The sequence below is a fragment of the Pseudomonas sp. MIL19 genome (assembly GCF_028680365.1).
GTDB classification, from domain to species: Bacteria; Pseudomonadota; Gammaproteobacteria; order Pseudomonadales; family Pseudomonadaceae; genus Aquipseudomonas; species Aquipseudomonas spirodelae.
Genome location: NZ_JAPPVG010000004.1, coordinates 1 through 56,916, shown reverse-complemented (window position 1 = coordinate 56,916; position 56,916 = coordinate 1). Strand labels below are relative to the sequence as shown.

The 56,916-nt window shown below is 59.8% G+C and carries 56 protein-coding genes; 22 read left to right on the top strand and 34 right to left on the bottom strand.

Annotated features, from left to right (window positions below):
* The first annotated feature begins 139 nt into the window (after positions 1-139).
* Both rep and N1078_RS04725 read left to right on the top strand, forming a co-directional pair.
* Positions 140-2,149, top strand: a complete 2,010-nt coding sequence (gene rep, locus N1078_RS04730) for a DNA helicase Rep (protein ID WP_274087049.1) — start codon at positions 140-142, stop codon at positions 2,147-2,149.
* 143 nt (positions 2,150-2,292) lie between these two features.
* Complete coding sequence (locus N1078_RS04725; RefSeq protein ID WP_274087048.1) at positions 2,293-2,865, top strand: xanthine phosphoribosyltransferase; 573 nt, start codon at positions 2,293-2,295, stop codon at positions 2,863-2,865.
* 134 nt (positions 2,866-2,999) lie between these two features.
* On the opposite strand, the gene N1078_RS04720 is transcribed toward N1078_RS04725, so the two are convergent.
* The 5 genes from N1078_RS04720 to dadA form a co-directional block, all read right to left on the bottom strand.
* Positions 3,000-3,422: a c-type cytochrome gene (locus N1078_RS04720; protein WP_274087047.1), complete on the bottom strand. Its 423-nt coding sequence runs from the start codon at positions 3,420-3,422 to the stop codon at positions 3,000-3,002.
* Positions 3,423-3,532: 110 nt separating this feature from the next.
* The gene (locus N1078_RS04715; RefSeq protein WP_274087046.1) at positions 3,533-4,081 is read right to left on the bottom strand and encodes a cupin domain-containing protein; all 549 of its coding nucleotides are present in this window, start codon (positions 4,079-4,081) and stop codon (positions 3,533-3,535) included.
* A gap of 101 nt (positions 4,082-4,182) precedes the next feature.
* Entirely contained in the window at positions 4,183-5,256 is a 1,074-nt protein-coding gene (alr, locus tag N1078_RS04710; protein WP_274087045.1) for an alanine racemase, read from the bottom strand.
* A 99-nt stretch (positions 5,257-5,355) separates the two neighbouring features.
* Positions 5,356-5,706 (bottom strand): RidA family protein, encoded by a 351-nt coding sequence (locus tag N1078_RS04705; RefSeq protein ID WP_274087044.1) that lies wholly within the window; start codon positions 5,704-5,706, stop codon positions 5,356-5,358.
* A complete protein-coding gene (gene dadA, locus N1078_RS04700; RefSeq protein WP_274087043.1) occupies positions 5,681-6,979 on the bottom strand; it encodes a D-amino acid dehydrogenase in 1,299 nt (432 codons plus the stop codon). The genes N1078_RS04705 and dadA overlap by 26 nt, the downstream gene beginning before the upstream one ends.
* 155 nt (positions 6,980-7,134) lie before the next feature.
* On the opposite strand from dadA, the gene N1078_RS04695 reads away from it, so the two are divergent.
* On the top strand, positions 7,135-7,623 hold the full coding sequence (locus N1078_RS04695; protein ID WP_090240673.1) for an Lrp/AsnC ligand binding domain-containing protein: 489 nt from the start codon (positions 7,135-7,137) through the stop codon (positions 7,621-7,623).
* 47 nt (positions 7,624-7,670) lie between these two features.
* Here the strand turns inward: N1078_RS04695 and N1078_RS04690 are convergent, their stop codons facing one another.
* Positions 7,671-8,024 carry a YkgJ family cysteine cluster protein gene (locus N1078_RS04690; RefSeq protein ID WP_274087042.1) on the bottom strand — a complete coding sequence of 118 codons (354 nt, stop codon included), beginning with the start codon at positions 8,022-8,024 and terminating at the stop codon, positions 7,671-7,673.
* 174 nt (positions 8,025-8,198) lie between these two features.
* Here N1078_RS04690 and N1078_RS04685 point away from each other — a divergent pair, with 174 nt between their 5' ends.
* Positions 8,199-9,512: an NAD(P)/FAD-dependent oxidoreductase gene (locus N1078_RS04685; RefSeq protein WP_274087041.1), complete on the top strand. Its 1,314-nt coding sequence runs from the start codon at positions 8,199-8,201 to the stop codon at positions 9,510-9,512.
* A 48-nt stretch (positions 9,513-9,560) separates the two neighbouring features.
* On the opposite strand, the gene N1078_RS04680 is transcribed toward N1078_RS04685, so the two are convergent.
* The gene (locus N1078_RS04680; protein WP_274087040.1) at positions 9,561-10,706 is read right to left on the bottom strand and encodes an MFS transporter; all 1,146 of its coding nucleotides are present in this window, start codon (positions 10,704-10,706) and stop codon (positions 9,561-9,563) included.
* Positions 10,707-10,843: 137 nt separating this feature from the next.
* Positions 10,844-12,337, bottom strand: a complete 1,494-nt coding sequence (locus N1078_RS04675; RefSeq protein ID WP_274087039.1) for an aldehyde dehydrogenase — start codon at positions 12,335-12,337, stop codon at positions 10,844-10,846.
* 228 nt (positions 12,338-12,565) lie between these two features.
* Here N1078_RS04675 and N1078_RS04670 point away from each other — a divergent pair, with 228 nt between their 5' ends.
* A complete protein-coding gene (locus N1078_RS04670; RefSeq protein ID WP_274087038.1) occupies positions 12,566-12,931 on the top strand; it encodes a cupin domain-containing protein in 366 nt (121 codons plus the stop codon).
* Between the two features lie 206 nt (positions 12,932-13,137).
* Here N1078_RS04670 and rpmG read toward each other — a convergent pair whose 3' ends face one another.
* Together rpmG and rpmB are read right to left on the bottom strand one after the other, a co-directional pair.
* A complete protein-coding gene (rpmG, locus tag N1078_RS04665) occupies positions 13,138-13,293 on the bottom strand; it encodes a 50S ribosomal protein L33 (RefSeq protein ID WP_007894709.1) in 156 nt (51 codons plus the stop codon).
* Between the two features lie 10 nt (positions 13,294-13,303).
* Positions 13,304-13,540, bottom strand: coding sequence for a 50S ribosomal protein L28 (rpmB, locus tag N1078_RS04660; RefSeq protein ID WP_090240685.1), 237 nt, complete (start codon positions 13,538-13,540; stop codon positions 13,304-13,306).
* Positions 13,541-13,884: 344 nt separating this feature from the next.
* On the opposite strand from rpmB, the gene N1078_RS04655 reads away from it, so the two are divergent.
* Positions 13,885-15,474, top strand: coding sequence for an ABC transporter substrate-binding protein (locus tag N1078_RS04655; RefSeq protein ID WP_274087037.1), 1,590 nt, complete (start codon positions 13,885-13,887; stop codon positions 15,472-15,474).
* 3 nt (positions 15,475-15,477) lie between these two features.
* Here N1078_RS04655 and radC read toward each other — a convergent pair whose 3' ends face one another.
* Positions 15,478-16,152, bottom strand: coding sequence for a RadC family protein (radC, locus tag N1078_RS04650; protein WP_274087036.1), 675 nt, complete (start codon positions 16,150-16,152; stop codon positions 15,478-15,480).
* Positions 16,153-16,339: 187 nt separating this feature from the next.
* Here radC and coaBC point away from each other — a divergent pair, with 187 nt between their 5' ends.
* From coaBC to N1078_RS04625, 5 genes are all read left to right on the top strand, one after another.
* Positions 16,340-17,548, top strand: a complete 1,209-nt coding sequence (gene coaBC, locus N1078_RS04645; protein ID WP_274087035.1) for a bifunctional phosphopantothenoylcysteine decarboxylase/phosphopantothenate--cysteine ligase CoaBC — start codon at positions 16,340-16,342, stop codon at positions 17,546-17,548.
* A gap of 29 nt (positions 17,549-17,577) precedes the next feature.
* Positions 17,578-18,033: a dUTP diphosphatase gene (dut, locus tag N1078_RS04640; RefSeq protein WP_274087034.1), complete on the top strand. Its 456-nt coding sequence runs from the start codon at positions 17,578-17,580 to the stop codon at positions 18,031-18,033.
* A 1,244-nt stretch (positions 18,034-19,277) separates the two neighbouring features.
* A complete protein-coding gene (gene algC, locus N1078_RS04635; protein ID WP_274087169.1) occupies positions 19,278-20,666 on the top strand; it encodes a phosphomannomutase/phosphoglucomutase in 1,389 nt (462 codons plus the stop codon).
* 31 nt (positions 20,667-20,697) lie between these two features.
* Complete coding sequence (argB, locus tag N1078_RS04630; RefSeq protein ID WP_274087033.1) at positions 20,698-21,603, top strand: acetylglutamate kinase; 906 nt, start codon at positions 20,698-20,700, stop codon at positions 21,601-21,603.
* 133 nt (positions 21,604-21,736) lie between these two features.
* Positions 21,737-22,183, top strand: coding sequence for an acyl-CoA thioesterase (locus N1078_RS04625; protein ID WP_274087032.1), 447 nt, complete (start codon positions 21,737-21,739; stop codon positions 22,181-22,183).
* A gap of 3 nt (positions 22,184-22,186) precedes the next feature.
* Here the strand turns inward: N1078_RS04625 and N1078_RS04620 are convergent, their stop codons facing one another.
* Together N1078_RS04620 and pyrE are read right to left on the bottom strand one after the other, a co-directional pair.
* Entirely contained in the window at positions 22,187-22,777 is a 591-nt protein-coding gene (locus tag N1078_RS04620; protein WP_274087031.1) for a DUF4124 domain-containing protein, read from the bottom strand.
* Between the two features lie 23 nt (positions 22,778-22,800).
* Positions 22,801-23,442 (bottom strand): orotate phosphoribosyltransferase, encoded by a 642-nt coding sequence (gene pyrE / locus N1078_RS04615; protein ID WP_274087030.1) that lies wholly within the window; start codon positions 23,440-23,442, stop codon positions 22,801-22,803.
* A 92-nt stretch (positions 23,443-23,534) separates the two neighbouring features.
* On the opposite strand from pyrE, the gene N1078_RS04610 reads away from it, so the two are divergent.
* On the top strand, positions 23,535-24,314 hold the full coding sequence (locus tag N1078_RS04610; RefSeq protein ID WP_274087029.1) for an exodeoxyribonuclease III: 780 nt from the start codon (positions 23,535-23,537) through the stop codon (positions 24,312-24,314).
* A 56-nt stretch (positions 24,315-24,370) separates the two neighbouring features.
* Here the strand turns inward: N1078_RS04610 and N1078_RS04605 are convergent, their stop codons facing one another.
* Complete coding sequence (locus N1078_RS04605; protein ID WP_274087168.1) at positions 24,371-24,745, bottom strand: DUF4870 domain-containing protein; 375 nt, start codon at positions 24,743-24,745, stop codon at positions 24,371-24,373.
* A 40-nt stretch (positions 24,746-24,785) separates the two neighbouring features.
* On the bottom strand, positions 24,786-25,508 hold the full coding sequence (gene rph / locus N1078_RS04600) for a ribonuclease PH (RefSeq protein WP_090240705.1): 723 nt from the start codon (positions 25,506-25,508) through the stop codon (positions 24,786-24,788).
* A gap of 140 nt (positions 25,509-25,648) precedes the next feature.
* On the opposite strand from rph, the gene N1078_RS04595 reads away from it, so the two are divergent.
* The 6 genes from N1078_RS04595 to N1078_RS04570 all read left to right on the top strand — a co-directional run bounded on the left by N1078_RS04595 (position 25,649) and on the right by N1078_RS04570 (position 31,036).
* Positions 25,649-26,512 (top strand): YicC/YloC family endoribonuclease, encoded by an 864-nt coding sequence (locus N1078_RS04595; RefSeq protein ID WP_274087028.1) that lies wholly within the window; start codon positions 25,649-25,651, stop codon positions 26,510-26,512.
* Positions 26,513-26,561: 49 nt separating this feature from the next.
* Entirely contained in the window at positions 26,562-27,182 is a 621-nt protein-coding gene (gene gmk, locus N1078_RS04590; RefSeq protein WP_274087027.1) for a guanylate kinase, read from the top strand.
* Between the two features lie 114 nt (positions 27,183-27,296).
* Positions 27,297-27,560: a DNA-directed RNA polymerase subunit omega gene (rpoZ, locus tag N1078_RS04585; protein ID WP_090250565.1), complete on the top strand. Its 264-nt coding sequence runs from the start codon at positions 27,297-27,299 to the stop codon at positions 27,558-27,560.
* Positions 27,561-27,620: 60 nt separating this feature from the next.
* A complete protein-coding gene (gene spoT / locus N1078_RS04580) occupies positions 27,621-29,729 on the top strand; it encodes a bifunctional GTP diphosphokinase/guanosine-3',5'-bis pyrophosphate 3'-pyrophosphohydrolase (RefSeq protein ID WP_274087026.1) in 2,109 nt (702 codons plus the stop codon).
* 143 nt (positions 29,730-29,872) lie between these two features.
* On the top strand, positions 29,873-30,253 hold the full coding sequence (locus N1078_RS04575) for a RidA family protein (RefSeq protein WP_274087025.1): 381 nt from the start codon (positions 29,873-29,875) through the stop codon (positions 30,251-30,253).
* Positions 30,254-30,301: 48 nt separating this feature from the next.
* Positions 30,302-31,036: a hypothetical protein gene (locus tag N1078_RS04570; RefSeq protein ID WP_274087024.1), complete on the top strand. Its 735-nt coding sequence runs from the start codon at positions 30,302-30,304 to the stop codon at positions 31,034-31,036.
* A gap of 23 nt (positions 31,037-31,059) precedes the next feature.
* Here N1078_RS04570 and N1078_RS04565 read toward each other — a convergent pair whose 3' ends face one another.
* From N1078_RS04565 to N1078_RS04490, 16 genes are all read right to left on the bottom strand, one after another.
* Entirely contained in the window at positions 31,060-31,689 is a 630-nt protein-coding gene (locus N1078_RS04565) for a LysE family translocator (RefSeq protein ID WP_274087023.1), read from the bottom strand.
* Between the two features lie 70 nt (positions 31,690-31,759).
* Positions 31,760-32,560, bottom strand: a complete 801-nt coding sequence (locus N1078_RS04560) for an AraC family transcriptional regulator (RefSeq protein ID WP_274087022.1) — start codon at positions 32,558-32,560, stop codon at positions 31,760-31,762.
* Between the two features lie 2 nt (positions 32,561-32,562).
* Positions 32,563-33,420 (bottom strand): SDR family oxidoreductase, encoded by an 858-nt coding sequence (locus tag N1078_RS04555; protein ID WP_274087021.1) that lies wholly within the window; start codon positions 33,418-33,420, stop codon positions 32,563-32,565.
* A gap of 22 nt (positions 33,421-33,442) precedes the next feature.
* Entirely contained in the window at positions 33,443-34,918 is a 1,476-nt protein-coding gene (nuoN, locus tag N1078_RS04550; RefSeq protein ID WP_274087020.1) for an NADH-quinone oxidoreductase subunit NuoN, read from the bottom strand.
* 23 nt (positions 34,919-34,941) lie between these two features.
* Positions 34,942-36,471: an NADH-quinone oxidoreductase subunit M gene (gene nuoM, locus N1078_RS04545; RefSeq protein ID WP_274087019.1), complete on the bottom strand. Its 1,530-nt coding sequence runs from the start codon at positions 36,469-36,471 to the stop codon at positions 34,942-34,944.
* 15 nt (positions 36,472-36,486) lie between these two features.
* The gene (gene nuoL / locus N1078_RS04540; protein WP_274087018.1) at positions 36,487-38,337 is read right to left on the bottom strand and encodes an NADH-quinone oxidoreductase subunit L; all 1,851 of its coding nucleotides are present in this window, start codon (positions 38,335-38,337) and stop codon (positions 36,487-36,489) included.
* Positions 38,334-38,642, bottom strand: a complete 309-nt coding sequence (gene nuoK / locus N1078_RS04535; RefSeq protein WP_090240724.1) for an NADH-quinone oxidoreductase subunit NuoK — start codon at positions 38,640-38,642, stop codon at positions 38,334-38,336. Before nuoK ends, nuoL begins: the two co-directional genes overlap by 4 nt.
* On the bottom strand, positions 38,639-39,148 hold the full coding sequence (gene nuoJ / locus N1078_RS04530) for an NADH-quinone oxidoreductase subunit J (protein ID WP_274087017.1): 510 nt from the start codon (positions 39,146-39,148) through the stop codon (positions 38,639-38,641). The genes nuoK and nuoJ overlap by 4 nt, the downstream gene beginning before the upstream one ends.
* A 10-nt stretch (positions 39,149-39,158) precedes the next feature.
* Positions 39,159-39,707 carry an NADH-quinone oxidoreductase subunit NuoI gene (gene nuoI, locus N1078_RS04525; RefSeq protein WP_274087016.1) on the bottom strand — a complete coding sequence of 183 codons (549 nt, stop codon included), beginning with the start codon at positions 39,705-39,707 and terminating at the stop codon, positions 39,159-39,161.
* Positions 39,708-39,720: 13 nt separating this feature from the next.
* Positions 39,721-40,713 (bottom strand): NADH-quinone oxidoreductase subunit NuoH, encoded by a 993-nt coding sequence (gene nuoH, locus N1078_RS04520; protein ID WP_274087015.1) that lies wholly within the window; start codon positions 40,711-40,713, stop codon positions 39,721-39,723.
* Positions 40,710-43,445 (bottom strand): NADH-quinone oxidoreductase subunit NuoG, encoded by a 2,736-nt coding sequence (gene nuoG, locus N1078_RS04515; protein ID WP_274087014.1) that lies wholly within the window; start codon positions 43,443-43,445, stop codon positions 40,710-40,712. Before nuoG ends, nuoH begins: the two co-directional genes overlap by 4 nt.
* Positions 43,446-43,541: 96 nt before the next feature.
* Positions 43,542-44,891, bottom strand: coding sequence for an NADH-quinone oxidoreductase subunit NuoF (gene nuoF / locus N1078_RS04510; RefSeq protein ID WP_274087013.1), 1,350 nt, complete (start codon positions 44,889-44,891; stop codon positions 43,542-43,544).
* On the bottom strand, positions 44,888-45,382 hold the full coding sequence (gene nuoE / locus N1078_RS04505; RefSeq protein WP_411912042.1) for an NADH-quinone oxidoreductase subunit NuoE: 495 nt from the start codon (positions 45,380-45,382) through the stop codon (positions 44,888-44,890). Before nuoE ends, nuoF begins: the two co-directional genes overlap by 4 nt.
* Before the next feature lie 2 nt (positions 45,383-45,384).
* Positions 45,385-47,166 (bottom strand): NADH-quinone oxidoreductase subunit C/D, encoded by a 1,782-nt coding sequence (nuoC, locus tag N1078_RS04500; protein WP_274087012.1) that lies wholly within the window; start codon positions 47,164-47,166, stop codon positions 45,385-45,387.
* 56 nt (positions 47,167-47,222) lie between these two features.
* Positions 47,223-47,900, bottom strand: a complete 678-nt coding sequence (locus N1078_RS04495) for a NuoB/complex I 20 kDa subunit family protein (protein WP_274087011.1) — start codon at positions 47,898-47,900, stop codon at positions 47,223-47,225.
* 10 nt (positions 47,901-47,910) lie between these two features.
* A complete protein-coding gene (locus tag N1078_RS04490) occupies positions 47,911-48,324 on the bottom strand; it encodes an NADH-quinone oxidoreductase subunit A (RefSeq protein ID WP_090379694.1) in 414 nt (137 codons plus the stop codon).
* A 267-nt stretch (positions 48,325-48,591) separates the two neighbouring features.
* Here N1078_RS04490 and N1078_RS04485 point away from each other — a divergent pair, with 267 nt between their 5' ends.
* The 3 genes from N1078_RS04485 to N1078_RS04475 all read left to right on the top strand — a co-directional run bounded on the left by N1078_RS04485 (position 48,592) and on the right by N1078_RS04475 (position 53,099).
* On the top strand, positions 48,592-49,518 hold the full coding sequence (locus tag N1078_RS04485; protein ID WP_274087010.1) for a hydrogen peroxide-inducible genes activator: 927 nt from the start codon (positions 48,592-48,594) through the stop codon (positions 49,516-49,518).
* 8 nt (positions 49,519-49,526) lie between these two features.
* Positions 49,527-51,602, top strand: a complete 2,076-nt coding sequence (gene recG, locus N1078_RS04480; protein ID WP_274087009.1) for an ATP-dependent DNA helicase RecG — start codon at positions 49,527-49,529, stop codon at positions 51,600-51,602.
* A 90-nt stretch (positions 51,603-51,692) separates the two neighbouring features.
* Positions 51,693-53,099, top strand: a complete 1,407-nt coding sequence (locus N1078_RS04475; protein ID WP_274087008.1) for an aminoacyl-tRNA deacylase and HDOD domain-containing protein — start codon at positions 51,693-51,695, stop codon at positions 53,097-53,099.
* A 55-nt stretch (positions 53,100-53,154) separates the two neighbouring features.
* Here N1078_RS04475 and N1078_RS04470 read toward each other — a convergent pair whose 3' ends face one another.
* Complete coding sequence (locus N1078_RS04470) at positions 53,155-53,889, bottom strand: hypothetical protein (protein ID WP_274087007.1); 735 nt, start codon at positions 53,887-53,889, stop codon at positions 53,155-53,157.
* A gap of 79 nt (positions 53,890-53,968) precedes the next feature.
* Positions 53,969-54,361: a helicase gene (locus N1078_RS04465; protein ID WP_274087006.1), complete on the bottom strand. Its 393-nt coding sequence runs from the start codon at positions 54,359-54,361 to the stop codon at positions 53,969-53,971.
* A 373-nt stretch (positions 54,362-54,734) separates the two neighbouring features.
* On the opposite strand from N1078_RS04465, the gene N1078_RS04460 reads away from it, so the two are divergent.
* Entirely contained in the window at positions 54,735-55,478 is a 744-nt protein-coding gene (locus tag N1078_RS04460) for a response regulator transcription factor (RefSeq protein ID WP_274087005.1), read from the top strand.
* A gap of 709 nt (positions 55,479-56,187) precedes the next feature.
* Here N1078_RS04460 and N1078_RS04455 read toward each other — a convergent pair.
* Positions 56,188-56,916 (bottom strand): DEAD/DEAH box helicase (locus N1078_RS04455; RefSeq protein ID WP_274087004.1); only part of this gene is annotated, 729 nt, incomplete at its 5' end.

Sequence of the window (56,916 nt, the reverse complement as noted above, 5' to 3'; positions counted from 1 at the left end):
CACCAGAGTACTGGATTGCACAAATTAGCCAAGCCTGGCGGTTGGCCATTACGTGCACTGCAACACACTTCCAGATGGTCACGGCAGAAAGCCTCAGGCCTGTTAAAATGCCCGCCCATTTCCCCTGACGATTGATTTGATGTCCCGACTGAACCCCCGGCAGCAGGAAGCCGTGAATTATGTCGGCGGCCCTCTTTTGGTGCTCGCCGGTGCTGGCTCCGGCAAGACCAGCGTGATCACCCGCAAGATTGCTCACCTGGTGCAGAACTGCGGCATCCAGGCCCGCCACATCGTCGCCATGACCTTTACCAACAAGGCGGCGCGCGAGATGAAGGAGCGTGTCGGCACGCTGCTCAAAGGCCCTGAGGCGCGTGGCCTAACGGTGTCGACCTTCCACAACCTGGGCATGAACATCATCCGCAAGGAATACGCGGCGCTGGGCTACAAGCCGGGTTTCTCGATTTTCGACGAGGGCGATATCAAGGCGCTGCTGTCGGACATCATGCAAAAGGAATATGCCGGCGACGACGGCATCGATGAGATCAAGAACTACATCGGCAGCTGGAAAAACGACCTGGTCCTGCCCGAACAGGCCCTGGCCGAGTCGCGTAACCCTAAAGAGCAAACAGCGGCCATCGTCTACCTGCACTACCAACGCACGCTCAAGGCGTACAACGCGGTGGATTTCGACGACCTGATTTTGATGCCGGTAAAGCTGTTTCAGGAACGCTCAGACATTCTAGAAAAATGGCAAAACCGCATTCGCTACCTGCTGGTCGATGAATACCAGGACACCAACGCCAGCCAATACCTGCTGGTAAAGCTGCTGGTGGGCATGCGCAATCAGTTCACCGTGGTGGGCGACGACGACCAGTCGATCTACGCCTGGCGCGGCGCGCGCCCGGAAAACCTGATGCTGCTGAAAGAGGATTACCCCTCGCTGAAGGTGGTGATGCTCGAGCAGAACTACCGCTCAACCAGCCGTATCCTCAAGTGCGCCAACATCCTCATCGCCAACAACCCGCATGAGTTTGAAAAGCAGCTGTGGAGCGAGATGGGCATGGGCGATGAGATCCGTGTGATCCGCTGCCGCAACGAAGACGCCGAATGCGAGCGGGTCGCCCTGGAAATCCTCACCGAACACCTGCGCACCGAACGCCCTTACAGCGACTACGCCATCCTCTATCGCGGCAACTACCAGGCCAAGCTGATGGAGCTGAAACTGCAGCACCATCAAATCCCCTATCGCCTCTCGGGCGGCACCAGCTTCTTCGCCCGCCAGGAAGTGAAGGACCTGATGAGTTACTTCCGCCTGCTGGTCAACCCGGATGACGACAACGCCTTCCTGCGGGTGATCAACGTGCCACGCCGCGAAATCGGCTCCACCACCCTGGAAAAGCTCGGCAACTACGCCACCGAGCGCAAAATCAGCATGTACGCCGCCGCCGGTGAAATTGGCCTGGGCGAAAGCCTGGATGCGCGCTATACCGAACGCTTGGCACGTTTCACCAAGTGGATGGACCGGGTGCGCCAGGAGTGTGCTCAGAATGATCCCATTGCAGCGATTCGCAGCATGGTCATGGATATCGACTACGAGAACTGGCTACGGCAGAACGCCTCCAACGACAAGGTCGCAGACGCGCGGATGGGCAACGTCTGGTTCCTCGTCGAAGCGCTGAAGAACACCCTGGAGCGCGACGAAGACGGTGACATGACCATCGAGGACGCCATCGGCAAACTGGTGCTGCGCGACATGCTCGAACGCCAGCAGGAAGAAGAGGACGGCGCCGAGGGCGTGCAGATGATGACCCTGCATGCCTCCAAGGGGCTGGAGTACCCGTCGGTGTATATCCTCGGCGTAGAAGAGGAAATCCTCCCGCACCGCTCCAGCATTGAGGCCGATACGGTTGAAGAAGAACGTCGCCTGGCCTATGTCGGCATCACCCGCGCCAAGCGTAACCTGACCATGACCTTCGCTGCCAAGCGCAAGCAGTACGGCGAAATCATCGACTGCTCACCGAGCCGTTTTCTCGATGAGCTGCCGCCCGAGGACCTGGTCTGGGAAGGCCTGGAAGACGCACCCCCGGAGGTCAAAGCGGCTACCGGTAACTCGGCGTTGGCCAATATGCGCGCACTGCTGAACAAGTAATAAACCATCAGGTCAGTTGGCGCGCAGCACCGCGAAGCCCAACCGACCTGTCAATTTTTAGCCTGAGCGGCGCCACGGCGCGGCTCACGCCAACCGATACAGCTCGACACATCGGGCACCACATCACTGAAGAGGGTTACCGCGTGGAAGCGCTGAAACAGAAGATTCGCGATGAAGGCACCGTGCTCTCGGAGCACGTACTCAAGGTCGATGCCTTTCTCAATCACCAGATTGATCCGGCATTGATGCAACAGATCGGTCACGAATTTGCCAAGCGCTTCGCCGGCCTTGGTATCACCAAGATTGTCACCATCGAAGCCTCCGGCATTGCCCCGGCGGTTATGGCTGGTTTGGAACTGGGCGTGCCAGTGATTTTTGCCCGCAAGTACCAGTCACTGACGCTCACAGACAACCTGTACACCTCCAAGGTGTTTTCCTTCACCAAGCAGACCGAAAGCACCCTGGCGATCTCGGCCAAGCACCTGAGCGCCGATGATCACGTACTGCTGATCGACGACTTTCTCGCCAACGGCCATGCAGCCCACGCCTTGATCGACCTGATCGGTCAGGCGGGCGCCAGCATCGCCGGGATTGGCGTGGTGATTGAAAAGTCGTTCCAGCGCGGCCGCGCCGAACTGGACGAAAAAGGTTATCGCATTGAGTCACTGGCCCGCATCGGCTCGCTCAAAGATGGCCAGGTCAGTTTTATCGAGTAACAACTGCGCACCCAAAAGTGGCCGAGGGTCCTTTTCGTCGTCGCAGTCGACGGCTTGCAGGATGACCAGCCATGGATGGCACGCACAAAAAAGCCGCCTGATCAGGCGGCTTTTTTACAGCAGTGCCAGGCGTATTACAGGCCGGACATCTTCTGGATTGCACCACGCAGCTCGTCATCCGAGCAATCCGCGCAAGTGCCTTTAGGCGGCATGGCGTTGATGCCGGAAATCGCCTTGGCCAGGATGCCGTCGAGGCCGCCCTGTGCATCTGCACGCTCTTTCCATGCAGCGGTATCGCCAATTTTTGGCGCGCCTAGAATACCTGGGGTATGGCAGGCACCGCAGTGCTTAGCAATGATGTCATCGGCAGTACGCGCACCGCCGCCAGCGGCAACAGCGACAGCACCCACACCCTTGCACTCTTCACCCATCACGCAGACTTGGCCAACCGGCTTCAGTCGCTCGGCAATGGCATCGTCGGTCGTGGCCTGAGCAGTCACTGCCCACAGGGCCAATACGGTAGCAGGGGCTACCAGGATTTTTTTAATCAGGTTCACGGTACACCCTCTTCGTGGCTAGTCACGCTCGCGGCCACGGTTTCGCGAGCAGAACGCAGTATAACGGCAAGCCGCGAGCGCTGAAACCGCTCAGATTGCCGCAGGGTTATTTAGAAGGTGGCCGGCGTAGTCGCGCTGATCAACCGCGCAGGCTGCTCGAACGGATTACGGAAGCGATGCGGTTTACTGCTCTCGAAGTAGTAACTGTCACCGGCTTCGAGGATAAACACTTCACTGCCGACGGTCAGTTCCAACTGGCCGGAGACCAGCATGCCTGCCTCTTCACCTTCGTGGGCATACATCTCGTCGCCAGTGTCTGAGCCCGCAGGGTAGGTTTCATCGAGGAAGGAAATGGCCCGGCTCGGGTGCGCCTTCCCCACCAGCTTCATGGTGATGGCACCGCTGCAGATATCAGTCAGCTCAGCAGCCCGATAGACCACCTGGATCTGAGCATCCTGCTCCGCGTCCAGGGAGAAAAACTCCACCAGCGACATCGGGATACCCGCCAGCACCTTTTTTAACGAACTGATCGAGGGGCTTACGCTGTTCTTCTCGATCATCGAAATGGTGCTGTTGGTGACGCCTGCCCGCTTGGCGAGTTCACGCTGGGAAAGGCCTTTGAGTTTACGAATGGATTGCAGTCGAACACCGACGTCCAATGCTGGAGTCCCCCTCGGGAAGATACGGAAATGTGGCCGTATCATGGCATAGCGTTCAGAATTTACAACACTCGCGTTCAAACTCGTCTACAGCGACATACTCAGCCCCCGAGATAGAGCAGCGGCGCCCGCCGCAGGTTACAAAACAGCTGGTAGGGAATGCTGCCGGCCTGCAGCGCCACGTCGCTGGCCAGCACCTGTTTACCCCAGAGTTCGACCCGACTGCCCAGGCCAGCCTGCGGCAAGTCGGTGAGGTCGACGGTGAGCATGTCCATCGACACCCGGCCGATCAGCCGGGTCAGCTGGCCGTCCACGGCCACTGGCGTACCGGTCGGCGCATGCCGCGGGTAACCATCGGCATAGCCCATAGCAACCACTCCGACCCGAGTCGGCCGCTCGCTGATAAAGCGCGCGCCATAGCCCACCGGCTCGCCGGCCGGCAGTTCGCGCACGATGATGATCTTCGATTCCAGGGTCATCACCGGTTGCAGGCGCGCCGCCACAGCTTGCGCCTGCTCGAACGGCGTAGCGCCATAGAGCATGATGCCAGGGCGCACCCAGTCACTGGGAACGCTTGGCCAACCCAACAGTGCCGGCGAGTTGCGCAGGCTGACTTCGGCCACAATCCCTTCGCGCGCCTGCTGAAACACCGCCAGTTGCTCCTCGCTGCGCGGACAATCCAGCTCATCGGCGCGAGCAAAGTGGCTCATCAACACGACCTTCGCCACCTTGCCACTGGCCAACAGACGTTGATACGCCGCCTGGTACTCCGCCGGGTGAAAGCCGACTCGGTGCATGCCGCTGTCCATTTTCAACCAGACCGTCAGCGGAGTGCTGAGCGTGCTGCGCTCAATCGCTTCAAGCTGCCACCACGAATGCACCACACACCAAAGCCCGTGTTGTTCAATCAGCGGCAGCTCGTCGGCCTCGAAAAAACCCTCTAACAACAGGATCGGCCCGCCGATACCGGCCTCGCTCAACTGCAGTGCCTCTTCGATACAGGCTACGGCAAAGCCATCCGCTTGCGCCTGCAGTGCTTGTGCACAGCGCACCGCGCCATGGCCATAGGCATCTGCCTTGATCACCGCCAGCGCGCGCGCGCCGCTCAGCTCGCGGGCCAGTTGGTAGTTATCACGCAGGGCTTGCAAGTCAATCAGGGCACGGGCGGGGCGCATGGGGTTCTCGGCTGTCGGCAGGTATCAGTCTTAAAAATGGCGGGAGCCATTTTAGCGTTGCGCCGCAATGGCCCGTAAGGCGGTCCCGGATAACAGGCGCTATAGCGCTGCCACCACGGTGATTTCGACTAACACCTCAGGCTTGTACATGTTCGCCTCCACGCATGCCCTGGCTGGCGCAGCGCCAGGGGCCACCCAAGCATCCCAGACCTGATTGAAGCCCGCGTAGTCGCGCGCCATATCCTTTAAGTAGATGGTCACGGAGAGGATTTTCGACTTGTCGCTGCCGGCCTCGGCCAAAAAACGGTCTGTACTGGCCAGGGTTTCGCGGGTTTGCTGCACGATGTCGCCGCTGTAATCGTCGGCCAATTGCCCGGCCAGATAGACCGTGCCGTTATGGATAACAATTTCGCTGTGACGGGTTTCAGTGAGCAGGCGCTGTACTGACATGCTTGTGAGTCTCCTGGGAACGGCTATAACGGGAAATATCCAGACCTTCGGCACTGATCTGCGGACGCTTTTTCGCCATCAGATCAGCAAGCAGGCGGCCGGAGCCGCAGGCCATGGTCCAGCCCAGTGTGCCGTGACCGGTGTTGAGGAACAAATTACGCATGCGGGTGGCCCCAATAATCGGCGTGCCATCCGGGGTGGCAGGCCGCAAACCGGTCCAGAATTCGGCCTGGGTCAGATCGCCACCTTGTGGGTAAAGATCGGCGGTGATCATTTCCAGGGTTTCACGACGACGTGGATTAAGGCTCAGGTCGAAACCGGCAATTTCCGCCATGCCGCCAACACGAATACGGTTGTCGAAACGGGTGATGGCGACTTTGTAGGTCTCATCGAGGATGGTCGAAGTCGGCGCCATGGCCGCGTTGGTGATCGGCACCGTCAAGGAGTAGCCCTTGAGCGGGTACACCGGCGCCTTGATCCCCAGCGGTTTGAGCAGTTGCGGGCTAAAGCTGCCGAGCGCCAACACGTAACGGTCAGCAGTTTCCAGTTTGCCGTCGATCCATACGCCATTAACCCGGTCGCCCACGGCCTCAATGCGCTGAATATCCTGACCGAAACGGAATTCCACCCCCAGCGCCTTGGCCATCTCGGCAAGTTTTGTGGTGAACATCTGGCAGTCGCCGGTCTGGTCATTCGGCAGGCGCAGGGCGCCCGCCAGCTTGTCGGTCACAGCGGCCAAGGCCGGCTCAACACGGGCAATACCGGCGCGGTCGAGCAGTTCGAAAGGCACGCCTGATTGCTTGAGTACGGCGATATCTTTCGCGGCGTTGTCCAGTTGCGCCTGGGTGCGGAACAGCTGAGTGGTGCCCAGGCTGCGGCCTTCATAAGCGATACCGGTTTCCAAACGCAGTTCGTCAAGGCAGTCGCGGCTGTACTCGGACAGGCGCACCATGCGTTCCTTGTTCACCGCATAACGGCTGGCGGTGCAGTTGCGCAGCATTTGCGCCATCCACAGGTATTGATCGATATCGGTGGTGGCTTTGATCGCCAGGGGCGCATGCTTCTGCAGCAACCACTTGATGGCTTTCAGCGGCACGCCAGGCGCAGCCCACGGCGAGGCGTAACCCGGGGACACCTGGCCGGCGTTGGCGAAGCTGGTTTCCATGGCCGGCGCGTTCTGCCGATCGACCACCACCACTTCAAAGCCCTGACGAGCCAGGTAATACGCACTGGCTGTACCAATCACACCGCTACCGAGAACTAGAACCCGCATGCCGCTCTCCTCGTCGCGACCCAGCGCGACGGATAATTCTTGAGATCACAATTGAGCGCAGTATAGGAAGAGATCAGCAGTGCTTTTCACTATATAAATAGCTATATTTGGCGACAATTATTGGCAATATCGCCTTATACAGAGGGGTATCCACCGTGCGCACTCAGCATCAGAGCCGTCGTGAACTGGACAAAATCGACCGCAACATCCTGCGCATCCTGCAGGAAGATGGGCGTATCAGCTTTACCGAGCTGGGCGAGCGGGTTGGCCTGTCGACCACGCCCTGTACCGAGCGCGTGCGCCGCCTGGAGCGTGAAGGCATCATCATGGGCTACCACGCCCGCCTTAACCCGCAGCAGCTCAAGGCCAGCCTGCTGGTGTTCGTCGAGATCAGCCTGGATTACAAATCTGGCGATACTTTTGAGGAGTTCCGCCGCGCCGTGCTGAAGCTGCCGCACGTGCTGGAATGCCACCTGGTGTCCGGGGATTTCGACTACTTGGTGAAGGCACGGATCAACGAGATGGCCAGCTACCGCAAATTGCTCGGCGACATCCTGCTCAAGCTGCCGCACGTGCGCGAGTCGAAGAGCTACATCGTCATGGAAGAAGTGAAAGAGAGCCTGAGCCTGCCGATTGCCGAGTAGCACGGGGAGCCGGCCGCAGCTAACGCTTTGAGTATCGCTGCGCCAACCTACACCAGCACCTGGCGCGTGCTAGCAATCAGGTTATGCACCTGCTGCTCTACTGCAGGCTCAATCATCTGCTCCGGGCCTTGGCCACGCGGGCACGGCAGGCTGGCCGTGGTGCCAAACAGCCGGCAAATCAGCGGCCGCTGGTCATACACCGTGCAGCCTTGCGGGCCTAGGTGCACGCAATTGAATTCGGCCAAGGCGGCGTCGTGCGCGGCGTCACTTTTTACCGGCAGGCGCGACATTTCTTCGGACGAGGCCGTCACCGGGCCGCAGCAGTCGTGACAACCCGGCACACAGGCGAAACTGGGAATCTGCAAACGCAGCTGGTCGATTTTGCGGCGGGTGCAACTCATGGGTAGGGTCCTGAAACAGTGGCCGGCATAGTAACCGCACGACAGCCCATTTCGAGGAAGCGGGCCGATTAATCGACAAAAAACCGGTTAATTGCCGATTACCTCTTGGCGTTTGCTAAACCCCGCGCTTATTCTTCGTAAAATTTTCCAAACATAATAATCAGGATTCCACACATGAACGCCCGCGTTCACCAGCCCGCTCATAGCAGCCAACACGCCAACTCCTATTACGCCGCCAGCAGCAATCGCCAACTGGCCTACCCCACCCTGGAGGGCGAGCTGCGGGCTGATGTTTGCATTGTCGGCGGAGGGTTCTCTGGCCTCAACACAGCCATCGAATTGGCGCAGAAAGGCCTCTCGGTGGTGCTCCTAGAAGCCCACAAAATTGGCTGGGGCGCCAGCGGACGCAACGGCGGACAAATGATTCGCGGCGTCGGCCATGGCGTTGAACAATTCGAGTCGGTGATCGGCAGCCAAGGTGTACGCGAACTGAAACTGATGGGCCTGGAAGCGGTGGAAATCGTCCGCCAGCGCATCGAGCACTTCAATATCGACTGCGACCTGACCTGGGGCTATTGCGACCTGGCCAACAAACCCAGCCACCTCGATGACTTCGCCGAGGACATGGCCGAACTCAAGCAACTGGGCTATCGCCACGAAATGCGCCTGCTGCAACCCCAGCAGATGCATGAAGTGGTCGGCTCCAACCGTTATGTCGGCGGCATGATCGACATGGGCTCCGGTCACCTGCACCCGCTCAACCTGGCGCTCGGCGAAGCTGCAGCGGCGCAGAGCCTGGGGGTGCAGTTGTTTGAAGATTCCGCAGTTATGCGCATCGACTACGGTAACGAGGTGAAGGTGCACACCGCCCGGGGCGTGGTGCGCGCGGCCAACCTGGTACTGGGTTGTAACGCTTATTTGAATGGCCTGAACAACAATCTGGGCGGCAAAGTGCTACCTGCAGGCAGCTATGTGATTGCCACCGAACCGCTGTCCGAGGCCGAAGCGCGGGCGATCATCCCGCAGAACATGGCCTTGTGCGACCAGCGCGTGGCGCTCGATTATTACCGCCTGTCCGCCGATCGCCGCCTGCTATTCGGTGGTGCCTGCCACTATTCTGGTCGCGACCCGGTAGACATCGCCGGCTATATGCGGCCAAAAATGTTGGCGGTGTTCCCGCACCTGAAAGACGTACGTATCGACTATCAGTGGGGCGGCATGATCGGCATCGGCGCCAACCGCCTGCCACAAATCGGCCGCCTCAAAGACCAGCCCAATGTGTTTTACGCCCAGGCTTACTCGGGCCACGGCGTCAACGCCACCCACCTGGCGGGCAAGCTGCTGGGCGAGGCCATTGCCGGCCAAGCAAGCAATGGCTTCGACCTGTTCGCCAAGGTGCCGCACATGACCTTCCCTGGCGGCAAACACCTGCGCTCGCCCCTACTGGCGCTGGGCATGCTCTGGCACCGCCTGAAAGAACTGGTCTAACGACCAAGGGGCGTGATGACACCTATCATCACGCCTCCTCCCAGCAGCTCAGCGCGGCACCGCCACCTCGCTAAACGCCCCCCGCCGAAATGCCAGCCAAACAAACCCAGCCGCGCCTACTGCCATCAGCATCGGCAAGGCATGCCCGCTGATCCATTGACTGGCAGCCCCGGTCGACAGCGGCCCAAGCAGGCAGCCAGCGCCCCAGAGCAAGGCGATATGCGAATTGGCCCGCACCAGGGCATCGTCACGATAGCGTTGACCGACCAGAATCAGCGACAGGGTGTACAACCCGCCAGCGCTCGCACCGAACAACAGCAACACAGACCAGATCAGCGGCGTGTGCAACAGCAGCGGAATGCTCAGGCTGGATATCAGCAACACCACCCCACAACAGCGGAACAGCATCTGTCGCGGCACCCGGTCGGCCATCCAACCTAGCGGCAACTGCAGCGCGGCATCGCCCACCACCACCACGCTGACCATAATCAACGCCAGTTGCTGAGCAAAGCCTTCGCGCACCAGGTACACCGGCAGCAGAGTCAGCACCATGGCTTCGAAAGCAGCAAACAGCACCACCGCCCAGGAAATCGCCGGCGACGCTCGGCAGAACGCCAGCACACCGCGCCCGGAGGCACTTTGCGCATCAACCTTGGGCGCCCCGTCGCGACCGAGCAGGAGCAGGCTGCCGAAGATCAACAAGCCTGCCGAAAACCAGAATCCGCGGTCACTGTCGGTGCCTAGCAAAGTCAGCAGCAATGGCCCACACAGCTGGCTGAGCGCAAAACCGGTGCCGTACAGGGCCACTAAACGGCCGCGCAGACGGTCCTCGACCAGCTGATTAATCCAGCTTTCGCCGAGTACAAACACCACGGTTAGGGAGATACCGATCAACAACCGCAACAGCAGCCACAACGGATAGCTGGGCATGACACTGAGCAACGCCACCGATGCAGCACTGGCAAGCAGGCACAGCCGTAGAGTCTGCGGCGTACCGAACCAGCCGGCCAGGTGCCCGGTCAAGCGCGCACCGAGCAACACACCGACAGCCGGCATACCCGCCATCACGCCAATCGCAAAAGGGCCATAGCCCCACGACTCCAGGCGAAACGACACCAGTGGCAGGGTCACCCCCAGCGCCAGCCCGACAACGACCACCGTCGCACTGACGGCGAAATAGGTTGCCCACTTCATTTACTCAACCCCCATCCCATGAGGCTAATGGCTCAACTGCACCACGGCAGAAAAGCAACGGCCGGGCTCCTGACGAGGAGCCCGGCCGCAGGCTTACTTCTGCCAAGCCGACCACGGGCCGGCCGAGTGTTCTTGGCTTACAGCTTGATCCAGGTCGCCTTGATCTCGGTGTACTTGTCAAAGGCATGCAGCGACTTGTCACGGCCGTTGCCCGACTGCTTATAACCGCCAAACGGCGCGGTCATGTCACCACCGTCGTACTGGTTGACCCACATGCTGCCAACGCGCAGGGCTTTAGCGGCCAGGTGGGCCTTGGACAGGTTGCTTGTCCAGATGGCGGCTGCCAGACCGTAGATGCTGTCGTTGGCGATCTGAATGGCTTCCTCGGTGCTGTCGAACGGAATGACGGTCAACACTGGGCCAAAGATCTCTTCCTGAGCGATGCGCATGGCGTTGTGCGCGTCATCGAAGATGGTCGGCTCAACATACTGGCCGCCCGTCTCTTCCAGGGTGCGCTTGCCGCCGCAAAGCAGCTTGGCCTGGTCCTTGTGGCCGGCGTCGATATAACCGAGCACGGCATTCAGGTGACCGGCATCGACCAGCGCGCCAACCTTGCTCTCGGGGTCCAAGGCATAACCGGCTTTCCAGCTCTGCATGGCTTCAACCACCATGGGCATAAACTGATCCTTGATTGAGCGCTCTACCAGCAGGCGTGAGCCAGCAGTGCACATTTCGCCCTGGTTGAAACAGATCGCCGCAGCGGCCGCTTCGGCGGCGGCCTTGAGGTCCGGTGCATCGGCGAAGACGATGTTAGCGCTCTTGCCGCCGGCCTCCAGCCACACGCGCTTCATGTTCGATTCGCCTGCATAGATCATCAGCTGCTTGGCAATCTTGGTCGAACCGGTAAACACCAGGGTGTCGACATCCATGTGCAGCGCCAGTGCTTTACCCACGGTGTGGCCATAACCAGGCAGCACGTTGAGAACGCCAGCCGGGATACCGGCTTCGAGGGCCAGCTGGGCCAGACGCAGCGCGGTTAGCGGCGACTTCTCGGACGGTTTGACGATCACCGAATTACCGGTGGACAACGCCGGCCCGAGCTTCCAGCAGGTCATGATCATCGGGAAGTTCCATGGCACGATGGCCGCGACGACACCCGCTGGCTCACGGGTCACCAGGCCCAGCTCGTCATGCGGTGTGGCCGCGACTTCGTCGTAAATCTTGTCGACCGCTTCGCCGCTCCAACGAATCGCCCGGGAGGCACCCGGCACATCAACGCCCAGGGAGTCGCTGATTGGCTTGCCCATGTCGAGGGTTTCCAGCAGCGCCAGCTCTTCAGCGTGGGCATCCATCAAGTCAGCGAAACGAATCATCACGCGCTTGCGCTGCGCCGGCGCCATGCGTGACCAAACACCCGACTCGAAGGTGGCCCGTGCATCCGCCACAGCCAGCTCGGCGTCGGCCAGATCACAGCTGGCCACCTGGCCGAGCACACGGCCATCGACCGGGCTGATGCACTCAAAGGTGTCACCCGAAACTGCCGCACGGTACTCGCCATGAACAAAGGCGCGCCCTTCAATCTTCAGATTTTTGGCGCGCTGTTCCCAATCGGCACGAGTCAGGCTAGTCATTCGAACATCCTCTATCGCAAGTAAGGCGCCGCAGTCTGGCCGCACGCGCTGTCAATTATTGTGCATGGGTCTGCAAACCCAATCGTGCCGGCAACACTAAACCAGCGGCCTGCACAGTTCCAATATTTTTTACAAATAGAGGCAAAGCCGCCTTGTTATGTGCGCTTTATTAAACATAGACTGCCGAAATTGTCATTCAACTGACCACACGCCTGACTGGACCCTCATATGAATATCGAGCAGATCGTCGACTTCGCCCAAGCCACCACCCCACCCGAGCACTACCGCCCAGCGGCGGAAAAAGTCCTCAAAGGCGACCCTGAGCAGAGCGTGCGTAATCACTACGGCAGCCCATGCGGGCAATTCAACACGGGGATATGGGAAGGCGCAGTGGGCCAGTGGAACATTAACTACACCGAGCACGAGTACTGCGAGATTCTGCAGGGCGTCTCGGTGTTACGTGACCAGGACGGCAACGCCAAGACCCTGCGCACCGGCGACCGCTTCGTCATCCCAGCCGGTTTTTCCGGCACCTGGGAAGTGCTGGAGCCCTGCCGCAAGGTCTATGTGATCTTCGAGCAAGCCGCCAGCTGATCCATCAACTTCATGCGGCACCCTTTAGCCCGCCTTGCGCGGGCTTTTTATCGCCTGCCATTCCTAGTCGCCTCTCAGGACCGTCGCCCAGGTATCGCTAAAAATGGCTCTAGGCCATCTTTTATCGCCCAAGGCTTACCATGCCAAATCGCAGGCAAGAAAAAGCCCGCTATAAAAGCGGGCTTTTCGGCAAGGAGCCAGATCAATTACTTGATCTTGCCTTCCTTGTAGATCACGTGCTTACGCACAACCGGATCGAATTTTTTGATTTCGATCTTGTCCGGAGTGGTGCGCTTGTTTTTGTCGGTAGTGTAGAAATGACCAGTACCGGCACTCGAGATCAAACGGATCAATTCACGCATGACTTTCCCCTTAAACCTTTTCGCCGCGAGCACGCAGCTCGGACAGAACGACGTCAATACCACGCTTGTCGATGCAACGCATGCCTTTAGCAGAAACGCGCAGACGGACGAAACGGTTCTCAGACTCGACCCAGAAGCGGTGATGCTGCAGGTTCGGTAGGAAACGACGACGGGTTTTGTTGTTTGCGTGGGAAATGTTATTCCCAGTTACCGGACCCTTACCGGTAACTTGACAGACTCTCGACATGCCTCAGCCCTCTAAAACCACATGCCCAACCCGGCATGGGTTGGCCGCTAATATTCAATCTTGGCGCGCAGCGCCGCGTATCTCGAGGGTCTTACCGGCCGTACCTGAAAGCGCAAGAACCGGGCCCCTACAAAAGAGCGCTGCTTTATACCAGAAACCCCAAAGCGCAACAAGAATAAACGTTCTTTCCTCAGTCAAGCCGTGCCGTCGTTTACCCCCGCAAAGCCAGCTATTGGTAGGGATTGTATAGATCAACCGCTCGTCGCCAAGATTCATTGCCCTGCTGCCGAGTAATGGCCTAGGGTAAAGCCTTCGTCACGCGCCACCTGACTCTGGAGTTTGTTATGCGCCTCGCCTTTCTCCCGCTGCTGCTTGCCCCGCTAATGGCTCCTGCACTGGCCCAGGCCAGCACACTCAGCGTCTGCACCGAAGCCAGTCCAGACGGTTTTGACGTGGTGCAATATAACTCACTGACCACTACCAACGCTTCAGCCGACGTGCTGATGAATCGCCTGGTGGAGTTCGATGCAGCCAGCGGCACCCTGCAGCCAAGCCTGGCGAAAACCTGGGAAGTCAGTCCGGACGGCCTGAGCTATAGCTTTACCCTTAGGCCCGATGTGAGCTTCCACAGCACTGACTATTTCACTCCAAGCCGCACACTGAATGCCGATGACGTGCTGTTCAGCTTCCAGCGCATGCTTGATCCAACCCATGCCTGGTACAAGGTCGCCCCCAGTGGCTATCCGCACGCGCAGTCGATGCAACTGCCAAGCCTGATCAAAAGCCTTGAGAAAAACGGCGAGCACAGCCTGCGCTTTACCCTAAATCGTCCCGAAGCGACCTTCCTCGCGACTCTCAGCATGGGCTTCGCCTCTATTTACCCTGCCGAATACGCCGCACAGCTCATGGCCGCCAACACGCCAGAGAAGCTCAACAGCCAGCCAATTGGCAGCGGTCCATTTATCTTCAAGCGTTTCCAGAAAGATGCCAGCGTGCGCTACAGCGCCAATCCAGCCTACTTCGCCGGCAAACCGGCGGTCGACAACCTGATCTTTGCCATCACCCCTGACGCCAACGTACGCCTGCAAAAGCTTCGGCGCGGCGAGTGCCATATCGCCCTGTCGCCCAAACCGCAGGATGTAACGGCAATCGCCGCTGATAACAACCTAAAGAGTGTGCACACAGCCGCCTTTATGAGCGCCTTCGTGGCTATCAATAGCCAGCATCCGCCACTCGACCAAGCGGCGGTTCGCCAGGCGATCAACCTGGCCTTTGATAAAAACAGCTACCTGCAAGCCGTGTTTGAAAACAGCGCTGAGGCGGCCAATGGCCCCTACCCGCCTAATACGTGGAGCTACGCCGCCGAGTTGCCCGGCTACCCTCATGATCCGCAAAAAGCCCGAGAACTGCTTAAAACAGCTGGCCTGGCGGATGGGTTCAGCACCACCATTTGGACCCGCCCCAGCGGCAGTGTGCTCAACCCCAACCCAAGCCTTGGCGCGCAATTGCTGCAGGCCGATTTAGCCAATGTCGGCATCAAGGCCGAGATCCGCGTGATCGAGTGGGGCGAGTTGATTCGCCGCGCCAAAGCCGGCGAGCATGACCTGCTGTTTATGGGCTGGGCGGGCGATAACGGCGACCCGGATAACTTCCTCACGCCACAATTTTCCTGCGCCTCGGTCGAGTCCGGGCTGAACTTCGCCCGCTATTGCGACCCGCAACTGGACCAGCTGATCGCGGACGGCAAACGCACTAGCGACCAGGCGCAACGCAGCCAGCTGTACAAGCAAGCGCAGCAAATCATCCAGCAGCAAGCGCTCTGGCTGCCGTTAGCTCACCCAACCGCCTACGCGCTAACGCGCAAACAGGTCGAGAGCTATCAAGTCAGCCCCTTCGGCCGCCAGGATTTTGCCAAGGTGCGCCTAACCCCCTGATACCTAGAGCCAGCCGTACTCGGCCATCGACAACGGCTCTCCATCGCCGACGATAAAGTGGTCGAGTACGCGCACATCCACCAGTTCCAGCGCCTCCTTCAAACGCCGGGTCAGCACCCGGTCGGCCTGGCTGGGTTCGGCGACGCCTGACGGATGGTTATGGGTCAAAATCAGTGCCGCCGCGTTATGTGCCAGCGCGCGTTTAACCACCTGCCGGGGATAGACGCTGGCGCTGTCAATGGAGCCATGAAATAACGCTTCGAACGCCAGCACACGGTGTTTGGCATCAAGGAACAGGCAGCCAAACACCTCATGCGGCTCATGGCGTAGCAGCGCTTTCAGGTAATCGCGCACGGCCTGCGGGCTTTCCAGCGCCGAATCGCGGCGCAACTGTTCGGCCAGATGCCGGCGCGCCATCTCCAGCACCGCCTGCAACTGGGCGAACTTGGCCGGCCCCAGCCCCAGACGCTGACTGAACGAGGGCAAATCCGCCTGCAACAGCGCCCGCAGGCTGCCAAAGTCGCCGAGCAGATGGCGCGCCAGGTCGACTGCGCTTTGGCCGGCCACACCCGTGCGCAGGAAAATCGCCAGCAATTCCGCATCGGTCAGGGTACCGGCACCCTGGGCCAAGAGTTTCTCCCGCGGGCGCTCTGCCGCCGGCCAGTCACGAATACTCATCACACCTCCTTGTGTTATCAGACGCGGCAAACCGCCTCACCTATGCACCGCAAAGCCACGCCTGGCAAGCGTTTGGCAGTACTACTCGAGTGCAGGCTCTGTGCTATCGTAGCCCAACTTTTGCGCTGCGCTTGGCCTGGGGAGGTGTCGGCGCGGCGATGAATCCATTTTTATAAAAGGCAGGCCTATGCAGCGACTGTATCGGAAACGCATCATTGTTGGCGTAGGCGGCGGTATTGCCGCGTATAAAAGTGCAGAGCTGATTCGCCGACTCAAAGACCAAGACGCCGATGTGCGCGTGGTCATGACCAAAGGCGGTCGTGAGTTCATTACCCCGCTCACCCTTCAAGCGCTCTCCGGGCACCCGGTTCACCTTGACCTGCTCGACCCCGAGGCCGAAGCGGCTATGGGCCATATCGAACTGGCGCGCTGGGCCGATCTGGTGCTGATTGCGCCGGCTACTGCCGACCTGATGGCGCGCCTGGCCCAAGGCGTGGCCGATGACCTGCTGACGACCCTGGTGCTGGCCACCGATGCACCCGTGGCCCTAGCCCCGGCGATGAACCAGGCGATGTGGCGCGACCCGGCCACCCAAGCCAACGCCGCACTGCTCACCACCCGCGGCCTGCACCTATTCGGGCCGGCGGCTGGCAGCCAGGCCTGTGGTGATTTCGGCTTGGGCCGCATGCTTGAAGCCGAGCAGTTGGTGCAATGCGCCGCGGATTGCTTCCAGCATCAAGCGCTGACCGGCAAGCACGTGCTGATTACCGCCGGCCCCACCCAGGAAAATATCGACCCGGTGCGCTACATCACCAATCACAGCTCCGGCAAGATGGGCTTTGCCCTCGCTGAAGCCGCCGCCGAAGCCGGCGCCAAAGTCACCCTGATCAGCGGCCCGGTGCACCTGCCCACGCCCGAGCGGGTTACCCGCATCAATGTGACCAGCGCGCGCGACATGCTCGCTGCTTGCGAGGCTGAGATGCCGTGCGACCTGCTGATTGCCGCCGCCGCGGTGGCCGATTACCGCCCGGAAGTGGTCGCCCAGCACAAATTGAAAAAAGATCCAGCCAGCGGTGACGGTCTACTCCTGCAAATGGTGCGCAACCCGGATATCCTCGCCACCTTGGCAAGCCGCAGCGACCGCCCGTTCAGCGTCGGCTTTGCCGCCGAAACCGAGAACCTGCTGGAATATGCATCGCGCAAGCTACGCGACAAGAACCTCGACCTGATCGTCGCCAATGACGTGGCTAACCCCAGCATCGGCTTCAACAGCGAAGAAAATGCCATCACCATTATCGACCGTGAGCTCCAGCAGAGCAGCTTCGCGCAGACCAGTAAAAGCAAGATTGCTCGCCAACTGGTGAGCTTTATTGCCGAACGCATGGCGCGCAGCTGACGCTCCAATCACCGACAACAGAGCCTGATATGCACGCCTTACAAGCCAAGATCCTCGACCCACGCCTGGGCAACGAATTCCCTTTACCGCACTACGCCACCCCAGGTTCTGCGGGCCTCGATCTACGCGCCATGCTTGAACAAGAGCTGGTTCTCGAGCCGGGCCAAACCGTGCTGATCCCCACCGGCCTGTCGATTTACATTGGCGACCCCGGTCTCGCTGCGATGATCCTGCCGCGCTCGGGCCTGGGCCACAAACATGGCATTGTTCTCGGCAACCTCGTCGGCCTGATCGATTCGGACTACCAGGGCGAACTGATGGTGTCCTGCTGGAACCGTGGACAAAGCGCCTTCACCATTGCCATCGGTGAGCGCATCGCCCAGTTGATCCTCGTCCCAGTGGTGCAGGCACACTTCGAGCTGGTCGAGCAATTTGACGAGAGCCAGCGCGGCGCAGGCGGCTTCGGCCACTCCGGTAGCCACTGATCGCTCAAAACCTAGTTCCAGGATGAATGTCGAGGAGACGCGGTATGAAACTCTTCACCCGCACGGCTAAGGACGCTGACGTACTGACCCCTAGCGCCCAGTTGAGCAGTGCTTCCGCCGAACCGAAAACGGCCAAAAGCAACCTCAATACCCTGCTACCTGGGGTACTGGCGGCTGTTGCGGGCATCATCCTGGCCGGCGCACTGCTTTGGTTTGGCCCGCTCGACAGCGCCTATCAGCAGCAACTGCGGCAACTCAGCCAAGCCTGGGGCGGCGGCCAGGCGACCGTATTGCAGAAGGCCCTGCAACAGCTCAGCGCTGACACTCAGGCAGCGGCGCGCAACCCACAACTTCTGCAAGCCCTGCAAAGCCAGGACATCAACCAGATTCGCGCGGCCGAACGTAATCTCACCTACTGGCACGGCGTGGTTGATGCCCACTTAAATGCGCGCAGCCAGGCGGTACAAGACGCTAGCCGCAGCGCGCCGATGAACTTTGCCGCACTGGACATGCTGCGCCGCACCGAAAACGGCCAAACGCCGGCGCCTGAAGCCTACAAGGTCGGCCAGCGCTGGCTGGTCTATAGTGCGGCACCACTGCGCCTCAGCGACGGTGAGCCGCTGCATGGCACCCTGCTACTGGCCGTGGACCTTGAGCGCCTGCTCGCCAGCCTACCCGTGATGCCCGCCGAAATCGGCCAGATTCAGCTGATCCAGCAGTTCAACAACACCGCCCCACAGGTGCTCGCCCAACGCGGCCAGGCCGAGGGTGCAGCGCAGTCATTCGACACCGGCAACCCCAACTGGACGGTCAGCTTTACCCCTGGGCCGTCGCTGACCAGCCCCGTATTTTCTCCGCTGATGCTCGCCCTTGCCGGGCTGCTCGCGCTGGCGGGCGCAATAATCGGCCTCTACCTGTTACAGAGCCGCCTGCAACGCCACCTGCTGAGCGACGTAACGCAGTTGGGCCAGATGCTCAAGGAGCTGTCCGCTGGTAAGGCCGTCAAAGCCTTTAGCCTGAGCTTGCCCACCCTGGATATCCTCGCGCAGAGCCTGGCACGCCTGCCGCGCCGCGCCAGCGCGTCGACTGCAACAGCAGATGCCAACCCAGAGCGCGGCGCTGCCATGCAAGCACCTGCTGAGTCGATGCTCGACCCGTTGTTTCAGGACACCGATATTCTCGACATTGATATTCTCGATGAGGATCAAGATTTGCTAGGTCTAGACGAACCGACTCCTACCCCAGTGCAAACGAAAGCGCCAACGCTGCCGGCTGACATCTTCCGCGCTTACGACATTCGTGGTGTGGTCGGCCGCACCCTGAACGCCGAAACCGCTTACTGGATTGGCCGCGCCATCGGCTCGCAGAGCATTGCCCAGGGCGAACCGAACATCGCCGTCGGCCGTGATGGTCGACTGTCCGGCCCAGAGCTGGCGCAGCAACTAATCCAAGGCCTACTCGATTGCGGCTGTCACGTCAGCGATGTCGGCATGGTGCCAACGCCTGTGGTGTATTACGCCGGGCATATCCTCACCGGCAAATCGGCGGTGATGCTGACCGGTAGCCATAATCCGCGCGACTACAACGGTTTCAAGATCGTGATCGCCGGCGACACCCTGGCCAACGAGCAGATTCAGGCCCTAAAAGCACGTATCGACAACAACGACCTGGCCAGCGGCGTTGGTACGGTCGAGCAGGTTGACGTGCTGGATCGCTACCTCAAGCAAATTCGCGACGACATCGCCATGGCCAAGCCCATGCGCGTGGTCGTTGACTGCGGCAATGGTGTGGCCGGCGTGATCGCCCCACAACTGCTTGAGTCGCTGGGTTGCTCGGTGATTCCGCTTTACTGCGAAGTCGACGGCAACTTCCCCAATCACCACCCGGACCCCGGCAAGCCGGAAAACCTGGCGGACCTGATCGCCAAGGTGAAAAGCGAGAACGCCGATATCGGCCTGGCCTTCGATGGTGATGGCGATCGCGTCGGCGTGGTGACCAATACCGGCGCCATCGTCTATCCAGACCGCCTGCTGATGCTGTTCGCCAAGGATGTGGTGTCGCGCAACCCTGGGGCCGACATCATTTTCGACGTCAAATGCACGCGCCGCCTGACCCCATTGATCAGCGGCTATGGCGGTCGCCCGGTGATGTGGAAAACCGGCCATTCGTTGATCAAGAAGAAAATGAAGGAAACCGGCGCGCTGCTGGCGGGCGAAATGAGCGGGCATATTTTCTTCAAGGAGCGCTGGTTCGGTTTCGACGACGGCATCTACGCCGCAGCCCGCCTGCTGGAGATTCTCAGCCAGGATCGCCGCGACGCCGATCACGTGTTCAGCGCCTTCCCCAATGATACTTCCACCCCGGAAATCAATATCGAGGTGACCGAGCAGAGCAAGTTCAGCATCATCGAACGCCTGCAGCGCGATGGCATATGGGGTGAAGGCAATATCACCAGCCTCGACGGTATACGCGTCGACTACCCCAAAGGCTGGGGCCTGGTGCGCGCGTCCAACACCACACCAGTACTGGTGTTGCGCTTCGAGGCGGAAACCGAACAGGAACTCGAACGGATTAAAGAAGTATTCCGCGCCCAGCTTTACAGCGCTGTGCCCGACCTCGACCTGCCGTTCTGATTAATGAGCGAATTTTTTACAGGAGCCCCGCATGACCCTCGAACGTGATGCCGCCACCAACGTCGCCAAGGTATTGTCCGAAGCATTGCCCTATATCCGCCGCTTCGTGGGCAAGACCCTGGTGATCAAATACGGCGGCAACGCCATGGAAAGCGAAGAACTCAAGCAAGGCTTCGCCCGTGACATCGTGCTGATGAAGGCCGTGGGCATCAACCCCGTGGTGGTGCATGGCGGTGGCCCGCAAATCGGCGACCTACTCAAGCGCCTGAGCATCGAAAGCCACTTTATCGACGGCATGCGCGTCACCGACACCGCCACCATGGATGTGGTGGAGATGGTGCTCGGCGGCCAGGTCAACAAAAGCATCGTCAACCTGATCAACCAGCATGGGGGCAGCGCCATCGGCCTGACCGGTAAAGATGCTCAACTGATCCGAGCGAAGAAGCTCAAGGTCAGCCGACAAACACCGGAGATGACCCAGCCAGAGATCATCGACATTGGTCATGTGGGTGAAGTCACCGGGATCAATACCGACCTGCTCAACATGCTGGTCAAGGGTGACTTTATTCCCGTCATCGCGCCGATTGGCGTCGGTGCAAACGGCGAGTCCTACAACATCAATGCCGACTTGGTGGCTGGCAAAGTTGCCGAAGCATTGAAGGCCGAAAAACTGATGCTGCTGACCAACATCGCTGGCCTGATGGACAAGCAGGGTGAAGTGCTCACCGGCCTGACCACCGAGCAAGTCGACAACCTCATCGCCGACGGCACCATCTACGGCGGCATGCTGCCGAAAATCCGCTGCGCGCTAGAAGCGGTGCAAGGTGGCGTAACCAGCGCGCACATTATTGACGGCCGAGTGCCCAATGCCGTGCTGCTGGAAATCTTCACCGACAGCGGCGTAGGCACCCTGATCTGCAACCGCGAACTCCCCTAGCACCTATGCGCAGGGCGAATCACCCGTTGATTGAGGCTGATTCGCCCGCTTAATAGCCTGCTGCAGGCCTTGCAGCAGGCTGCCTTAGCACCGAAGCTCAGTGAACCCACACTGCACGCCCGAGGTGTACACCATGCCAGCTGCGCCTTCTCGCGAAGCTTTCAGCTTTTTCCATACGCTGCGTGTGCGCTGGGCAGAGGTCGACCCGCAAAGTATCGTCTTCAACGGTCATTACCTAACCTATGCCGATGTCGCCATCACCGAATACTTCCGCGCGCTGGGCATTCGCTATCCTGATGACTTAAGCCGTGACGGCGGCGACTTCTTCGCGATCAAGACAGTGCTCGAGTACCTAGCACCCGCTCGTTTTGATGATGAACTGCAGATTGGCATTCGCGTCGCCCGCCTGGGCGGCTCTAGCTTGAGCTTTGCCATGGGCATCTGGTGTGGGGAGCAGGCGCTGACCGTCGGAGAAGTGATCTACGTACACGCAGACCGCGTAACCCGCAGCAGCAGCCCACTGCCGGCATGGCTGAGAGACAGGGTTACGGCCTTTGAACGCTGCGCGCCGCAAATATAGGTTTTAGTTGCGGCCCATCAGGACCTTGAGCCGATCACGGTCAGCATTGAAACTGCTGTCCGCCGCTTTGCGCATGGCTTGATAACGCAAGATGTCGCTTTTAAGGCGTTCTTGCTCAACCTTTTGGCTGTCAATTTGCGCCAATAGGTTAGCCGGCACTGCACGCCCGGCACGCTCATGATTGGCCGCCTGGCTTTGCAGGTTGGCTTGTTGAGTACGGACGGACTGCAGGTTGCCGCGTGCCACGCCAATCAGGCCATCCAGCTCGGCGAGCTTACGCTGGCGCGCGCGCTCGACATCTTCAGGGGTGCTGTAAAAGCGCAATAGCTGTGCATCTGAGCTGGCCCGCGCCTTCTCCGCCAGGATGTGCTTCATCTCTTCGGCGCTGGGGGCCGGCGGAATCACCTTGACCACCCGCCCCTGATCGTTCAGCACCTCATAGCCCTTACCGATGTGCTCTGGCGGCACGCCCTGACGACTGAGCACCGTGGTGCCCTTGTCATCGACATAGCGGTATAACTCAGTTGCACCTGCCACAACCGGCAACAGTAGGCCAAGCAACAGCGAACAGCGGGTCAGGGCAGATTTATGCACAATACAGCACCTTTATCAGCAGGTTAGATTCCGTACTCGGCACGATAGGCTTGTACCGCCGGGAGATACTGCTTGAGTTCAGCATCCTCTGCCAGATATTCCAGTACTTGTTCGAGTGACACAATGCTCACGACTGGCATCGCGTAGTCACGCTCAACTTCTTGAATGGCCGAAAGCTCACCCTTGCCGCGCTCCTGACGATTCAGCGCAATCAGCACACCAGCCGCCTTGGCACCCTGCGCCTGGATGATTTGCATCACCTCGCGGATCGCGGTACCCGCGGTGATCACGTCATCGATGATCAGTACGCGACCGGCCAATGGCGCACCGACTAGCGTGCCACCCTCGCCATGATCTTTAGCTTCTTTACGGTTAAAGCACCAAGGCATATCGCGCTGATGATGCTCCGCCAGCGCCACCGCGGTGGTGGCGGCTAACGGAATGCCTTTATAGGCCGGGCCGAACAACACATCGAAGTCGATACCGCTGTCCACTACTGTCGCGGCATAAAACCGCCCAAGTTGCGCCAGCGCGAGGCCGCTGTCGAACAAGCCTGCATTGAAGAAATAAGGGCTGACGCGCCCGGATTTCAGCGTGAACTGACCAAAGCGTAGAACCCCACGCTCGATGGCAAAACGGATGAAATCGCGCTGATACGCTTGCATGAAAAAGTCCCGGACGGCACGGTTTTACTAGGAAGTTACTTATTAGAGACGAGCTCGGGTATCATACACGCACGTGATTTTTGGGGCCATTTATGCGGATCATCAGTGTGAACGTGAATGGTATTCATGCTGCAGTCGAGCGCGGTTTGCTCAGTTGGCTGCAAGCACAGAATGCCGACGTCATCTGCCTGCAGGACACCCGCGCCTCCGCCTTTGAACTGGATGACCAAGCCTTCCAACTGGATGGCTATTTCCTCTATGCCTGCGATGCAGAAGTGCCAGCCCAAGGTGGTGTGGCGCTGTATTCGCGGTTGCAACCCAAGGCGGTAATCAGCGGCCTCGGCTTTGAAATGGCCGACCGCTATGGGCGCTACCTGCAAGCTGATTTTGACAAAGTAAGTATTGCCACCTTGCTGATGCCTTCGGGACAGCAGGGCGATGAGAACTTGAATCAGAAATTCAAGTTCATGGACGACTTCACCCATTATTTGGACAAGCAGCGCCGCAAGCGCCGCGAGTACATTTACTGTGGCTCGCTCTACGTGGCGCACCAGAAGCTCGACGTGAAGAACTGGCGCGACTGCCAGCAATCACCGGGATTCCTCGCCCCAGAGCGGGCTTGGCTGGATGAAGTGATTGGCTCCATGGGCTATGTCGATGCATTGCGCGAAGTCAGCCGCGAAGGCGACCAGTTCAGCTGGTGGCCAGACAGCGAGCAGGCCGAGCTGCTCAACCTGGGCTACCGCTTCGACTATCAACTGCTCACCCCCGGCATGCGCCGCAGCATTCGCAGCGCCCGCTTGCCGCATCAGCCGCGCTTCTCGCAGCATGCGCCTTTGATCGTCGATTACGACTGGATTCTCAGCGTATAGCCCACAGGCAGAAAAAAGCCGACGCATGCGTCGGCTTTTTTGCATCTACCAACTGCTTATTTGATCAAGCGCCAAGCAAAGGGATAGCGATACGCCTGACCTTCATTGGCCTTGACTCCCGCAATGACGGTCAACACCAGCGCAGCCACACAGACCAGCAGCATCAATGGGAAGCCGATCAGTATCCAGGCCAGCAAACCGCAGACCATCAATGCAAGGCTCACGGTGATCTGAAAGTTAAGCGCCTCTTTGCCCTGCTGATCGACAAAAGGATCGAGATCCTTCTTCAGCTGCCAAGCGATAAGTGGGCCGATAACATTGCCGACCATAGGCGCGAGAACCCAAGAAAACGCCGCGAAATGGCACAACATTGCCCACTGGCGGGCTTCAGGGCCGGGAACCGGCTGCAGCGCTTGGGTCTCGTCACTCATGATGCCTCTCCTTGCGTTATCGACTTGCAGCAAAGTTCAATCAGTCAGCCAGCGCCGCTTGCTGCAGCTCGAACAGCTCTGTCATGCCTTTCTGCGCCAAGGCCAGCATGGCATTCAGCTCAGCAGGCTGGAACGGCGCGCCTTCGGCAGTGCCCTGCACTTCGATGAAGCCACCGGTGTTGGTCATCACCACGTTGAGGTCAGTTTCAGCGGCGGAGTCTTCTAAATAATCCAAGTCCAGCACTGGCTCGCCTTGATACATACCCACTGAGACAGCGGCAATCATCTGCTTGAGCGGATCACCGTTTTTCAGGCCGCCCCGCTTCTTGATCACTTTCAGCGCATCAATCACCGCCACCATGGCACCGGTAATGGAGGCAGTGCGGGTGCCGCCATCGGCCTGAATCACGTCGCAGTCGACATACAGGGTGTTTTCGCCCAGTTTCGACATATCCAGCGCCGCGCGCAGCGAACGTCCAATCAAACGCTGAATTTCCAGAGTACGACCGCCCTGCTTGCCGCGGCTGGCTTCACGCTGGTTACGGTCACCGGTGGCACGCGGCAGCATGCCGTATTCGGCGGTCAACCAACCCTGGCCCTGGCCTTTCAAGAAGCGCGGAACGCCCGACTCGACACTGACCGTGCAAATCACTTTGGTATCGCCAAACTCCACCAACACCGAACCCTCGGCATGCTTGGTGTAGTTGCGGGTGATACGAATCGAGCGCAACTGATCGGCGGCGCGGCCACTGGGACGTTTCATCTAGGAATACCTACTCTGAATAAAAATCTGCCACCCATTATAGGGACGTAAGCCTGTGCTGACATGCCGAATTGGGAGCCACTGACGCACTGCGCTACAATCCTGCGCCTTTCGTTACGACTTTTCGCGAGGTTCGCCCCATGATCCACAGCATGACTGCCTTCGCCCGCGCCGAACAGGCCGGCGCCAACGGCACCCTGAGCTGGGAGCTACGCTCGGTCAACCATCGCTACCTGGAACCGCACCTGCGCCTACCGGAAGCCTTCCGCGACCTGGAAGGCGCGGTGCGCGAAGCGCTGCGCAATGGCCTTTCCCGTGGCAAAGTCGAATGCACCCTGCGCTTCAGTGATGACAATGCCGGTAAAGCGCTGCAAGTCGACCTAGAGCGCGCCGCACAACTGGTCGCCGCCGCCGAAAGCATTGCCGGCCTGATCAAGCAGCCCGCCGCACTCAACCCGCTGGAAGTACTGGGCTGGCCTGGTGTGCTGGTCGCCGATGCCGCAGATCCGCAGGCACTCAATAAAACCGCACTGGCGCTCTTCACCCAAGCACTGGACGAACTGAAACAAGGCCGTTTGCGTGAAGGCGCAGAACTGGCCAAGCTGCTCAACGAGCGCCTGGACAGCATTGCAGCCGAAGTCGTTGCCGTGCGCGAACTCGTACCGCAGATGCTGGCTGCCCAGCGCCAGAAGATTCTCGACCGCTGCGCCGAGATGCAGGCCGAGCTCGACCCGCAGCGCCTGGAGCAAGAGCTGGTGATGCTCGCGCAGAAAAGCGACGTGGCCGAAGAACTCGATCGCCTGGTTACCCATGTCAGTGAGGTACGCCGCGTATTAAAGAGTGGCGGTGCAGCGGGCCGGCGCCTGGACTTCCTCATGCAGGAGCTCAACCGCGAAGCCAACACGCTCGGTTCCAAGGCCTTCGACACGCGCAGCACTCAGGCCGCCGTTAACTTGAAAGTGCTGATTGAACAGATGCGCGAACAAGTACAGAACATCGAATAAGCCAAACCGCTACTGCTACTCTTCGAACAACGCGCTTCAGGACTGATCCATGACCATCACCACCGGTACCCTGTACATCATTTCCGCCCCCTCCGGCGCGGGTAAAACCAGCCTGGTCAAGGCGCTGATCGACAGCGAGGCGCAGATTCGCGTATCCGTCTCGCACACCACCCGCGCCATGCGTCCGGGTGAAGTGGACGGGGTGAATTACCACTTCGTCAGCCGTGAGCAGTTCCACGCCATGCTCGACAAGACTGAATTCCTCGAGCATGCGGAAGTGTTCGGCAACCTCTACGGCACCTCACAGGAATGGGTTAAGCAGACCCTGCGCGAGGGCTTCGACCTGATCCTGGAAATCGACTGGCAAGGCGCACAACAGGTACGCCGCCTGATGCCCGAGTCAAAATCGATCTTTATTCTGCCGCCGACCCAGGAAGCCCTGCGCCATCGTCTGACCAATCGTGGCCAGGACAGCGGCGAGATCATCGAACAGCGCATGCGTGAAGCCGTCAGCGAGATGAGCCACTACGTCGAATATGACTACCTGCTGATCAATGATGACTTCGCCCACGCCCTGAGCGACCTAAAGGCTATTTTCCGCTCCAATCAGCTGCTGCAAAACCCACAACAGCAACGCCACAGCGGGTTGCTCAGCGAGTTACTGGTCTGACTTACCGTGCACCGGTAAATCAATGCTTCCCTTAAGGCTGGTGATTTTTTAGACTATTCAGTCCGCCCGCCCATTTGGGCCCAGCTCTATTACGCATTTGCTACGAGGAACACCATGGCCCGCGTTACCGTCGAAGATTGCCTGGATCACGTTGATAACCGCTTTGAACTGGTCATGCTCGCCACCAAGCGCTCGCGCCAACTGGCTACCGGTGGCAAAGAGCCGAAGCTGGCTTGGGAAAATGACAAGCCAACCGTCGTCGCGCTGCGTGAAATCGCTGCCGGCCTTATGAGCTATGACGTCATCGCCCAAGACGATATCGTCGAGGAAGAGCCACTGTTTGCTGCATTCGAGGAAGAGGCAAACGAGCCTCTGTAAGCCTATGCCGGGTCGACGTCGTCAGGCGCAAGTTCATCTGAATCGGCAGGGGAGTTTCCCATGCCGAGCATAGATGTACTCGCCGAGAGACTTTCGACCTACCTCGACGACGACCAGGTCAACCTGGTCCGTCGCGCCTATTTCTACGCCGAACAAGCCCACGACGGCCAACGCCGCCGCAGCGGCGAAGCCTATGTCACCCATCCCCTCGCGGTGGCATGCATCCTGGCTGATATGCACATGGACCATCAGAGCCTGATGGCCGCAATGCTGCATGACGTCATCGAAGATACCGGCATTGCCAAGGAAGCACTGGACACACAGTTTGGTGAGTCCGTGGCCGAGCTGGTCGATGGGGTCAGTAAACTGACCCAGATGAACTTCGAGACCAAGGCCGAAGCCCAGGCCGAAAACTTCCAGAAAATGGCCATGGCCATGGCCCGCGATATCCGCGTAATTCTGGTCAAACTGGCCGACCGCCTGCACAACATGCGCACCCTGGAAGTGTTGTCCGGCGAGAAACGCCGGCGCATCGCCAAGGAAACCCTGGAAATCTACGCACCGATCGCCAATCGTCTGGGCATGCACAGCATGCGCATCGAGTTCGAGGATCTGGGTTTCAAGGCCATGCACCCGATGCGCTCAGAGCGCATCCGCGCAGCGGTTAAGCGCGCTCGGGGCAACCGCAAGGAAATCGTCAACAAGATCGAAGAGTCGATCACCCACTGCCTTGCTCGCGAAGGCATGGAAGGCGAGGTCTCGGGCCGCGAGAAGCACCTCTACGGCATCTACCAGAAGATGCGCGGCAAACGCCGGGCGTTCAACGAAATCATGGACGTCTACGCCTTCCGCATCGTTGTCGACAAGGTCGACACCTGCTATCGCGTGCTTGGCGCCGTGCATAACCTGTACAAACCACTGCCGGGACGCTTCAAGGATTACATCGCAATTCCCAAGGCCAACGGCTACCAGTCGTTGCACACCACGCTATTCGGCATGCACGGGGTACCGATCGAAATCCAGATCCGTACCCGTGAAATGGAAGAGCTGGCCAACAACGGGATTGCCGCGCACTGGTTGTACAAATCCAACGAGGAAGACCAACCCAAGGGCAGCCACGCCCGCGCACGGCAATGGGTCAAGGGTGTGCTAGAGATGCAGCAGCGCGCCGGTAACTCGCTGGAATTTATCGAAAGCGTGAAAATCGACCTGTTCCCCGACGAGGTCTACGTGTTCACGCCCAAGGGCCGCATCATGGAGCTGCCGAAAGGCTCCACCGCGGTCGATTTTGCCTACGCGGTGCACACTGACGTCGGCAATACCTGCATTGCTTGTCGTATCAACCGCCGCCTAGCCCCGCTGTCGCAAGCCCTGGAAAGCGGCTCAACCGTGGAAATCGTCAGCGCGCCAGGTGCCCGCCCCAACCCGGCCTGGTTGAACTTCGTGGTTACCGGTAAGGCCCGGACGCACATCCGCCATGCGCTCAAACTGCAGCGCCGCTCGGAATCCATCAGCCTTGGCGAGCGCTTGTTGAACAAGGTACTCGTCAGCTTCGACAGCCATCTCGACAAAATTCCGGCTGAGCGGATTCAAACCGTCGTCGCCGAATACCAGCAGGACGTGCTCGAAGACCTGCTCGAAGACATTGGCCTGGGCAATCGCATGGCCTATGTGGTGGCTCGCCGCCTGCTCAGTGACAACGGCGAAGCCTTGCCGAGCAGTGAAGGTCCGCTGGCGATCCGCGGCACCGAAGGCTTGGTGTTGAGTTACGCCAAGTGCTGCACACCAATTCCGGGCGACCCGATTGTTGGTCACCTGTCTGCCGGTAAAGGCATGGTGGTGCACCTGGACAGCTGCAAGAACATCGGCGAAATCCGCCACAACCCGGAAAAATGCATCCAACTGTCCTGGGCCAAGGATGTGACCGGCGAGTTCAATGTCGAATTGCGCGTTGAACTGGAGCACCAGCGCGGTCTCATTGCGTTACTGGCCGGCAGCGTCAATGCCGCCGACGGCAATATCGAGAAAATCAGCATGGACGAACGCGATGGCCGCATCAGCGTGGTTCAGCTGGTGGTCAGCGTACATGACCGCGTACACCTGGCCCGCGTGATCAGGAAGCTGCGCGGCCTGACTGGTGTCATCCGCATCACTCGCGCCCGCGGTTGATACGCGAGCAAAACTGATCACACCCAACACCTGTTAGTTGAACTTTGACAGTGCCCGTGGCTTTCCTCCACCCTAGGCGGCCTAACAGGCCGCGCGAGCCATGCGCCGCCCATGATTTCCCTCAACCGTCTTTAGGAGTTCCCATGAGCAAGAGCGTTATCACCAGCGACAAAGCACCGACCGCTATCGGCACTTACTCCCAGGCCATCAAAGCGGGCAACACGGTTTACATGTCCGGGCAAATTCCACTGGACCCAAAAACCATGGAGCTGGTGGAAGGCTTTGAAGCCCAGACCGTGCAAGTATTCGAAAACCTCAAAGCCGTTGCCGAAGCCGCCGGCGGCTCGTTCAAAGACATCGTCAAGCTGAACATCTTCCTCACTGACCTTTCGCACTTCGCCAAAGTGAATGAAGTCATGGGCCGTTACTTCGAGCAGCCTTACCCAGCCCGCGCCGCCATCGGCGTTGCCGCCCTGCCACGCGGCTCGCAGGTAGAAATGGACGCTATTCTGGTTATTGAATAAGTCCCTTGGCGGGGCCGCTGCCCCGCCCTCTCCTTGCGAGGACGCGCTATGCGTAGCCTATCTGCTGCTCTGTTGTTCTGCGCCTTACTCAGTGGCTGCGCCAGCCCTCCGTCCGACCCTAGCGGTACGTGGATCAACCAAGCGGCCATTGATGCCGCCACTGCAGGTGGCAACCTTCGCGAAGCCCTGCTCGCCTATGGGCCCAATCTGGAATGGCAGATTGACAGCCAGCACCGTTTAGCCAGTTTCAGCAACGGTTATGAGCGCGATGAGGGCACGTTTGAACGTCAGGCCGACGGCCGCTTACGCGTAGATTACTACGGTGATGTTCAGGAGTTTCTTAACCTTAGCGGCAGCGAACTGGTGCAGGCACAAAGCGCTACCTGGCCGGAACAACGCTTTGTCCGCGCACCTGCAGCACCCGCACCGCTTGCGCCACTCGGCAGCAGCTTCGAACACGCCTTGTACAGCGCCTACCTAGGCGGCACCTGGTTGATCGAAGAAGGCTTGGGCGAAGGCGGTCTGGTGCTATTCAACGCTGATGGCAGCGTGCAAGGCCTACCAGGCGCAGAACGCTATGCCCTGTGCCTGGCCGGCGACTGTGCCGCCATGAGCGGCGAGTTCGATAGCCTTTGGCTGCAATTGGGCGAACAGGGACAAAGCTGGATTTTCGAGCGTGAAGGTAACCAGCTGCGCGTCTTTGCAGCCCTGAATCGTGCGCAGATTGATGAAATGCCCGACTTCTATAAGGGTCAGCAACGCTGGCTACTCAAGCGTCGCTAAGCTGACGCGTCAAAGGGCCCGCATCACTCTAGGGCCTTCAGCGCACTTATCAGCAACCAGCCTCCCAAGGCCAGCAGTAACGCGCCGCAGCCCCGATCCAACCAGCGGATTTGCTGTTGCAACCAGGCACGCCAGCGCCGATGGCCCAACAGGCGCACCAACGCCAAGTCCCACACCCAAACCACCATGGTCATCCACAGCATTGCCAGCGCCAGCCCCCACGTCGGCACGGCCGCCTCACGCAGGACGCCAAACAACCCGGCATAGAACAGCGGCAACTTGGGGTTGCAGCTACTGGCCAGCAACCCATAGCGCAGCCCGTGCCACCACCTCCCCGTCAGGCTTTGCTCGCCCACAGGCAGATTAAGATCACGCTGCGACAACAATGCCTGCAACCCAATCCAGGCAAAGTAGGCGCCACCTATTAGCTGTAGCAGTGGCCACAACACACCTCCGTCGCCCGGTAGTAATCCCAGCGCCAGTAACACCAGGAGCATGCTCAGCAGATTGGCCAGGGCAATGCCTCCGGCACAGCCGTCAGCCTGCCGCCGGCCCTGGGTCAGCGCCGTGCGGATCAACAGAAAGAAATCCGGCCCTGGCGACAGCAGGGCCGCAAAGTGAGTGCTGGCGACCAGCAAAAATAACCCAAGCATCGGCAATCGACCTCCATCCAACGTGGAGGTCAGTTTCCCTGCTGCAGCCTGGTAAGGTCTTGGAGAAAACTCAGGTCACCGCGCCACGGCGAAACTGGCCTGGGGTGACGCCGGTGAAACGTTTGAACGTGCCGGAGAAGTGCGCTTGGTCATAGAAACCCAGGCTCAGCGCCACCTCCAGCGGAGCCTGTTCGCCGAGCAACAAGCGTTTCGCTTCGCGCACGCGACGCTGCAGTAGATAGGTATGTGGCGGCACGCCATAGGCCCGGCGAAAGGCTTCAATCAGGTGACGCGGATGACGCTGAACCAAAGCAGCCAGCTGTTCCAGGCTAACCGCTTGCGTGTAGTGCGCCTCCAGATATTCACGCAGGACGGCTGTCACGCCGCCATCACGGGCTGCCGGACAGGCAGCGCGAAGCCCGCCATGGCGCACAAATACCCGCTCCAGCACGGCGAGTAATTCACTTTCCAGGGTCAACGCATCGCCACGCTCGAACTCAGTCGCCAGACGCGCCAGGCCTGCGGCTACCTGACCATCGTCGCTCGGATTAAGCGTGCGGAAGCCATCGGGCAGATGTTTTCGACCGAGCAACGCCGGCAGGCGCGATTCCTCGACATAGAGCATGCGATAGACCAGCCGCGCAGAGTCAGCATGACCAGTATGCGGCTCCTCCGGATTCATCAGCGACAGCGTACCGGCCGGCAGAGCATGGCGCTGACCACGGCACTGATAACCGCCTACACCTTGCAAGATGGCACCAATAGCAAAGGCGTCGTGGCTATGGCGACCGAAGGCTTGCCCGGAAAAATCGGCATGAAACAGCTCGACACCGGGTAGCCACGCTTTGGCGAGCAACCGATTGCCGTTCATCTTTACAGCTGCGCCAGAATCGCCCGGTAACCCTCACGATAACTCGGGTACTGCGGCTGCCAGCCCAGGGATTTGGCGCGGGCGTTGCTGCAACGCTTGCTGCCGGCGCGGCGCACAGTGGCTGTCTCAGACCAGTGCTCGATCGCCAGCTGCTGACGTAACCAGGCCACTACCTCGTGTAGCGGCGCAGGTTCATCATCGACGCCGATATAGCAGTCCTGCAACGCCACGCCGCGGGCATCAGCCTGCAGCAGAAAAGCCAAGAGCCCGGCAGCATCATCAACATGAATGCGATTACCGTACAGCGGCGGCTCGCTGGCGACCCGATAGCCCTGACGAACTTGACCCAGCAACCATTCGCGCCCCGGCCCATAAAGCCCGGTCAGACGCACCACGCTGGCTTCCAGGCCACTGTGCAAGGCCACCTGCTCCGCCTCACGCATGATGCGCCCTGAATAGCTGTCGGCTTCGGCAGGGGATGCTTCATCCACCCACTCGCCCTGCAATTGGCCGTATACACCCGTGCTGGAGACAAACAACACACGCTTGGGTTGTTGCCCATGCTGCGCCAGCCAGCCCAGCACACGGCGCAAACCCTCCACATAGGCGGCGCGGTAGCCTGCTTCGTCGCGCTCGGTGGCAGCTGCGCAATACACCAGATAATCCAACGGCTCACTCGGCCAGGCCGACGGGCAGGCATCCGCCTGCAGGTCACCGGCAACCGGGCGAATACCCTCAGGGAGCAAGGCGACACTGCGGCGCAGGCCATACACCGTCCAACCGGCAGCAGTCAGCTGCTGCCCCAGACGGCCACCGACATCACCGCAGCCGGCGATTAGCAGGGTTTTACCCAGTGTCATGCGCATTCCTTATTGAGCTTGATCATGGCAACACGGCAACTAAGCCAGCCTGCTGCACCAGCTCCAGCAGCGGTTGCGGATACACGCCAAGGACGAAGGCCAACACGGCCACTACCAGCAGCATGATGCCCCCGGCACGCTGCGCCCAGTCAAACGGCGCATCGTGACGACGCAGGTTCGGCTCAACCATAAACAGGGTGACCATCACCCGCAGGTAATAGAACACGCCAATGGCGCTGCCGATTACCAGGGCGGCGAGCAGCCACCATTGCTGCGATTGCACGCCGGCAGCGACCACATAGAACTTGCCGATAAACCCGGCGGTCAGCGGAATACCCGCCAGCGACAGCATCATCACGGTCAGCACTGCGGTCAGATACGGGCGGCGCCAGAATAGCCCACGGTACTCGTACAGCGCATCACAATCCCGGCCGTTATAAGGCGTCGACATCAGGGTGATCACACCGAACGCGCCGAGGCTGGTCAGCACATAGGTCGCCAGGTACACGCCAACCGCTTCTACGGCCAAGCCTTTACTGGCAATCAACGCAACCAACAGGTAGCCGAAATGGGCGATTGAGGAATAACCGAGCAGGCGCTTGAGGTTGTTCTGCAACAGTGCCAACAGGTTGCCGAAGATGATCGAGGCTATGGCAATCAGTGTCAGTAGATCGCTCAGCCAGCCGCCAGCCATAGCCGGCGACATTTGATACAAACGCAACAACACGGCGAACACCGCAACCTTACTGGCTGTGGCGAGAAAAGCCGCCACCGGCGCAGGCGCGCCTTCGTAGACATCCGGCGTCCACAGGTGGAACGGCACCAGCGACAGCTTGAACGCCAGGCCGATCAGCATCATGCCCACGCCTAACTGCGCCAACATGCTCGGCAAACCATCAGCCGCCAGCTTGGCGCCGATGCCGGCGAAGGTCAGGTTGCCCGACTCGGCATACACCAGCGCCATGCCGAACAGTAGAAACGCGCTGCCTGCGGCCGACAGCACCATGTATTTGATACCGGCTTCAAGCGAGCGCTTGTTGAAGAAGGCGTAGGCAATCATGCCGTAGGTCGGCACCGACAGCAGTTCCAAACCAATAAACAGACCAGCCAGGTGCTGCGCGCTAACCAATACCAGCCCGCCGGCAGCGGACAGCAGCATCAGCAGGTAAAGCTCTTCACGGTTGCCCGGGTAACCCTTGCCTGACTCACCGCCCAGGTAGGCATGAGTCAGCGTCACGCAGGCCAGCGTCGCCGCCAGCACCAGGGCCATGTAGTAGCAGGCGAATTTATCCACCAGCAACAGCGGCGTGACCTCAATAGGCGTTACCTCCAGAGCCGGCAGCAGCGACAGCAAGGCCAGGTTTAGCCCCAGCACCGAGAGGCCGAAGGTCAGGGTGTGATTGCGCTTCCAGGCGATGGCCAGCATCACCAGCACCACCGTGGCACTGGTGATCAGCAACGGCAGCAGCGCGATGAAATGTTGAGTCGTCAGTTGCATAGCATGACTTTCCATTAAGCCGCTTACCGGGCCAGAACAGGTTGATTGAGGGCGTTACCCAGCCACTGCTGCACGCCTTGCATGCTGGCGGCAGAGGTGTCGAGCACCGGCTGCGGGTAAACCCCAAGCAGGATCAGTAGTACAGCAAGGCCAAGCACCATGCTCAGCTCGCGCAGCTGCAGGCCAGGCAACGCGGTTTCCGCCTTGGCCGGGCCGAAGTAGGCGCGGTGAATCATGATCAGCGAATAGACCGAGCCGAACACCAGGCCCGTGGCGGCCAGCACAGTGACCCACGGCGCACTCTGGAAACTGCCAATCAGGATCAGGAACTCACCGACAAAGTTGCCGGTACCCGGCAAGCCCAACGCTGCTGCGGCAAAGAACAGGCTCAACGCCGGCAGCCAGGGCATACGCGCCCAGATACCGCCCATCTCGCGCATGTCACGTGTGTGCAGGCGCTCATACAGCTGACCACAAAGAATGAACAGTGCCGCCGCCGAAAGACCGTGAGCCATCATCTGTACCACCGCACCCTGCAGAGCAATTTCACTGCCGGAGTAAATGGCAATCAACACAAAGCCCATGTGCGACACGCTGGAGTAGGCCACCAGGCGTTTGATATCGGTCTGCGCGAACGACAGCAGCGCGCCATAGATGATGGCGAACACGCCAAGCCACTGGGCGATCGGCGCAAACTCGGCCGAGGCATTGGGGAACAGCGGCAGAGCAAAACGCATCAGACCGTAGGCAGCGGTTTTCAGCAGGATACCGGCCAAATCCACCGAGCCGGCCGTCGGCGCCTGGGCGTGGGCGTCCGGCAGCCAGGAGTGAAACGGCACCACCGGGAACTTCACCGCGAAGGCGATAAAGAAGCCGAGCATCAGAATGTACTCAGTGCCGGCCGCCATCTTGGTGGTCAGCAAATCGGCGTAGTTGAAGGTCAGCACGCCGGTCTGGTCGAAGTGCACAAAGACCAGGCCGAGGATCGCCAGCAACATGATCAGGCCACTGGCCTGGGTGAAGATAAAGAACTTGGTGGCGGCGGTGATGCGCGTCTTGCCATCACTACCGCTATGACCCCAGAGCGCGATGAGGAAATACATCGGCACCAGCATCATTTCCCAGAAGAAAAAGAACAGGAACAGGTCGACGGCGAGGAACACGCCAACTACGCCGCCGAGAATCCACATCAGGTTGAGGTGGAAGAAGCCGACGCGGTTCTGGATCTCGTTCCACGAGCAGAGCACCGAGAGCACACCAAGCAGACCGGTGAGGCTGATCATCAGCACCGACAGGCCATCCAGCGCCAGGTGGATGCTGATGCCAAAACGCTCGATCCACGGCACCTGGAATTCGGCCGCCCACTGCGGCGCAGCACCCGGCGCAGGGGCCAGGCTGAAGTCGCCAGTGGCCCACAACCACAGGCCCAGGCCGAACAGCAGGCCCATGGTCAGCAGGGCGATCCAGCGCGGCAAGGTGCTGCCGAAACGCTCGCACTGCCAGCACAGCAGGCCGCCGATAAAGGGGATCAGGATTAGCCAGGGCAGAATCATGACGGGCTATTTTCCTTAATTCAGAAACAGGAGGACGGCGAGCACCAGCACGGCGCCCCCGGCTATCGATGTGGCGTACCAGCGCACCTGGCCGGTCTCGCTGCTGGCCAGCAAGGCGTTGCCGCCTCGCGCCAGACGCGGAATCAGGCCAATGCTGCGGTCAATCGGGTCACGCCCGAGCAACCGGCAAAGCAGCAGGTACGGCTGGACGAACAGCTTGTCGTAGAACCAGTCGAAGCCCCAGGCCGCGAACCACCAGGCCGACAGGAAGCGCCCGGGCGAACTCTGCGCCACCGCGGTGGCGAAACTGCGCTTGCCGAGAAACAGCAACGCGGCCAGGACGATGCCGATGATCGCGATAGCCCCGGAAGCGATTTCCAGGCTGTGCTTGGCCTCGCCACCGGCATGGCCGAGGCTCTGCGGCAGCACACCGGCCAGCGGCGGGCTGATCAGCGCGCCGATAAAGGTCGACAGCACGATCAGCACGCTCAGTGGCAACCAGTGAGCCACGCCATGGCCGGCATGGGCCTCGGTCTGCTGCTCGCCGTGGAAGGCAATGAAGATCAGGCGGAAGGTGTAGATCGAGGTCAGGAAGGCACCTGCCAGGCCGGCATAGAGCAGCCACTGGTGACCACTGGCGAAGGCTTCCCAGAGGATCTCGTCCTTCGAGTAGAAACCGGCGGTGATCAGCGGCAGGGCGGCCAGGGCGGCGCCACCGACGATGAAGCTGGCGTAGGCCAGCGGCAGTTTCTTCCACAGGCCGCCCATCTTGAAGATGTTCTGCTCGTGGTGGCAGGCGTTGATCACCGCACCGGAGGCGAGGAACAGCAGGGCCTTGAAGAAGGCGTGGGTCATCAGGTGGAAGATCGCCGCGTCCCAGGCCTGCACGCCGAGGGCGAGGAACATGTAGCCGATCTGGCTCATGGTCGAGTAGGCGAGGATGCGCTTGATGTCGGTCTGTACCAGGGCAGCGAAGCCGGCCAGCACCAGGGTCACGCCGCCAACGATACCGACCAGTTCGAGAATATCCGGGGTCAGCAGGAACAGGCCGTGGGTCCGCGCAATCAGGTAGACGCCGGCGGTAACCATGGTCGCCGCGTGGATCAATGCCGACACAGGCGTCGGGCCAGCCATCGCGTCAGCCAGCCAGGTCTGTAGCGGCAGCTGAGCAGACTTACCGACCGCACCGCCGAGCAGCATCAGGGTGGCGATCCACAGCCAGCTGTCCCCTTCCACATACTTCTGCGGGGCCAGCAGCATCAGCTCCTGAATATTCAGGGTGCCTAGGTGCAGGAACAGGATAAACAGGCCGATGGCCATAAACACGTCGCCGATGCGGGTGACGATAAAGGCCTTGAGCGCCGCGTTGCCGTTGGCGGTGTGCTTGAAGTAGAAGCCGATCAGCAGGTAGGAGCACAGCCCCACGCCTTCCCAGCCGAAGTAGAGCATCAGCAGGTTGTCGCCCAGCACCAGCAGCAACATGCTGAAGATAAACAGGTTGGTATAGGCAAAGAAGCGCGAATAGCCCTCCTCCCCACGCATATACCAACTGGCAAACAGGTGAATCAGGAAGCCCACGCCAGTCACCACGCCGAGCATGGTCACGGACAGGCCATCCAGATACAAGGTGAAGCTCGGTGCAAAGCCCGCCACGCTCATCCACTGCCACAGCACCTGGGTAAACACGCCGTTGGGTGGCGGGTTTAGATTGAACTGCACGATCACCCAGGCCGCAGCCAGGGCGGATAGGCCCACCGAACCAACGCCAATCAGCGCCGAGAGGTTTTCGGAGAAACGCCCACGCGAGAAAGCCAGGAGAAACCAGCCCAGCAGGGGGAACACACAAGTCAGAAATAGAAGGTTCATCCGCGCATCTCGCTGGCAGCGTCGACATCGAGGGTGTTGAAGCGGCGATACAGCTGCAACAGGATCGCCAAGCCAATACTGGCCTCGGCGGCTGCCAGGGTGATCACCAGAATAAACATCACCTGGCCATCAGGCTGCGCCCAACGGCTGCCGGCCACCACAAAGGCCAGGGCGGTGGCATTCATCATCACTTCCAGGCTCATCAGCACAAACAGGATGTTGCGCCGCACCATCAGGCCAATCAGGCCGAGGCTGAATAGCACGCCGGCCAAGGCCAGGCCGTGTTCCATGGGAATCGCATTCATGCGGTTGGCTCCTTGGCATCGTGACGGCCGAGGTGATAGGCCGCGACCAACGCGGCAAGCAACAACATCGAAGCCAGCTCCACCGCCAGCAGGTAAGGCCCGTACAGGGCAATGCCGACGGCCTTGGCATCAATGGTCTGCAAACCGAGGGCCGCACCACTGGGCGACTGGAACAGCACATAGAGCAATTGCCCCAGCAGCAGCGCCGAGAGAATTGCCGGACCAGTCCAGATGCCAGGCGTCAGCCACTGACGTTCTTGCTCGACCGCTGGAGGGCCGAGGTTGAGCATCATCACCACAAAGACGAACAGCACCATGATCGCGCCGGCGTAGACAATGATCTCCAGCGCCCCGGCAAACGGCGCACCGAGGGCGAAGAAGGTCATGGCCACGGCCAACAACGAGAGAATCAGATACAACAGGGCGTGTACCGGATTGCTCGCGGTGATCACCCTGAATGTGGCCGCCACGGCAACGCCGGCGGCGAGGTAGAAAGCGAATTCCATATCCCCCCCTTTAAGGAAGCAGGCCTTTGACGTTGATCGGTTCGGCTTCGTTTTGCGCGGCGCCTTTCGGCTTGCCGGCAATGGCCATACCGGCGACGCGGTAGAAGTTGTAGTCCGGGTTCTTGCCCGGCCCGCTGATCAGCAGGTCTTCCTTCTCGTACACCAGGTCCTGACGCTTGAACTCGCCCATTTCAAAATCCGGGGTGAGCTGAATCGCCGTAGTCGGGCAGGCTTCTTCACACAAACCGCAAAAAATGCAGCGCGAGAAATTGATGCGGAAAAAATCCGGGTACCAACGGCCGTCTTCAGTCTCAGCCTTCTGCAGCGAAATACAGCCCACCGGGCAGGCCACCGCACATAGGTTGCACGCCACGCAGCGCTCTTCGCCGTCGGGGTCGCGAGTCAACACAATACGGCCACGGTAGCGCGGCGGCAGGTACACCGCCTCTTCCGGGTATTGCAGGGTGTCGCGCTTGCGAAAGCCGTGGCTGAACACCATGGCCATGCTGCGCAGTTGGGTGCCGGTACCGACCAGCACATCCCATATGTATTTGAACATTCTGTAACTCTCCTTACTGGGCCGTAGCCAGCACAACTGCGCCGGTCACCAGCAGGTTGATCAGGGTCAGCGGTAGGCAGAACTTCCAGCTGAAGGCCATGACCTGGTCATACCGTGGCCGCGGAATCGAGGCGCGCAGCAGGATGAAGATCATGATGAAGAAGCAGGTTTTCAGGGCGAACCAGAAGAACGGAATCTGCGGCAGCAGATCGAACGGGCCGTGCCAGCCACCGAAAAACAGCGTAACCAGCAACGCCGACACGGTAACGATGGCGACGTATTCACCGACGAAGAACATGCCCCATTTCATCCCGGCATATTCGATGTGGTATCCGTCCGCCAGCTCCTGCTCGGCTTCGGGTTGGTCGAACGGGTGACGGTGGGTCACGGCCACAGCGGCGATAAAGAAGGTACAGAAGCCGAAAAACTGCGGGATGATGAACCACAGGTTCTCGGCCTGGTAATCAACGATATCGCGCATGTTGAAGGAGCCAACCTGAGCCACCACGCCCATTAGCGCCAGCGCCAGGAACACCTCGTACGACACTGTTTGCGCCGAGGCGCGCAGTGCACCGAGCAGGGCAAACTTGTTGTTACTGGCCCAACCGGCAAACAGCACCGCGTACACCGACAGCCCAGCCATGGCGAAGAAGAACAGAATGCCGATGTTCAAATCCGCCACGCCCCAAGTCGGGGTGATGGGAATGATTGCGAACGCCATCAACATGGCGGAGAAGGCAATCATCGGCGCCAGGATAAAGATGAACTTGTCGGCAAACGGCGGCGTCCAGTCTTCCTTGAAGAACATCTTGATCATGTCCGCGGCGATCTGGAACATGCCGAACGGGCCGACCCGATTCGGGCCGTAGCGGTCCTGCCACCAGCCCAGCAGGCGCCGTTCGACAAAGCTCAGCAGCGCGCCGCAGATCACCACCACCAGCAGAATCACGATGGCCTTGAGTACGGCGATCAGTACGTCGATCACCTCAGGCGTTAGCCAACTCATTGCGCGGCCTCCTCAATGCGGGTGACCACACGACCTGCGAACAATGCCGGCATCCCCGCCAAGCCGACTGGCAGGCCGACCACACCAATGGCCAGCTCTTCAGTGACCTGTAGCGGCAAGTTCAAGGTCTGCCCGGCGATCGTCAGGCTAAGCAGCGCGCCGTCATTCACGCCCAGACGATCCGCTTCGGCCTTGGCCAGCAGCGCGTAAGGTGCGGGAATACGCTCTTGCAGCGGCGCGGCGCCGGCCGAGGTTTCCTCACTGCCGAACAGGTGATGCAAGGCCACGGCCTGCAAGGTACCCGGCGCCGGGTTAAAGGCGGCCGGTACGCTGAACCAAGGCATTGCCACGCCTTTGGCTTCCAGCAGACGCACACCGGGGTCACCGGCGCGCAGGTGGCCGCCGACTTCGTCCTGAAACTTGTTCCAGGCCTGCGGCGAGTTCCAGCCCGGCGACCAAGCGAAGGGGATCTGCTGACGGTCTTCCTGGCTGCCGGAATAGCCTTCCATAGAGAAGGCAAAGGCCGAATCCTGGTCCTGCGGCTGACGCGGCTCGTGCACGCTGATATTGGCGCGCATGGCGGTGCGACCGCTGTAACGGTGAGGCTCGCGAGCCAGCTTGAGGCCCTTGATGCGGAAGGTGGCCTTGGGCGCCGCTTCGCCGATGCGTGCCAGCAGGTTGTTGCTGGCAGCAACGGCGGCGGTCACCGCATCCAGCTGGGTCCAGTCGAGCGGCTTGCCTTGCAGGGTGCTGTGCAGGGCATGCAGCCAGCGCCAGCCTTCGCGTATCAAAATGCCGGCGTCGTAGTAACTCGGCTCGAACACCTGGAAGAAACGTTGGGCGCGACCTTCAAAGCTGACCAGGGTGCCATCGCCTTCGGCGAAGCTGGCCACCGGCAACAGCAGGTGGGCTTTGTCACTGATGGCGGTGTGCTGATGGTCAGCGACGATCACCAGCTTGGCGGCTGCCAATGCAGCATCAACCTGAGCTGCATCGGCGCGGCGGTACAGGTCGTTTTCCAGCACGATCACGGCATCGGCCTGGCCGGACGTCAGCGCCTGCAGCGCCGCATCGACAGACCTCCCCCCACACTCTTCACCCAAAAGCAGGGCCAGGCCCATGCTGTTGGCTTCCGGCACCACCAGGCTGATGGAGGCGTTTTTCTCACGATTTTTAAGCGCACTGGCGATATTGGCTGCTGCTTCGATCAGGCTCTTCTCGCCCAGGGAGGCACCGGAGACGATCAGCGGTCGCTTGGCTTCTAGCAACGCTTCGGCAATCAACTGCACCAGTTCGCCAACATCAGCGTCCAGTCCGTTAACCGCTGGTGCGCTCGGGTCGATGGCATGCGCCACAGCGAAACCGATACGCGCCAGGTCGGCCGGTGCGGCATGCACGCAAGCTTCGGCAATATCATCCAGGCGAGTCGTCGTCACGCTGGCAATAAACAGGGGATGCAGCGCGTCTTGCGCGACGTTCTGCACGGCAGCCATGTGCCAGTCCTGAATCTTCATCGACGCAGCGATTTCAGTGGCCTTGCCCTTGACCGTCTGACGCAGGGCCAAAGCCATGCGCGCGGCAGTCTGGGTCAGGTCTTCACCAAGGATAAACACCGCGTCGTGCAGCTCAACTTCACGCAGGGTCGGCACCGGCAGCGGGCCGTTCTGCAGGATGTCGCGGATCAGGCGGATATTTTCCAGCTCGCCAGCGGCGATACCGGAGTAGTAGTTGGCCTCGCCGACCAGCTCGCGCAGGGCGAAGTTGCTTTCCAGGCTGGCGCGCGGCGAGCCGATGCCGATGACGCGTTTGCCTTTGAGCAGCTCGGCAGCCTTGTCCAACGCGGCGTCGATGCCGAGCTTTTCGCCACCGTCTTTATTCATCAGCAGCGGCTGGCGCGGACGATCCGTGCGGTTGACGTAGCCATAGCCGAAACGCCCACGGTCGCAGAGGAAGTACTGGTTCACATCACCGTTGAAACGGTTTTCGATGCGGCGCAGTTCGCCGTAGCGCTCGCCGGGGCTGATATTGCAGCCGCTGGCGCAGCCGTGGCAGATGCTCGGGGCAAACTGCATATCCCACTTACGGTTGTAGCGCTCGGAGTGGGTTTTGTCGGTGAACACGCCGGTCGGGCAAACCTCGACCAGGTTGCCGGAGAATTCGCTCTCCAACACGCCGTCTTCAACACGGCCGAAGTACACGTTGTCGTGCGCGCCGTAGACGCCCAAGTCGGTGCCGCCAGCGTAGTCTTTGTAATAGCGCACACAGCGGTAGCAGGCGATGCAACGGTTCATTTCGTGGGAGATGAATGGGCCGAGCTGCTGGTTCTGGTGGGTGCGTTTGGTGAAGCGATAACGGCGCTGGTTGTGGCCAGTCATCACGGTCATGTCTTGCAGGTGGCAATGACCGCCCTCCTCGCACACCGGGCAGTCGTGCGGGTGGTTGGTCATCAGCCACTCGACGACGCTGGCGCGAAAGGCTTTGGACTCTTCATCGTCGATGGAAATCCAAGTGTTATCGGTGGCGGGCGTCATGCACGACATGACGATACGCCCGCGCGTATCGTTTTCATCGCTGTACTGCTTGACCGCACACTGGCGGCAGGCGCCGACGCTACCGAGCGCCGGGTGCCAGCAGAAGTAAGGGATATCGAGCCCGAGGGACAGGCAGGCCTGCAGCAGGTTGTCCGCCCCATCGACTTCGAAATCTTTGCCGTCTACGTGGATAGTGGCCATGGTTCAGGTTTCTTCTTTACCCGCCGAAGCGGGCTTGGCTAATGGAATCACGGTGTGCTGCGGGGCCAGGTCAGTGGCCGCCAGAGCGCCAATTTTTTAAGCGGGAACGAATTGCCCCGTCGTCGCCGGAGCCGTAGAACTGGATACGCCAGCCTCGAACTCCGAACGGAAATACTTGATCGCACTGCCCAATGGCTCGACGGCACCCGGTGCATGGGCGCAGAAGGTTTTGCCAGGGCCGAGGAAGTTGACCAGCCCCAGCAGGGTTTGGATGTCTTCGGCAGTGCCTTGCTTACGCTCCAGCGCACGGAGAATTTTCACGCTCCACGGCAGGCCATCACGGCACGGCGTGCACCAGCCGCAGGATTCGCGGGCAAAGAACTCTTCCATATTGCGCAGCAGCGAAACCATGCTGACACTGTCGTCCACCGCCAATGCCAAGCCGGTGCCCATGCGCGTGCCGACCTTGCCGATACCGCCGGCGTACATCAACGCATCGAGGTGCTCGGGCAGAAGGAAGCCGGTACCAGCGCCACCAGGCTGCCAGCATTTCAGCGTGTAGCCGTCGCGCATGCCGCCGGCATAGTCTTCGAACAGCTCACGGGCGCTCACACCAAAGGGCAGTTCCCACAGACCAGGGTTCTTCACCTTGCCGGAGAAGCCCATCAGCTTGGTGCCGTGGTCTTCACTCTCGGGGCGAGCCAGGCTTTTGTACCAGTCCACGCCATTACCGACGATGGCCGGCACGTTGCACAGGGTTTCCACGTTATTCACACAGGTCGGCTTACCCCACACGCCGACGGCGGCGGGAAACGGCGGCTTGGCGCGCGGGTTGGCGCGGCGGCCTTCGAGTGAGTTAATCAGCGCGGTTTCTTCACCGCAGATATAACGCCCGGCACCGGTGTGGACGAATAGCTCGAAATCGAAACCGCTGCCGAGGATGTTCTTGCCCAGCAGGCCGGCGGCCTTGGCTTCCTCGATAGCGCGATTAAGATTCGCCGCCGCATCGACGTACTCGCCGCGCAGAAAGATATAGCCGCGATAGGCCTTGAGTGCGCGCGCGGAAATCAGCATGCCTTCCACCAACAGGTGCGGCAGCTGCTCCATGAGCATGCGGTCTTTCCAGGTGTTGGGCTCCATTTCATCCGCGTTGCACAGCAGGTAGCGGATGTTCATCGATTCATCGGCGGGCATCAGGCCCCACTTCACCCCGGTGGGGAAGCCGGCACCACCACGGCCTTTGAGGCCGGCGTCTTTCACCGTCTGCACGATATCGGCCTGAGCCATTTCGCTCAGCGCTTTGCGCGCAGCGGCGTAGCCGTTCTTCTGCTGGTACTCCTCCAGCCACACCGGCTGGCCGTCGTCACGCAGGCGCCAGGTCAGCGGGTGAGTTTCTTCACTGCGGGCGATGGTGTTAGCCGGCCCCATGGACGTCAGCGTAGTCATGCGTAAGCCTCCAGCAGTTTGGCGACGCCGTCGGCCTGCAGATTGCCAAAGGTGTCATCGTCGATCATCAGCGCCGGGGCCTTGTCGCAGTTGCCCAGGCAGCACACCGGCAGCAGGGTAAAGCGGCTGTCACTGGTGGTCTCGCCGAGGCCGATACCGAGCTGCTTGTGCATTTCAGCGACGACCGACTCATGGCCACCGACGTAGCAGGTCATGCTGTCGCATACGCGGATAATGTGGCGGCCCACCGGCTGACGGAAAATCTGACTATAGAAGGTGGCCACACCTTCGACGTCGCTGGCCGGGATGCCGAGGATCTCGCCGATAGCATCCGCCGCGCCGTCCGGCACCCAACCACGGGCTTTCTGCACAATTTTCAACGCTTCGATCGACGCCGCGCGCGGGTCTTCGTAGTGATGCATTTCATGCTCGATGGCCGAGCGCTCGGCGTCGCTCAAGGCAAAACGGTCAGTCTGAATAAGTGTGTTCATCATCAGCGGTCCACGTCGGCCATAACGAAGTCGATACTGCCCAGATACGCGATCAGGTCAGCCACCATGCTGCCGCGAATCACCGAAGGGATCTGCTGCAGGTGCGGGAAGCTTGGCGTACGAATGCGCGTGCGGTAGCTCATGGTGCTGCCGTCGCTGGTCAGGTAATAACTGTTGATGCCCTTGGTCGCCTCGATCATCTGGAAGCTTTCGTTGGCCGGCATGACCGGGCCCCAGGAAACCTGCAGGAAGTGGGTGATCAGGGTTTCGATGTGCTGCAGCGTGCGCTCTTTCGGCGGCGGCGTGGTCAGCGGGTGATCCGCCTTGTAAGGGCCCGCCGGCATGTTGCGCAGGCACTGGTCGATGATTTTGATGCTCTGACGCATCTCTTCCACACGCACCATGCAGCGGTCATAAGCATCGCCATTGGCCGCCAGCGGCACTTCAAACTCGAAGTTCTCGTAGCCGGAATACGGCCGCGCTTTGCGCAGGTCGAAATCACAGCCGGTGGCACGCAATCCGGCACCCGTGGTGCCCCATTCCAGCGCTTCTTTGGTGTTGTACTGCGCCACACCGATGGTCCGCGCCTTGAGAATGCTGTTCTTCAGGGCGGCTTTTTCGTACTCGTCGAGGCGCTTGGGCAGCCAGTCGACGAATTCCTTGACCAGACGATCCCAGCCGCGCGGCAGGTCGTGAGCGACGCCGCCGATGCGATACCAAGCCGGGTGCAGGCGGAAGCCGGTAATCGCCTCGATCACCTTATAAGCGCGCTGGCGGTCGGTGAAGGTGAAGAACACCGGGGTCATCGCGCCGACGTCCTGAATATAAGTCCCGAGAAACAGTAGGTGGCTGGTGATGCGGAAGAACTCGGCCATCATGATGCGAATCACATCGACCCGCTGCGGCACGGTGATGCCCGCGAGCTTTTCCACGGCCAATACGTACGGCAGGTTGTTCATCACCCCACCGAGGTAATCGATGCGGTCGGTGTAGGGAATAAAGCTGTGCCAGCTCTGCCGTTCGGCCATCTTTTCGGCACCACGGTGGTGGTAGCCGATCTCCGGTACGCAATCGACGATCTCTTCACCATCGAGCTGCAAAATGATGCGGAACGCACCGTGGGCCGATGGGTGATTCGGACCAAGGTTGAGGAACATATAGTCCTCGTGCTCGCCGCCGCGTTTCATGCCCCAGTCTTCCGGCTTGAAGCGCGCGGCTTCTTCCTCGAGCTGCTGCTTGGCCAGGGTCAGGCTGAACGGGTCGAACTCAGTGGCGCGCGCCGGGTAGTCCTTGCGCAGCGGGTGACCTTCCCAGGTCGGCGGCATCATGATCCGCGTCAGGTGCGGGTGGCCGGTAAAGTGAATACCGTAGAGGTCCCAGACTTCGCGCTCATACCAGTTGGCGTTGGGCCAGATGCTGGTGACGCTGGGCATATTCAGGTCACGCTCACTGAGCGCCACCTTAAGCATGATGTCGCTGTTCCGCTCCAGCGACATTAGGTGGTAAAACACGGTGAAATCCGCACCGGGCAAGCCACGGCGCTGGGTGCGCAGGCGCTCATCGACGCCATGCAGGTCATACAGCATGACGTAAGGGCGTGGCAGGTTGCGCAGGAAGGTCAGGATTTCGACCAGCCGCTCGCGGGCCACCCACAATACCGGCATGCCGGTACGGGTGCTTTGCGCGGTAAAGGCGTCAGCGCCAAAACGTGAATTCAGTTCGACGACCACATCTTGGTCATCAGGCTTGTACGGCGGTATGGACAGAATGCTGTCTGCAGTCATGGTCTCGGTCGCTATCGGTCAACGGCGTCAGTAGGCGGGCTCAAGCGAGCCCAGGCTTACACTTCGTCGGGGCTGCGCAGATTGGTTACGGCGATGCGCTCGGCGCGACGCTGCTCTTTCTGCGAAGGCATGTCGGCACGGTAAACACCTTGATCGCCAACCACCCAGGACAACGGCCGGCGCTCCTGGCCAATGGATTCCTGCAACAGCATCAAGCCTTGCAGAAAAGCCTCAGGGCGCGGTGGGCAGCCGGGGATATAGACGTCGACCGGCAGGAACTTATCCACACCCTGGACCACCGAGTAGATGTCGTACATGCCGCCAGAGTTGGCGCACGAGCCCATGGAGATCACCCATTTGGGTTCCAGCATCTGTTCATACAGACGCTGGATGACCGGAGCCATCTTGATAAAGCAGGTGCCGGCAATGACCATAAAGTCTGCCTGGCGTGGGGAGGCTCGAATCACTTCCGCACCAAAACGCGCAACGTCATGCGGCGCGGTAAAGGCGGTGGTCATTTCCACATAGCAGCAGGACAGGCCGAAGTTATAGGGCCATAGGGAGTTCTTGCGCCCCCAGTTCACTGCGCCATTAAGAACATCAGAGAGCTTGCCCATGTAGATGTTCTTGTGGACTTGATCGTCTAGCAGCGGGTCGGAAACAGTCTCCCGCTCGCCGACCGGATAGCGCTCATTGGGCGCATCCGGATCGATCCGAGTAAGTTTGTATTGCATTGCCAAAGCCTCATTGTTTTAGCTTCGCCTGCCGCTCGCGACGGCCCTGAGGTGCCCAATCGAGCGCCCCGATCCGCCAAAGGTAGACAAGACCTGCCAACAGAATTGCTATAAAGACTGTAGCTTCGATTAGCCCAGCCCAGCCGCTTTCGCGCACCGAGACGGCCCAAGCAAAGAGAAAGAGGGCTTCAACATCGAAGATCACGAAGAGCATCGCGACCAGATAAAATTTGGCTGACAGGCGCAGGCGCGCGCTGCCTACGGGCAACATACCGGACTCAAAAGGTTCGTTCTTGCTGCGCCCCCAGGCTTTACTTCCCAGCAGGCTGGACAGGCCGAGCATAAAGGCGATAAGCCCGAATACTCCGAGCAAAAACACAGCAAAAGCCCAGTTATGGGACATGGTCGTTACCGCATCAGGCATGCCGGTACTCCTTGGGTAAAGGGGCGGCTTGTATGGTTTTATTGAGGCGCGTGCAAAACCCAACTTGGGGCGCCGACAAAGTATGGCCGCAATTCTATGCGCACAACACATTAGTAACTAATTATTTTTTGTCCACAAAGCGACATTAACCTGTAGACAATTACCCGAACAATTCTAACCCCTCAGCCACAGCCATGGAACCGGATCAACAGTTGGTTCCATTGAAGACAGCCGCTATGCTTGGCTGCATCTCAATGGATAAAGACTATGACCCTCACCGAACTGCGTTACATAGTCACCCTCGCTCAAGAGCAGCACTTCGGCCGCGCGGCCGAACGTTGCCATGTCAGCCAGCCGACACTGTCGGTCGGGGTGAAGAAACTCGAAGATGAACTGGGTGTGCTGATCTTCGAGCGCAGCAAGAGCGCAGTGCGCCTGACGCCAGTCGGGGAAGGCATCGTCACCCAGGCGCAGAAAGTACTGGAGCAAGCTCAGGGCATCCGTGAGCTGGCCCAAGCCGGTAAAAACCAGATGGCCGCGCCGCTGAAAATCGGCGCGATCTACACCGTCGGTCCTTACCTGTTCCCGCATCTGATTCCGCAACTGCACCGCGTCGCACCCGACATGCCGCTGTATATCGAGGAAAACTTCACCCACGTACTGCGCGACAAGCTGCGCAATGGTGAGTTGGACGCGATCATCATCGCCCTGCCCTTCCACGAAGCCGATGTGCTGACCAAGCCGCTGTATGACGAGCCGTTCTACGCCCTGCTGCCGGCCGGCCACCCCTGGGCTGAGCTGAAGACCATCGACAGCAAGCTGCTGAATGACAAGAGCCTGTTGCTGCTCGGCGAAGGCCACTGCTTCCGCGATCAGGTGCTGGAAGCCTGCCCGACCCTGCGCAAGGGCGGCGAAGACAGCGCCAAGCACACCACGGTGGAATCCAGCTCGCTGGAAACCATCCGTCATATGGTCGCCTCGGGCCTTGGCGTGTCGATCCTGCCGTTCTCCGCGGTCGACAGCCATCATTACGCTCCCGGCGTGATTGAAGTACGCCCGCTCAGCGCACCGGCGCCGTTCCGCACCGTCGCTATCGCCTGGCGCGCCAGCTTCCCGCGGCCGAATGCGATCGAGGTACTGACTGACTCGATCCGCCTGTGCTCTGTGGCCAAACCACTGCCCAAGAGCAGCTAAGACAAGCCATGACCGAGCTGGCTGCAGTTTCTGTCACCGCGCTGAAAGGCGTGGGTGCGGCCCTTGCCGAAAAACTCGCCAAGGTCGGCCTGGAAACCCTGCAGGATGTGCTGTTTCACCTGCCGCTGCGTTATCAGGACCGCACCCGTATCGTGCCGATTGGCGCCCTGCGCCCCGGCCAGGACGCGGTGGTTGAAGGCATAGTCGCCGGCGCGGATGTGGTCATGGGTCGCCGACGCAGCCTGCTGGTGCGCTTGCAGGACGGCAGCGGCACCTTGAGCCTGCGCTTCTACCATTTCAGCCAAGCGCAGAAGGAAGGCCTCAAACGCGGCACCCAAGTGCGCTGCTATGGTGAAGTAAGGCCCGGCTCCTCAGGTCTGGAAATCTATCACCCGGAATACCGCGCACTGACGGGCAGCGAGCCGATAGCCGTAGAACAGACCCTCACGCCGATCTACCCGACCACCGAAGGCCTGACCCAGCAGCGCCTGCGCCAGCTCAGTGAACAGGCCCTGGCCCGCCTCGGACCGCACAGCCTGCCGGACTGGCTGCCGCGCGAACTGGCCGACGACTACCAACTCAGCCCGCTCGATCAGGCGATTCGCTACCTGCATCGGCCGCCGCCGGATGCCGACCTGGAGGAACTCGCCGAAGGCCGCCACTGGGCCCAGCACCGCCTGGCCTTTGAGGAACTGCTGACCCATCAACTGTCGCTGCAACGCCTGCGCGAAAGCGTGCGCGCGCAGCAGGCACCGGCCATGCCACTGGCTAAAAAACTACCGCAGCAATACCTGGCCAACCTCGGATTTACCCCCACCGGCGCGCAACAGCGGGTCGGCGCGGAAATCGCCTACGACCTCAGCCAACACGAGCCCATGCTGCGCCTGGTGCAGGGTGACGTGGGCGCTGGCAAAACCGTGGTCGCCGCCTTTGCCGCCTTGCAAGCACTGGAAGCCGGTTATCAAGTGGCGCTGATGGCGCCCACTGAGATTCTCGCCGAGCAGCACTTCATCAACTTCAGCAAATGGCTGGCACCGCTGGGTCTAAAGGTCGCTTGGCTGGCCGGCAAGCTCAAGGGCAAAGCCCGCACCAGCGCGCTGCAACAGATCGCGGGCGGTGCACCGATGGTGGTCGGCACCCACGCCCTATTTCAGGATGAAGTGCAGTTCCAAAAACTCGCCTTGGTGATCATTGATGAACAACACCGCTTCGGCGTGCAGCAGCGCCTGGCCCTGAGACAGAAAGGCATTGGCGGACGCATGTGCCCGCACCAGCTGATCATGACCGCTACTCCCATCCCGCGAACCCTGGCCATGAGCGCCTACGCCGACCTCGACACCTCGATCCTCGACGAACTGCCGCCCGGCCGTACCCCGGTGAATACCTTGGTAATCGCCGACAGCCGCCGCCTGGAAGTGGTCGAGCGCGTGCGCCTGGCCTGTAATGAAGGCCGCCAGGCTTACTGGGTGTGTACGCTGATTGAGGAATCCGAAGAGCTGACCTGCCAGGCCGCCGAAACCACCTTCGTCGATCTGACCGCTGCGCTCGGCGGACTGAATGTCGGGCTGATCCACGGGAGAATGAAACCGGCAGAAAAAGCCGCGGTGATGGATCAGTTCAAACAGGGGCAGCTGCAACTGCTGGTCGCCACCACGGTAATCGAGGTGGGCGTCGACGTACCGAATGCCAGCCTGATGATCATCGAAAACCCTGAACGCCTGGGCCTGGCACAACTGCACCAACTGCGCGGGCGGGTCGGCCGGGGCAGCGCCGCCAGCCATTGCTTGCTGCTCTATCACGCACCGCTGTCACAATTGGGTCGCCAGCGCTTAGCAATCATGCGCGAAACCTGCGACGGCTTCGTCATTGCCGAAAAAGACCTGGAATTACGCGGCCCCGGCGAGATGCTCGGCACCCGCCAGACAGGCCTGCTGCAGTTCAAGGTGGCCGACCTGATGCGCGATGCCGACTTGCTGCCCGCCGTGCGTGACGCCGCGCAAGCACTGCTGGAACACTGGCCGCAGCATGTCAGCCCGCTACTTGAGCGCTGGCTACGGCATGGCCAACAATACGGGCAAGTGTGATACAGCTCACAAGACAACTGCTACCTGTGCCGCATTTTCGCCAGTCCGCTGTTTATACTCGCCTTAATGCCGCCTCTGCCGGAAACCGCCATGACTGAACTCGCCCTTGCCACCGACACTGCTCCGCAACCGCCTGCGGTGATTCTGCAATTGCTGGATAAGCTTGGTTTGCCGTACCGCATCTGCCACGACCAACCGAGCCTGCCAAGCGCACAACGCTTACAGGCGGTGCTGCTCGATGATGCCGTGGGTGCGCTGCTGGTGCTCTATCCACAAAATCAGCTGCTCGATCTCAACCGCCTGACCGAACTCACCGGGCGCCAGCTGGTGGCGGTCAAACCGGATCGCCTGGAGCGCATGCTCGGCAAGCACAACCTGAAAACGCTACCCGGCCTGCCGCCACTGACCAGTTCGCCGTGCCTGTATGACGAGCGCCTGCTAGACGTCCCCAGCCTTTACATCGAATCGGGCCAGCCGGGGGTTCTTCTCGAACTCGCCAGCGACACGTTCAAGAGCCTGCTAAGCAAGGCCAGCGCCGCACGCTTCGGCGAGCCGCTGAGCAATATCCACCTGAACCTCGACCGCCCGGACGACGACCGCGCGGAAATCACCCAGGCGGTCCAGGCGTTTACCGCCCGCCGGATCCAGCAACGGCTGGAAGAAACCATCGAAATTCCACCGCTGCCGGAAACCGCGCAGAAGATCATCAAGCTGCGCGTCGACCCGGACGCCACCGTCGATGACATCACCGGCGTGGTCGAAACCGACCCAGCGCTGGCCGCACAAGTGGTCAGCTGGGCGGCTTCGCCCTACTACGCCGCGCCCGGTAAAATTCGCTCGGTGGAAGACGCCATCGTCCGCGTGCTGGGCTTTGACCTGGTGATCAACCTGGCCCTGGGCCTGGCCTTGGGTAAAACCCTGAGCCTGCCCAAGGACAAGCCACAACAGGCTACGCCCTACTGGCAACAAGCGATTTATAGCGCTGCCGTGATCGAAGGCCTGACACGCGCCATCCCCCGCGCGCAACGTCCGGAAGCCGGTCTGAGCTACCTCGCTGGCCTGCTGCATAATTTCGGCTACCTGGTGTTGGCGCATGTGTTTCCGCCACACTTCTCGCTGATCTGTCGCCACCTGGAGGTCAACCCGCACCTCTCGCACAGCTATATCGAGCAACATCTGCTCGGTATCAGCCGCGAACAAATCGGCGCCTGGTTGATGCGCTACTGGGACATGCCGGAAGAGCTGGTCAGCGCCCTGCGCTTCCAGCACGACCCTGAGAACACCGGTGCACATGCGGCCTATCCAAACCTGGTGTGCCTGTCGGTCAGCCTGCTGCGCAATCGCGGCATCGGCGCCGGCCCGCAGAGCGAGATCCCGCAAAGCCTGTTCGATAATTTGGGGATCAGCCGTGAAAAGGCCGAAGAAGCGGTAAGCAAGGTGCTGGCCGCCGAAGTCGCGCTACGCGAGCTGGCGGCACAATTCCATCCTGCACACTAAAGCTGCAGAAAACACAAAGGGGCCTACGGGCCCCTTTGTCGTTTGAGTAGCATCACTACTTCTTCAGCTGCGCACGCCGGGCGGCGAACAGCTCTGGCAGCACCTGCGCGCTGCTATCAAGCAACAGGGCAACGGCGGGCTGCTCATACAACGCCGCATATTCAGCCAGTTGCTCGCTGGGCATCTGCCGGTAGGCATAGAGCATAAAAGACTCCACAGCCTCGGCACTGGAGGCGCGCAGCGCATTTTCCTGGGCCTGGGTCTGAGTGCTCAGGGCTTGTTCGTCGATGCTTTCGCCACGGCCCTGCAAGGCCAAAAACGCCTGAGTTTTGCCGACTTCATAGCGCAGCAAGGTCGCCAGAGTGGTGGTGTGTGCAGCCGCATCCAGACGCCGCACCAACTGCCGCCGCTCCTCACGCGGTGGCCGCTCGACCAGCTGTTCGCGATAAGCCGTCAGCCCTTGCGCACCGCCTTCACCGACCAACCGCTCAGCAGCGGTAAAACGCTGCGCCAACGGGCTTTCTAGCTGGCGCTGGGCTTGTTGCAGCTGGGTTTTATCAAGCTGACTGGCCAGACGCTTGGCTAAGTCTAGGCACAGGGCATCGGCGGCGAAGACGTTGCCCAGCTGCGCTTGCTGTTTATCCGGCAGACCGCGCTGCACCAGCGGCGCAGCCTGTTCGCAGAGCAAACGAATACCGGCCAGCTCAAATACCGGTGCAAAGGCTGCCGTTTTCGGGGGCGCGGCGTGGGCAAGGGTGGAAAACAACAGGGCGATCAGCAACAGACGCATGGGCACACTCTCACTATGGCTACGCCCAGCCTAGCGAAAGGCATGCGCGGCGACCAGTGTCAGCGCGCACAGCTGCGGGTCAGGCAGCTTTTTTGGCGGCGTCTTTCTTCTTCGGCATCAGGTATTTGGTCAAGCCCTGGAACCAGATCACCAGCGCCGGGTTGCCCTGGATCTGGATGTCCTTGTTCTGAATACCCTGCATAAAGGCCAGCTGCTTGTTCTTCGCGCTCATGGTGGCGAAACCATAAGCCGCATCTTTGAAGCCGAGGGCGAATGCTGGCTCGCTGACCGGGCCACGCTTGCTGGTGATGCGCTGATCTTTAACGATGAAGTGACGGGCCACTTTGCCGTCCAGGGTGTGCAGTTGGAAGACCATGTCGCGGTCAACTAATTGCTGTTGGAACGCCGGGTTTTCACGGCTGGCCTTAGCCATCAGGCGGCCCAGCATCCACAGAAGAAAACGGAATTTCATGCGCGAGGCCTCGCAAAGAGTCAGGAAAAGGCGGCGCATTGTAGCGGTTTGTCGCGGGGACTACATCTGACCGCAAGAAGGGCGTGAGCACGCGGGCCAGGGCGCAGTCGTCCGGGGCCGGTGGCCCCGGGTTCGAGGTCTCAGTTAACCGCGTCTTTCAATAACCCGCAGAAAACCGTTTCAAAATTCACGTTTTGCAATTTATTTATTCATAATCATGCACTTACAATGTATAAATCCATGCTACTGCGCTAATCGTTTCAATTCAACCCCTCAGCCCCCTAGATTCGTTGCGGAGGGATCAGGATCGCCGTGATTTTGAAACAGCGACCGCTCGGTGACTCCCCCAACACGATCTATGAGCTGCCAGAAAATGATACGTTTTGATAAATCGGTGCCTCCAAAGCTGCTTGTAATACACGAACATCCCGTCCTCCGCGCCCAGGCTCGCAAGCATCTGGAGTCATCCGGATACACGGTGGTTGAAGCAGGTAGCTGTAGAGAGGCTATCGCAATCATGCATACCTGCACCTTCGCAGGAATAATTGTCGATAACGATATGGCTGATTATGAGGCTGCATCTCCACTTTCCGCTCGGAGCGCTACTGGAAACTCTAATATCCCGTGCATAGTACTTGCAACAACTCGGGTTATTCGAAAGCCGGATAAAGATTTCAACACAGCCTTAGATGATTACTTGTATAAGCCTTTCAAACCTAGCGCTCTAGCCAAGCATGTACATCAATTAATAAAGACCTCTGTTGAGATCGAGCATTTAAGGCTTGTATGCCCCGCAGCCTACGCATTGGCAGGGACAACAGGAATTAACCTCACAAAATTCAACCTTCCTTTTAAACAGATGATTGTGCTTCATGCTCTTGTCAGCAACTCACCTCGCGTTGTGAGCAAAGCATGTTTCGTAGACGTTCTATATTCACACAAGAGCCCGCCAATAAATCCTTATAATGCGGTAGAGTCCTTAGTTTTTCATTTACGTAAAAGACTACGCGCCGAAGAATCAAATGTGAGTATAAAATCTGTTCGAGGCGTTGGGTATAGAGCTTCCATTAACCAAATACAGAATTCGATAAAAAATGTTAATTTTCTGAAGCTCTAAAAATCCAGCCTCTACGAAATATCGGGATTGAAAGCCGCGTCTTTACCGGATTTACTTTATCAAATTAAACGTTTAAAACATCCTAGTACACCTATCACCGACTATGGGTGCCGGACTTGGTGATGAAGGTATTTCTTCGAATTTAACGATGACTTGTTCGTTACTTAATACGCTAAGGGCAGGAAGTGCTTAGACGGTTCTTCTGACCGGGATGCCCTTCTCAATGAGGTGAAGGCTGTCAAACTGCCCATGATCGTTATGAACGATGACGACCCTAACGACCGGGCGTGTCCATATTGTCTGGGTGAGCGCCCTCGGCCAAGAAGCCAACAGGCTCATTTTCCCGTCCTTTAGTCGCCGCAACGCGGAACATATTGTGCTGCCACTCTGGCGTGGGCGTCATCAAGCGTACCGCTTCGTCTGAGAGCTTAGCTATCAAGGCATACTTGTGGGTCTTTCTCTTTTGCATCAGGTTAATCCTCGGCATATGTGCGCGCGTAAACATCTACCAAGCCTCGCAATCGGTACATGCACCCGATCGAAGCAACACGCGCAACAGCGCTGCAACCGTCGCAGATCCGTTTATCAGTCATGCCTCAACGTCTGAGTCCTAACATCAATGCCCACGCCCCCTAATTTCTTAGTCGATGACATGGTCAACCACACACTCGCAACTCCCACTTCACCTGACCCATTAGGCGTCAACACTTCAAAAACAAGCCAACAACTGCTGCCTGTAATGCTGGGAAAAACTCACCTGATGACTTGGCTCGACTGAAAAGCCCTCTAGTGAAATGGTGCTCGTAGCTCCAGCCCCAATAGCCTGCTCTTTGCCACATCCAATACTGTTATCTAGATTATTGATATTGTCCGCAGCCTCGATCGAGCTCGGCGTTGAGCCTGAAGTGGAAGCTGGCATCTGTACCTCGTTTAGTACCGCCAAGTCCTCCGGCAAGTCATCCGCAATTCTCTCAGCCAAACACTGCAGCGTCGGCTCCGCCAACATGAACAGCCAAGCTTGATCATCGGACTCACCTGTACGCCTAAGCACTCGCCCAAGCACTTGCCGGTAATGCAACTCGGTGCGAATGCGGCTGAGATAGCAGCACACCTGAAGCCGGGGGATGTCCGTTCCTTCGCTGATCATTCCGACAGCGACAATCCAGGGAGAGGCGCTCTGCCTAAAGGCATTGATCACCTGCTGCGCATCCGGGATTTTGTTGGTCACAATGCAGCAAACCCCACCCCTGGACTCCAGAGCCTGGGCAATTTGCTGAGCGTGCTCAATGTCAGTGGCAACAACCAAACCGGCAGCATTCGGCTTGATTTGGCGAAGCTCATTGAGCTTGTTACAGCCAAGATGTTGGCGCTGATGGAAAATTGACCCACCCTGCCGATTGAAATTTGACCCAGGGCGGATTGCTGATTTTGTTACCAG

Coding starts and splice junctions, on each gene's coding strand:
- rep (WP_274087049.1), top strand. CDS start 140: ATGTCCCGACTGAACCCCCGGCAGCAGGAAGCCGTGAATTATGTCGGC.
- alr (WP_274087045.1), bottom strand. CDS start 5,256: ATGCGCCCCGCCCGTGCCCTGATTGACTTGCAAGCCCTGCGTGATAAC.
- N1078_RS04705 (WP_274087044.1), bottom strand. CDS start 5,706: ATGTCAGTACAGCGCCTGCTCACTGAAACCCGTCACAGCGAAATTGTT.
- dadA (WP_274087043.1), bottom strand. CDS start 6,979: ATGCGGGTTCTAGTTCTCGGTAGCGGTGTGATTGGTACAGCCAGTGCG.
- N1078_RS04690 (WP_274087042.1), bottom strand. CDS start 8,024: ATGAGTTGCACCCGCCGCAAAATCGACCAGCTGCGTTTGCAGATTCCC.
- N1078_RS04685 (WP_274087041.1), top strand. CDS start 8,199: ATGAACGCCCGCGTTCACCAGCCCGCTCATAGCAGCCAACACGCCAAC.
- N1078_RS04680 (WP_274087040.1), bottom strand. CDS start 10,706: ATGAAGTGGGCAACCTATTTCGCCGTCAGTGCGACGGTGGTCGTTGTC.
- N1078_RS04675 (WP_274087039.1), bottom strand. CDS start 12,337: ATGACTAGCCTGACTCGTGCCGATTGGGAACAGCGCGCCAAAAATCTG.
- N1078_RS04670 (WP_274087038.1), top strand. CDS start 12,566: ATGAATATCGAGCAGATCGTCGACTTCGCCCAAGCCACCACCCCACCC.
- rpmG (WP_007894709.1), bottom strand. CDS start 13,293: ATGCGTGAATTGATCCGTTTGATCTCGAGTGCCGGTACTGGTCATTTC.
- rpmB (WP_090240685.1), bottom strand. CDS start 13,540: ATGTCGAGAGTCTGTCAAGTTACCGGTAAGGGTCCGGTAACTGGGAAT.
- N1078_RS04655 (WP_274087037.1), top strand. CDS start 13,885: ATGCGCCTCGCCTTTCTCCCGCTGCTGCTTGCCCCGCTAATGGCTCCT.
- radC (WP_274087036.1), bottom strand. CDS start 16,152: ATGAGTATTCGTGACTGGCCGGCGGCAGAGCGCCCGCGGGAGAAACTC.
- coaBC (WP_274087035.1), top strand. CDS start 16,340: ATGCAGCGACTGTATCGGAAACGCATCATTGTTGGCGTAGGCGGCGGT.
- dut (WP_274087034.1), top strand. CDS start 17,578: ATGCACGCCTTACAAGCCAAGATCCTCGACCCACGCCTGGGCAACGAA.
- argB (WP_274087033.1), top strand. CDS start 20,698: ATGACCCTCGAACGTGATGCCGCCACCAACGTCGCCAAGGTATTGTCC.
- N1078_RS04625 (WP_274087032.1), top strand. CDS start 21,737: ATGCCAGCTGCGCCTTCTCGCGAAGCTTTCAGCTTTTTCCATACGCTG.
- pyrE (WP_274087030.1), bottom strand. CDS start 23,442: ATGCAAGCGTATCAGCGCGATTTCATCCGTTTTGCCATCGAGCGTGGG.
- N1078_RS04610 (WP_274087029.1), top strand. CDS start 23,535: ATGCGGATCATCAGTGTGAACGTGAATGGTATTCATGCTGCAGTCGAG.
- N1078_RS04605 (WP_274087168.1), bottom strand. CDS start 24,745: ATGAGTGACGAGACCCAAGCGCTGCAGCCGGTTCCCGGCCCTGAAGCC.
- rph (WP_090240705.1), bottom strand. CDS start 25,508: ATGAAACGTCCCAGTGGCCGCGCCGCCGATCAGTTGCGCTCGATTCGT.
- N1078_RS04595 (WP_274087028.1), top strand. CDS start 25,649: ATGATCCACAGCATGACTGCCTTCGCCCGCGCCGAACAGGCCGGCGCC.
- gmk (WP_274087027.1), top strand. CDS start 26,562: ATGACCATCACCACCGGTACCCTGTACATCATTTCCGCCCCCTCCGGC.
- rpoZ (WP_090250565.1), top strand. CDS start 27,297: ATGGCCCGCGTTACCGTCGAAGATTGCCTGGATCACGTTGATAACCGC.
- spoT (WP_274087026.1), top strand. CDS start 27,621: ATGCCGAGCATAGATGTACTCGCCGAGAGACTTTCGACCTACCTCGAC.
- N1078_RS04575 (WP_274087025.1), top strand. CDS start 29,873: ATGAGCAAGAGCGTTATCACCAGCGACAAAGCACCGACCGCTATCGGC.
- N1078_RS04570 (WP_274087024.1), top strand. CDS start 30,302: ATGCGTAGCCTATCTGCTGCTCTGTTGTTCTGCGCCTTACTCAGTGGC.
- N1078_RS04565 (WP_274087023.1), bottom strand. CDS start 31,689: ATGCTTGGGTTATTTTTGCTGGTCGCCAGCACTCACTTTGCGGCCCTG.
- N1078_RS04560 (WP_274087022.1), bottom strand. CDS start 32,560: ATGAACGGCAATCGGTTGCTCGCCAAAGCGTGGCTACCCGGTGTCGAG.
- N1078_RS04555 (WP_274087021.1), bottom strand. CDS start 33,420: ATGACACTGGGTAAAACCCTGCTAATCGCCGGCTGCGGTGATGTCGGT.
- nuoN (WP_274087020.1), bottom strand. CDS start 34,918: ATGCAACTGACGACTCAACATTTCATCGCGCTGCTGCCGTTGCTGATC.
- nuoM (WP_274087019.1), bottom strand. CDS start 36,471: ATGATTCTGCCCTGGCTAATCCTGATCCCCTTTATCGGCGGCCTGCTG.
- nuoL (WP_274087018.1), bottom strand. CDS start 38,337: ATGAACCTTCTATTTCTGACTTGTGTGTTCCCCCTGCTGGGCTGGTTT.
- nuoK (WP_090240724.1), bottom strand. CDS start 38,642: ATGAATGCGATTCCCATGGAACACGGCCTGGCCTTGGCCGGCGTGCTA.
- nuoJ (WP_274087017.1), bottom strand. CDS start 39,148: ATGGAATTCGCTTTCTACCTCGCCGCCGGCGTTGCCGTGGCGGCCACA.
- nuoI (WP_274087016.1), bottom strand. CDS start 39,707: ATGTTCAAATACATATGGGATGTGCTGGTCGGTACCGGCACCCAACTG.
- nuoH (WP_274087015.1), bottom strand. CDS start 40,713: ATGAGTTGGCTAACGCCTGAGGTGATCGACGTACTGATCGCCGTACTC.
- nuoG (WP_274087014.1), bottom strand. CDS start 43,445: ATGGCCACTATCCACGTAGACGGCAAAGATTTCGAAGTCGATGGGGCG.
- nuoF (WP_274087013.1), bottom strand. CDS start 44,891: ATGACTACGCTGACGTCCATGGGGCCGGCTAACACCATCGCCCGCAGT.
- nuoE (WP_411912042.1), bottom strand. CDS start 45,382: ATGAACACACTTATTCAGACTGACCGTTTTGCCTTGAGCGACGCCGAG.
- nuoC (WP_274087012.1), bottom strand. CDS start 47,166: ATGACTGCAGACAGCATTCTGTCCATACCGCCGTACAAGCCTGATGAC.
- N1078_RS04495 (WP_274087011.1), bottom strand. CDS start 47,900: ATGCAATACAAACTTACTCGGATCGATCCGGATGCGCCCAATGAGCGC.
- N1078_RS04490 (WP_090379694.1), bottom strand. CDS start 48,324: ATGCCTGATGCGGTAACGACCATGTCCCATAACTGGGCTTTTGCTGTG.
- N1078_RS04485 (WP_274087010.1), top strand. CDS start 48,592: ATGACCCTCACCGAACTGCGTTACATAGTCACCCTCGCTCAAGAGCAG.
- recG (WP_274087009.1), top strand. CDS start 49,527: ATGACCGAGCTGGCTGCAGTTTCTGTCACCGCGCTGAAAGGCGTGGGT.
- N1078_RS04475 (WP_274087008.1), top strand. CDS start 51,693: ATGACTGAACTCGCCCTTGCCACCGACACTGCTCCGCAACCGCCTGCG.
- N1078_RS04470 (WP_274087007.1), bottom strand. CDS start 53,889: ATGCGTCTGTTGCTGATCGCCCTGTTGTTTTCCACCCTTGCCCACGCC.
- N1078_RS04465 (WP_274087006.1), bottom strand. CDS start 54,361: ATGAAATTCCGTTTTCTTCTGTGGATGCTGGGCCGCCTGATGGCTAAG.
- N1078_RS04460 (WP_274087005.1), top strand. CDS start 54,735: ATGATACGTTTTGATAAATCGGTGCCTCCAAAGCTGCTTGTAATACAC.